The sequence below is a fragment of the Bacillus sp. AC266 genome (genome assembly GCF_979253805.1).
In genome coordinates this window covers 288,357-346,027 of sequence record NZ_CEEDEC010000003.1, presented here as the reverse complement: position 1 = coordinate 346,027, position 57,671 = coordinate 288,357, and the positions used below count along the sequence as shown (strand labels likewise).

Sequence of the window (57,671 nt, the reverse complement as noted above, 5' to 3'; positions counted from 1 at the left end):
TTCTTTTTAAGTGGCATTATCTTACCGTATGTACCAAGGCGCCAAATGTATTCAAGTGGCCCATATTGGTAACGTGAAAGCCACCAGCGGCTAATAAAGATTTGTAACGTATAAAAGCCGATGCAAAATAGTGGTCCCACCCATAATGGAGCGGGATAATAATTTTTGAAAAATAGGCCGAATACAAGTAACGTAACAATCGTATGCGTGATGTAATTTGTTAACGCCATTCGTCCGACATATTGGAACGGACGTAATAATGTTTGCCATCTTTCTTTTTGTAATAAACGCATGAGCGTGAAAATGTAGAATATGAATAATGTTTTTCCACTAAACATTGTAAAGGCCTGCATATAAAATGGTTCATAAGATGGTTTTGATAAGAAGTAACGGACCATGAAGAACCACATTGGTAATGTTAAAACGAACATAATGATTTGCCATTTTTTTAGTTTTGGATCTAATTCTTTTGAGCGGCGGAAAATATTTTTTTTACCAGCATATAAACCAAGCAAAAATAATCCAACTGTTTCTGGAAGCATGAATGCACTTAGCCCAATTGCTTCAGAATAAAACGCATGGAAACGATTTTGTATTTGTAACATCCAGTCTTCTAATGGCATGATTGGTAAGGAGAGTCCTAGCTCATCTCTTGGCATTAAGGCAATTCCAATGCTAGTAATTAGCATTAAAAATTGAAAAATGCTTAGTAAAACTAATGCCCAAATCAAAATAGTACGAGGTTCTCTCTTATAAAATAACAATAAGAAAAATCCAGCGATTGCATAACTATGTAAGATGTCCCCGTCCCATAAAAGAACGTAATGCAAGAACCCAAATAATAATAAAATAAGCAAGCGGCGAACAAATAAAGTTTTCGGACGATCTGTTTTCGCCTCAGCACGATTCATAAAGATATAAAAACCTAATCCGAATAAAAATGAAAAAATAGTATAAAATTTCGTTTGAATAAACATGTCATAAAATAAGCGAATATAGCTGTCTAATCCATCATAAACGCCGGAAATGTCTCGAGAATCAACACCAGCGATAACTGGCCAGTTAACAAGAAAAATACCTAGTACAGCTATTCCTCTAATAATATCGATGGAATGTATCCTCTCGCCTTGTGAAATATTTTGTGTCATTATTTTCCTCCTTGTTAAGTAATTCCCTTTTATCCCGCATTAACAAGCAGTAAGACTCCCACCTCAAAATTCAGTGAATACGAGGAAGTTAGGTGGGAGTCGGGCTGCTTGTAAAAGCCCGATTGGTTCAACTAATAATTAGTGGGGATGGGAAATATCCCCACTAATTACAGTTTCACTCTATTATACAAAATGTAAGGAGGAGGGTATATAGGTAATTTCCAATTTTTAAAACTGCTAAGATGTGCATTATGAGATATAATAAGAGTGCACAGCAAGTTTTAAACTTCTTTAAAACAGGCAGTAAAGCTCCTTTTCCCGAAGGAGCTTTCTTTTTTTAGAAATTTGTTGATAATGATTCTCTTTAATGATAAAATGTATTCAAAAGTGATAATCATTATCAAAAAAGGTTGGTGTGTTAATATGGTGTATGCACTTGTTGTAGGAACGATTGCTATATATGTTGGTGTTACAAAGTATGTATTAAATGGAGTAGGAACAACAAAATGAATAATATTACATAAAATCCCTTTCATTTGTAAAAAGAATGAAAGGGATTTTTTATTTTTGATGTGAATATGCTGAAAATTTAGTATGATAATAAAGTGAAACTTTAATCAGCGGGGAGGTCTATCCCTCACTGATTAATAGCCCGCACGAAACGGGTTTTTACTGCCCACAAATAGCGGGATAAAGTATATACATCTTGGATAAAGGGGAACAAGGGGATGACAAACATAGTACAGACAAACGGTATGAAAAAACTTGTTTGTTTTTATGAAGAGTGGCAAAAAAACGGCGATGTAGAGAATAGTTTGAAGTTGTTTGAAGTGATTCAAAAATATAAACAAGAGCAGCTTATGCTAGCTTTTTGTGGTCATTTTTCTGCTGGGAAATCGACAATGATGAATCACCTATATAAAGCGCAATTATTACCGACAAGTCCGATTCCAACGAGTGCTAACGTTGTTAAAATTGAAAGAGGATCTGATCGTGTTGTTGTAACGATTAAGTCTGGAGAACAGTATGAATATGACGGCGCATATTCAGCAGAAGAATTAAAACAAATATGTAAAGACGGTGATGAAGTAATTGGTGTTCATATTTATCGAAATGATGCGCCAATTCCTGATGGGGTTATGTTAGTTGATACGCCCGGAATTGATTCTACGGATGATGCCCACCAATTAGCGACGGAATCAACACTGCATCTAGCAGATGTTATTTTCTATATGATGGATTATAACCATGTCCAATCAGAGGTTAACTTACAGTTTGTTAAAGAATTGAAACAACGTAATAAAACGGTTTATCTCGTTGTAAACCAAATAGATAAACATAAAGCAAATGAGTTATCGTTTGAAGAGTATAGAGATAGTGTAAAACAGTCTTTTTCTAACTGGGATATTGAAGTAGATGGTATTTTCTATACATCATTGCGAATGATGAATCATCCATACAATGAAATTCAAAGTTTAGAAGCATTAATCTTTTCTATCATGAAAGAAAAAGAGCAGTATGTAAGAAAGGGAATGGAGCGAGAAACAGAATATTTACTGCAAGAACATTGTTCGTTTATTCTTTCTGAAAATGAAAAACATCTCATGAAATATGAAGAAGAATTAACATCACCACTGTCACTTTCAGAGATAGTTGAAAAAAAGGAAGAGTTAACTGAAAATAAAAATCGGGTGGCTAGTAAAGAATCTGATGTGAGAAATGAATTTATAAAAGGTTTACAAGCCATATTAGATAACGCGTATTTAATGCCATTTGAAATGAGAGAATTGGCAAATAAATATTTAGAAACGAAATTAACGAAGTTTAAAGTTGGCTTGTTATTTGCGAAAGGAAAGACGGAGCAAGAAAAACAGAGACGTGTAGATGCTTTTTATTCTGCTCTTCAAAAGACTGTTGAAACGCAACTTGATTTTCATGTGAAAGAATTTATTGTAGCCTTCTTAAAAGAAGAAGGGTTATTTACAGAGGAAATAGGGAAAGACATATATGCGTTAGAAATTGCTTTCGGACCGGAAGTGTTGGCTGAAACAATTAAACAGGGGGCTGGATTTACCAGTGATTACTTACTTCTTTATACTGCTGACGTTGCAAATGAGTTAAAGAAAAGATACTTTATGAAATCACAGCAAATCTTTGGAAAAAGTACGGGTATATTGCAGAAGAAAGTGAAGATAGAGATTGCTCGTATTGAAGAAGAAATTGAAAAATATACGATGTTACAAACAGCAAAAGAAACAAAATTACAGTACATTAAGACGTATGAGGAATATGAGAGCTATTTAGGAGATATTTGGAATGAAAATGTTTCTATACCAGATGGATTGCAAATAGACGAAATATTACAAAGTAAAAAACAAGTGGTTAGTGAGAAGTTTAAACTACAAGAGCAAGAAATTGTAAATGATAACGTAGCGGCTAGTGAAGAAGAGATTAAAGGAACGAAAGCTTTAAATATTCAGCGTATATTAGAAAAAGTGAAGAAAGCTGAAACGATATTAGATCCATTGCCTACACTGAAACATCTACAGCAAGAAGTAGTTGGAAAAAGACAGCGTGTAGAAACGAAGCAATTTACAGTAGCGTTATTTGGAGCTTTTAGTGCTGGGAAATCATCATTTGCTAACGCATTGCTCGGTGAAAAGGTACTTCCTGTATCGCCAAACCCAACGACAGCAACAATAAATCAAATTTTGCCAGTTACAGAAGATAAACAACATGGAACGGTAATTGTCCAGTTTAAATCAGAGCAAGCGCTGTTAGAAGATATTAAAGCTGTTTATAAAATGTTTCACTATGAAATTGCTACATTGGAAGAAGCGTTAACGAAAATTGATCAAATTATGAAATACCCTTCACCAAGCGGGAAGCAAAAAACAACATTTAGCTTTTTGCGAGCGGTACAAAAAGGATATGAGGCAGTTGTTAATCATTTAGGGGAACAATTACAAGTTACGTTAGAGGAGTTCTCTGATTATGTAGCTAATGAAGAAAAATCATGCTTTGTTGAGTATATGGAGCTTTATTATGATTGTGCTTTAACAAGGCAAGGAGTAGCTCTTGTAGATACACCAGGGGCGGATTCTATTAACGCGCGTCATACGGATGTTGCATTCCAGTATATTAAAAACGCAGATGCTATTTTATTCGTAACATACTATAATCATGTTTTCTCTCGTGCAGATCGTGAGTTTTTAATTCAGCTCGGTCGTGTAAAGGATACATTTGCACTTGATAAAATGTTCTTCTTAATAAATGCTGCCGATTTAGCGCAATCTGAAGAAGAACTTGAAATGGTAAAAGGTTATATTGCGGATCAGCTCCTGCAATACGGTATTAGAAATCCACGTTTATTTGCAATTTCAAGTTTATGTGCGCTTGAAGAAAAGCAAGGGAAAAGTATTGATAAAGAAAAGTATGGTATTTTACAAAACTCCGGGATTACTAAGTTTGAAGAATCATTTACGTCCTTTATGATGAGGGATTTAATGCTTGTATCTGTGCATGCTTTATATGGTGCATTACAAGGAGCGAATCAGCTTCTTGTAAATATGATAAATGGCGCAAAGCAGGGAAATGATGAGAAAGAGAAGCAAACAAAAAAATATGAAGCAGAGCGTAATCAGCTACTTCATATTATTTCATCATATAGTGTACTTGCTGAAGAGCAAGCAATGCAAAATGAAGTGAAAGAATTGCTTTATTATGTACACCAACGTCTATTTTTACGCTATAACGATGTGTTTACTGAATTTATTAATCCGGCGTCGTTACGAACAGATGGGAATGTGAAAATGCAGTTGCAGCAATGTGTAATGGAATTAGTTTCATTTATTCAACATGATTTATTACAAGAAATGCGTGCGACATCATTACGTCTTGAAAAATGGATAGATGAAGCGATGAAGCGTGCAAAGGATGAAATTGTTGTGAATTGCAAAGTGGAAAATGAATCGATTTCTATGGGTGGAACAGTGGATTATGAATATAAAATTATTACACATAAAGAGCCGTTTCCTTCAATAGAAATAAAAGATTTTAAAAAGGCACTAGCACATTTTAAAAATGAGAAAAGCTTTTTTGAAAAAAATGATAAAGCTTTTATGCAAGAAGACGCTAAAGGAGTGTTAGAACCTTTCGTATCAAACTATGTAGTTGATGAAGAAGATTTATTCGTTCATCATTATAAGCAAGAGTGGGATGCAAAATGGAACCTATTCCAAAAGGTGATGCAGCAAGATGTTGAGAATTATTATGAAAGTATATTATTCGCTTTAGCTGAAACAATTGATGTATCACTATACGAACAAAGTAAAGAAGAGCTACAAAAGCAGTTAGTAGAAATTGAAAAAGAAATTTATATTAAATAGCTGTTATGAAAAAAAGATTCGTTCAATTTTCTTTTGTAGTACAGTATCTAAAGATTTTACAAACCCTGCAAACTCATCAGTAGAAATCATATGGGTAAGAACTAAGCGTCTGCCGTCTGGTGTTTCACCGCATAAGACGAATGAAGAAAACTCATACGTTTTGTTTTCTACTACTAATTTTGGATAGGAATATGTGTCGCTCTTCTTTTTCTTTCCATCAATAGAGATGACGTTGCATTTTTTCTCATTGTTGTCCATGGTGAATCCCTCCTTTCTATTATCTATGGTAGACAAGGGGGGTTTAGAACAATAGAGGAGGGGGAATTTTTATGTCTGTTGTCATAGAGCGTATTTCGAAAGAAGCTATACCGAAATCTTTATTACTCCTTGCTGATCCAAGTGAAAGCCAAATTGATGCATATGTACAGAGTGGGTTTACGTATATAGCTAAACAAGAAGAAAGAATCATCGGTGTATATGTGCTTTTGGAAACAAGACCAAGGACAATGGAAATTATGAATATTGCGGTTGTAGAGCATTTGCAAGGAAAAGGGATTGGAAAGCAGCTATTAAGTCATGCCGTAGAAACTGCTAAAGGATATGGTATGTCAAAACTTGAAGTTGGTACAGGCAATTCTAGTGTTTCACAACTTGCTTTATATCAAAAATGTGGATTTCGTATTTTTTCTATTGATTTTGATTACTTTTCAAAGCATTATGAAGAAGAGATTATTGAAAATGGGATTGTATGTCGTGATATGATTCGGCTTGCAATGGAATTGAATAAGAACGTATAACTTATTTAGGGGGAAGAGAAGATGGAAGTACATAAAGCAATTACAGCACATTCTCGTAAACAAAATGAAAGTGTAAAAGCATGTTTACAATTAGATGCGCAGCGTGAAGCAGCTATTGAAGCAGCCGTATCTCTTGCGTCAAAGGGGAAAGAATTTTCGGTTGATATCATTAATGTTGTAACAAAGCAAATTAATGATCTTGCAAAAAATGGTGTTACACTGCAGCGTAAACTTGTTACAAAAGATATGGTTATGGAGTATGTAGGTCGTTTGCAAGAGAAAGAAGGTCGTTAAAGATGGTTGTTACAGTCGAATGGTTACGTGAGCATATAGAAGATGAGAATGTCCGTATAATCGATTGTCGATTTGATTTAGCGAATCCTAATTGGGGTAGAGAGAAGTATGAGGAAGAACATATTCCTCATGCGTTATATTTTGATTTAAATTTAGATTTATCAAGTCCTGTAGCAGAACATGGTGGCCGCCATCCGTTGCCAAATATTGAGGAGTTTGCAGACAAGCTTTCACAGGCCGGAATTGATGAACATACGACAGTGATTGCGTATGACAGTCAAGCTGGTGCAATGGCTTCGCGTTTATGGTGGTTATTAAACTATGTAGGACATGAGAAAGTGTATATATTAGACGGTGGATTTCCAGCTTGGAAAGAGAATGGATTACACACAACGCCGAATATCCCAGTTATTGCACGAAAACCTTTTATACCGGAAATACAAGAAAATATGCTTGTAACGATGGAAGATGTGAGAGGGAAAATTCGTGCAGGTGCAAATATGACATTAATTGATTCTAGGGAACCAAAACGTTATGCTGGTGCGGAAGAGCTCGTTGATTCGAAGGCAGGGCATATTCCGACGGCAGTAAACTATTTTTGGAAAGATGGGATTTTAGAATCGGGACACTTTAAAAACGAAGAGGAACAGCAAGGGCGTTTCCAAAATCTTGATAAGGAGAAGGAAACAATCGTATATTGTGGTTCTGGTGTTACAGCGTGCCCGAACATAGTTGCATTAAAATTAGCTGGTTTTCAAAATGTTAAATTGTATACAGGTAGCTGGAGCGATTGGATTTCTTATCCAGAAAATCAAATTGCAAAAGAAGAAGATTAATCACTTGCATGCAAAAATAATTTGTATTAAAATAAGGTCACAAGCAAGAGATTGCTTCAAAAAAATTATATTTTACACATTGGAAACAATGTGATAATATAACGACAAGTAAATAATACATCCTGCGGTGTGCGTAACTTATTTATGTCTAAAACCGATGTTAGTTTTACGGAAGCTCAATATTTAGTGACCATTATCAAGCCTTCCTTGTGGAGGAAGATATACGGTAACTGTGAGGGCATCCACCTGCGAGTAGCGGGTTTTTGGACATTTACGAGAGACGGCACTTGCGGGGGTCTTATTTCAACTAATAGTATATAAAATTCCTACGGTGTACGTAGCTTGTGTATGTCTTAAACCAATAAGTATAATGCGGAAGTTCAATATTTAAATGTAGATAGCAGGCCATCTTTTTAAGAAGGAAGTTACAAACATTTGTGAGAACATCCACCTGTGAGAGCAGGTTTATGGACATCTATAGATAACGGCATATGTGGGACTATATAAAAAGCCTTACGTTTTATACGTAAGGTTTTTTTGTTGAATAAATATACTCATGTTATCTCGATTTACCTGTAAAGTTCCCATAATAAATATAGCACTTGCGGTCTTCATCAATTTCTCTTGAATCGAGGGTGAATTCCAAATGTATTCCATCCCGTTGAATATATATAATATCTGAATGGAGAGAGGGTAATATATCCTCGTAATTCCAAATATCTTTACTTTCTATCATAATTGAGCAGGTTTCCTTTAGTTCTCTAATTTCAAAACCTATGTGCGAGTATGTAGGATCTGAAGGGTCGTTGGAAAAAACTTCTTTTTGTATATATAACACTGCTGTTCCGTCTGGATCTACTGAAGTTGCAGTAACGATATATGTATTTCCATCTTTTATAAAATATTCACAAGTCATGCGCGCGACAATTTCAGAATTAGAAATATTTGCGTAGTTCCATAAAGCTGGATACCCGTTTGTTTCATCATTGAGCCGATATTCCAATCGCATTTTATCCCTCTTCTTCCTTTTTCTTCTACTTTATCATGACATCTTATATAATAGAAATATAATTTAAAAAGGGGAGTGCAAAGGTGACAAAAACGAAATGGCTAGTAGGTGGTGTCCTAACATCTTTAATGACGGGCACTTTATTTGGCTGCGCGCAAGATATTCCCCCCGAACCGAATGATAATAGTTGTTCTGATTGGGATTGGGATGATGAGCTTGGTGTTTGGCAGTGTGATGATAGTAGTTCAGGTTATCGTGGACATTACTTTTATGGTGGTACATACTATCAAAATAAATCCACCTTCAAAAATTCATCAGAGTTTAAAACTTATCAATCTTCGGCCGAATTTAAAGGTGGAATTGGAAGCGGTTCAAAGGGAGGATTTGGGGGCTAACATATGTCGCAATACATAAGGGATCGAAAAGAGTTTTATTCGAAATATCCGAATTTTTGGTCGGATTTATATGAATGTGAGTATAGTTTGTTTCATGTTTTCCCGATAACAGAGCAAACGATGAAACAATTACAAGTAGCAACTGAACGAATGGGGAAAATATTTTTTAAGACTGCTAGAATTCTTCGGAATGTATCTAATGAACAGCTTCTTGAACTCGGTTTTCCAACTACAAGCTTGCCTTTTATTAGACTGAAAGGGATGTATCCTGAATCTGTTATTTCACGATTTGATTTTGCTTTAACAGAGGATAATCGTATTAAAATGCTTGAGTTTAATAGTGATACTCCAACTTTTATTGTGGAATGCTTTCAAATGAATGGAAAAGTTTGTGAAGAACTTGACTATGATGATCCAAATGCAAATCAAGAGCGCTTACTTTCTTCTGGTATTACAAAAGCCGTAATGGAGTTTACAAAAGGAATGGAAGATCCAAATGTTGTTTTCACAGCTCATCCTGAACATATAGAAGATTGGAATACGACTATGTATTTGAGTGGGCTATGCCATGTTGAAAATAAAGTAATGCCAATGACAGAACTTAGAATTACAGATGATGCTTTAGTAGATAGAGATGGTGTACCAATTGATGTTTTGTATCGCCAAACATATCCAATTGAAGACTTAATTGAAGATCAAGATCCCGAAACGGGGGATTTGGTGGGAGTAGAACTTTTGCAACTTGTAAAAGAAGGAAAGCTTTTTATTATAAATCCTTTGTCGGCCTTTTTACTTCAGCCGAAATCAATTCAATGTCTTATTTGGGGATTAGCAGAAGAAGGTGCTTTTTACACAAGTGAGGAACAAAAGTGGATTAAAGAATATATGCTTCCTACATATTTAGAGCCAGATTTATTTTTTGGGAAAAGTCCGTTCGTTCAAAAACCTTCGTTCGGTAGGGAAGGTGACACGATTACGATTCGTGATAAGGATACAAATATTATGATTCGAAATGCACATGAAACGTATAAATCGTCACTGCCTATATTTCAGAAATATACAGAGCTTCCAGTTGTATTTTTGGAAACTGAAAAAGGAATTGAGAAGCTGTCGTACGTGTTTGGGGCTTTTTTAATTGCTGGAAAAGCGAGCAGCATCGGTATACGTGCCGGAGAAAAAATTACGGGAAATGAATCGTATTATTTACCGGTAGGTATTAAGAAGGAGGAAAATAAATGATTAAATTTTTACTATATTTAGCAGTATCACTTGTACTTTTGTGTATCGGTCTTTTTCTTATGGAAGTGACAACGAAAGTTAAGGAATTTAAGTTAATGGCTCAAGGGAATAAAGCGGTAAGCTATGTACTTGGAGGAAGACTACTTGGTCTTGCTATCGTTTTATATTCAACGGCTGCTAATTCTATTTCAATTCTTGATATGGTTTCATGGGGAGCTGTTGGGATTTTAGCTCAAATTATTGTCTTTTATTTAGCGGAATGGCTTACACCACGTTTTAATATTAATAAAAGTCTTGAAGAAGATAATCAAGCAGTTGGTCTTTTCCTTATGTTTTTATCACTTTCCATCGGAATTGTAATTGCTGGTTGTGTAACGTATTAAAACCCTTACATTTTAACGTAAGGGTTTTATTTTTCATTTGCTAATTTTTTGCAATATGTGTTCAATTAATTTATGTAGCCGAACGCTGAGCAGGATGCGTATTAGTGTACTAATAAACTCGAGATAGTTATTGTAATAAGGACAAGTTTCCATACAAAGTGTTGACATCTATTTTAAATAAGAGTAACATTTTCTATGTAATTATAATAAGTCTCTGTTAGGTGAGGCTCCTGTATAGAGAAATGCTACTGCCCAAAAATGTCGAGAGACGCCAATGGGTCAACAGGAATGATCGAATTAAGGTTTTTCTTAACGTAGCTGGTAATGAACCTATGCTATACAGTGCTAAAACTCGGCGAGGGAGAGGTCCATAGATTTCTAATTGTATTATATTAGGAATCGCTTATTTGTGTATGCAATGACCTTTGCTCTCTTATGAGTAAGGGTCTTTTTTGTTAGCAAACTATGAGTAATTTCATAGTATAGATTATAACTAAAAAATTAAAGAGGAGGTGAGGAGCATGTCAAATTCTGACTCGGTTCCGTTACCCATATACTTCAAATCAAAAATATATGATGTAGGCAGGAAACGACTTGTTCCTCCCTCTATATTTATCATAATGTAGCGTTTATTCGAGTATTTAAGCGCTAGACACTTTCACAGTAAAGTGGATAAATTGAGAAACAAAGCGTTTCTTCCTATGTTGTAAAGGAGGAGACGATAATATGTTATATGTAAATAAAAGTGTGGGTAACACTTCGTATAAATTAAGTAAAAAAGCAATGAAAGAACAAACAATGCTTCAAAAAAATAAAGATTTATTAATTGAAATCGCAACAAGAGATGTAAAATCTGTATTTGCGTATTTTAAAACAACAAGAGACGGACTATCTATGAAAGAGGCACAAAAGCGTATTCAAGTATACGGACGAAATGAATTAACTTCAAAAAGAGCGCGTATTGCGGAAGTAATGATGAAGCTAAGTGGAATGATCCCAGGTCTTTCAAAACAAAATATGGGTGATGAATTACAATGTGAAACAGTTACTGTTTCTAGAGTAGCTGGCTGTAGCGTAACAGGGCTAAACAGTGAACTAAAAATGATGAAATTACCAGTACAAGAGCTTGTACCTGGAGATATGATTTTTCTTGCAGAGGGCGATACAGTGCCAGCAGATGTACGTATTATTTATGCAAATGATTTATTAGTAAATGAATCTATGCTGACAGGAAACGATGCTAGTATTGAGAAATTTGAAAGTTGCTATCATCTTGAACGTAAACGATTTATTCCATTAAAACGGATGAAAGACTATAATCCACTTGAACTTGAAAATGTATGTTTCAAAGGTACGTATATTGTTGACGGAAATGCAAAGGCTGTAGTTGTTTCGACAGGTAAAAATACGTATTCAGGAATACTTCATACTTGTTGCGGTAGAATGTCTTAATGTGTTAATGATGCTAAATATACAAAAACAATGTATAATAGACAAAGTTGAACAAAAACGTAGAATGGTAATCTATATATAACCTTACGTGATAACGTGAGGTTATTATTTTTTGTTAGTAGGAGAGGAATTATGAAAAAAGTATTATTAGTTGATGGTATGGCACTATTATTTCGTGCTTTTTACGCAACAAGTGTATATGGACAATTTATGAAACGACAAGATGGTACCCCGACGAATGGGATTCATGGTTATATGAAGCATTTATTAACAGCAACACAAGCAATCGAACCAACGCACATTGTAACGTGCTGGGATATGGGAAGTACGACATTTAGAACGGAATCTTTCTCGAATTATAAAGCAAATCGTGCAGCACCGCCGGAAGAATTAATTCCGCAATTTGATTTAGTGCAAGAAATGACTGCGAAATTATCTATGCCTGTAATCGGTATGAAAGGTTATGAAGCGGATGATTGTATCGGTACGCTTGCAAAACAATATTGCAATGAAGCGGAAGTTTATATTTTGACAGGTGATACAGATTTACTTCAACTTGTTGATACGAATGTTACAGTTATGCTTCTTCGTAAAGGAATTGGAAATTACGAGTATTACACACCGGAAAAAATCATGGAAGAGAAAGGTGTAGAACCTTGGCAAATTGTTCATGCGAAAGCTTTCATGGGAGATACAAGTGATAATTATCCGGGTGTAAAAGGTATTGGTGAAAAAACAGCGTATAAGCTGATTCAAGAATACGGGACAGTATCGGCAGTGCTAGAAAATATAGCATCATTAACGAAAGCGCAGCGCACAAAAATTGAAAGTGATTTAGAGAATTTAAATATCTCTTTACAATTAGCGCAAATTCATTGTGAAGTTCCAATTTCATGCTTATTAGAAGAAGGGTTACACACAATGGACGAAGAAAAACTACGCTTTGTTTGTAACGAAATGAATTGGGGAAGACCTGAAATATTAATTAATATGCTTTAAAGAGCATGGAAAGGTTGATCAAATATATTTTTGATTAACCTTTCTTTTTTTGTTCACAAAGTTGTCAGAAAATAAACGAAATTTTCATCTGAAGTTCAAATGGAATTCACAACAATCAATTATTATAAGGACACACAGATAAATCCTTATCTTTTATATAAACCATCCCCCAAGGAGGAAAATAAACATGCGAAAAAAAGTGAGAAAATCCTTTAAACAATTATTAATAGAAAATAAACAATCCCTACTAACTAATAAAGAGAATATGAAAGAAATTGAAGAACGGATTGAGAAACGACATGTAGCATATAGTGCTGCTAGCAATTGATAATTTTGTTTATGAAAAAAGCTTGTAGTTTGGATATTATCCGAACTACAAGCTTTTTCTTTTTTGATTAACGCCACCAAATCCAAGTCCAAAAGTAATTTCGTATATTTCGAGGAGTAATGCGTATGAAACGTTCACCGTCAAAGAAACAATTTAAATTTGGAAGTGTTTCATCTGGATTTTCTGGAATGAAGGTGACGATGTTTTCGTTACTTGTAATGGTTACTGTGATTGGTGGATCGGTAGGAGAGACTTGAAGTTGTAAAGAAACGTTTGCCTTGTTTTTAAATTCATTATTAATAGGTGGACTTATCACTTGTACTGTGAATAACACGATAATTGTTTCGTTCGGTTCCAAATTAGTAGCGACTAGGAAACCGATATTCGGATTCGCTAGTGGAGAGCGTTCCCCATTAATGAAGACCGTACCGTTCATAAATTGTAAACCTGCTGGAATGGTGTCTTGTAATGAAATATTTGAAAGTGAAATCTCGGAAGTATTCGTAATACGCACTGTATAATCAAAATATTGGTTTAAATAAGCAGAGCTGACGGAAGCATTTTTTATCACTGCTGCCGTTATAAATTGAACGGGTATACGAACAATATTCGAATTGACAATGAAAATAATAATTGGATCCTGTGGTGTCAATTGGAAAGCAGCTGTAACTGTTGCGGAATTGATAATTGTACTGTTTGAAGGGATAGAAGTTACGAGAACTTTAAATGTTATAGTTGCTACTCCATCTGCCGATAAGGAACCAATGTTAATACCAGTGTCTGGTCGAATATTTGGAACCGGAGTACCGTTAATTGTTACACTGTTTTCTATAAATGTTGTACCAGCTGGAATCATATCTAAAACGGAAGTACTTACTGTAGGAATTGGGGAATGATTAAATACCTCTAATGTGAATGTAATAATATCTCCTATAACGACAGAAGATTTGTCAGCGTTTTTCTCAATGCGCACCATTGGATCAACGATCGTTGTTGTAACGGTATTTGTTTGCTTTGTAATTGTAATAGGTGGTTCATTCGGATCAATGGTAACAGTATAGGAAACAGAAGCGTCGTTATTGATAGCAGTTTGAAGAGTCGAAGAAGATATTGTTACTTGGAACGTAATGACAACAGATTCATTAGGAGCAAGGTTTCCTAATGGAATACCATTTTCAGGATTCGCATTAGGCTGATTGATCCCGTTAATCGTAACACTGCCAGTAATGAAAATTGTATCTACTGGTACGGTGTCTATGGCAAGAAGGTCTTCAATCGTTACATTACCGCTATTAGTAATTGTAATTGTATACGTTAAAGTTTGACTAGGTAATGCATTCGTGGCATTAACAGATTTTATGGCAACGACATTATCATTTTGGACAGTTGTTGTGACAGTATTTGTTGTAGTCGTATTTGTAACAGGTAAGTTATTTGGATTGACTATATAGTTAAAAGTAGTAATTGCTTTGTTGTTGAGTTCATTTGGTGTTGGAATAGAAGTTACAGTTACTTGGAATGAAGCGATGGCATCTCCACCTACAATTATAGTACCAATTGGTATGCCGCTTACTGGATTAACTCCCGGAACAGTTTCTCCGTTTACAATGACACTATTTTCTATAAACGTAGTACCTTGAGGAATAATATCTTGAATGACTACATCATCTGCTGAAACATTACCAGTTTGATTTAGTGTAATCGTATACGTTAACGTATCACCGACCGTTGCAAATGCAAGGTCAACAGTTTTATTGCTATTTAAATTCGCGTGATGAATTTCTGTTACGGCAGCTGATGAAATAATAGTTTCGGTAATAGGTGGCCTATCTGGTACCGTGTATTCATATTCAATTGTACTCGTGTTAGAGATTGGATTTGTTTGCGGAATGGAAATAACCCGGACTTGGAATAGAATAGTTGCTGTCGTATTAGGCGGAATGTTATCAATTTGTATACCGCTAAGTGGATTGTCATTTGGACGAGCGGTGCCATTCACAATAACACTGTTCTCTATAAAGCTCGTATTTGCTGGGATGATATCAGTAACGATAATGTTTTCTACTTGTATATTCCCATTGTTTGTGATGGAAATTGTGTAAGGGATGATAGTTTGTAGGTCAGCATATTGGATAGGCGTTGTTTTTGTTGCAATTACATTAGCAGAAATAACTTCAGTGAAGGTAATATTACTAGTCGATATTTGTTCTTCACCATTAATTGTATAACGAGAAGTGGATTGATTTTGAATACGACCGCTAGCTGGAAGAGCTAACACAGTAACGGAAAACGTGACTGGGATAGAAATGTTAGGAGCAATCGTTCCTACAAGTATACCAGTACTTGGATTCGCGTTAAGCTGAGGAATATTATTTACTAAAACGCTACCGTCTATAAAGGTTGTTCCATCAGGTATGTTGTCTGTAAATACAACAGCAGTAGCATCTGTATTTCCTATATTCGTTAAAGTTGTTGTATAAGTTAAAATGTCGCCAATCGTTACAGAAGTCGAATTAACAGTTTTCAGTGAAACGATATCGGCATCATTAATTTGGACGAAAGTAGTATTGGAAGTAGTAGATTTTTGAATTGGTGCAAAGTCAGGATTGAAAATAAAGTCGTAGACGATGTTTGCAGTATTAGGCGTTGGATTTAAAGCTGGTAAATTCGTAACGGAAACTTGGAACGTTATTGTAGTCGCTTGCCCTGACGCAATATTAGGAATGAAAAAGCCGATATTCGGATCTGCTGCAGGAAGTACAGTGTTGTTAACTGTTACACTTCCCGGAATAAATACTGTTCCATCTTCTATAGTATCTGTAAAAAAGATGGAGTTAGTTGTAGTAGATCCGTTATTTTGAATGAATACTGTATATTCAATGGTGTCATCAATGTTAGCTAATACTTTATTAGCGGATTTTGTAGCGATAAGAATAGCATCAATAAATTGTATATTTGTAGTATTGGAAGAGGTCGTTTCTGAAATTGGTGGTGCGCTTGGTTCCGGTTGATATTCATAGTGTATAACAGCGATATTATTAATAGTATTTTGTGCAGGTATAGAGACTACATTTACTTGGAACGTAACAATAATCGTATTATTTGGAAGGATAATACCAAGATTGATACCGGTAATTGGATTTTCGTTAGGTCTTGGTATGCCATCTACAAGGATGCTATTTGGAACGAATGTGGTGCCAGCAGCAATTGCGTCAATTAGGAGAGTATTTGTAATAGGTACTGTACCAGCGTTTGTAACGGCGACTGTATATGTGATGATTTGACCGATGCGTGTAATGGATCTATTGGCGGATTTAATTGCACTAACATTTGCCGTCCGCACTTCCGTGTTTACTGCATTTGATAACGATCTACGCTGAATAATCGGAGAGCTAGGGTCAATTTGGTATTCGTACGAAGTGTCTGAAATATTAATGACTGTATTGCCGGACGGTATATTTGTAAGTTGTACTTGGAATGAAATAGTGATTGTTTCATTTGGTTGTATCGTGCTGAGAGTTACTCCGTTTTCAGGATTCGCGCCAGGCTGAATCACATTATTTATTGATAAGCTATCTTCAATGAATATAGTACCTTCTGGAATGTTATCAATAAACACGGTATTGTTAGCTGGAATGGTTCCTATATTTTGTAGTGTATTTGTGTAGGTAATAATTTGCCCAATTGATACGAAAGTTACATCCGCGCTTTTAACAGAAATAATATTTGCATTTTGAAGTGATGTTGTAACAATGTTAGAATTTGCAGAGCGATTCACCGGTGGAGCTGTAGGAATACTTACATATTGGTAATTTGCAGAAGATTGATTTACAATTTCGGTTTCAGTAGGTGGATTGTTTGTTTGCACTTGAAATAGTATCGTTTTGGAACTGTTTGCTGGAATTGTTCCAAGTGGTATTCCGTTTTCTGGATTTACACCTGGCTGCAGGACACCGTTAATTGTGACACTATCGGAAACGAATGTAGTCCCAGTTGGAATAGAATCTGTAAAAATAATATTTATTGCGTCAACATTGCCGATATTTTTCACTTCAGAAATATAAAGTATAGTTCCACCAATATCTACAGTTATTGGATTGGACGTTTTTGTAATTGTCAATTGTGCTTGCACGAAATTTGTAATGACAATATTACTTGTAGATGTTTCAGTAATAGGCGGCTGGCTTGGATCTGGTTGAATTGAATATGTTGTATTGGATTGATTTGTAATCGATTCTTGCGAGAATGAATCGTTAATAAGAATTTGGAACGAAATAAGGTGAGTAGCGTTTGCTACTAGGTTAGGCAAAGCAACCCCTACATTTGGATTTGCACCAAGTATAGCTGTTCCATTAAGTGTAAAACTATTTTCTACGAATGTAGTCCCTTCTGGAATAGTATCTGAAAATATGAGATTAGTAGCTGGAATATTTCCGGTATTTTCTAGCGTTATCGTATAAGTCAAAATATCACCTGTTGTTGCTTGTTGTGCATTGACAGCTTTTAAAGAAAGAACATTCGCATCCGAAATTTGTGTGAAAGCTGGATTAGACGTAATTGTTCGAGAGATGATAGGAGAGGTTGGATCGGCGATAAAAGTATAGTCAATACGGGCTATATTAGAAATTGGATTCACGCTTGGAATGGATTGAACGATAACTTGGAATGTGACGGTGACAATTTCTGACGGCGCAACGGAGTTTAATGGTATTCCTACGTTTGGATCGGCACCTGGAACTGAAACGCCATTAATGGTCACGCTATTCGGAATAAATGCAGTTCCTTCTGGGACCAAATCTGTTAAAGTAACTGTATTTGCAGTTGTATTTCCGTTATTTTGAACGACTACCGTGTAAGTGATTGTACCGTTAGTAGATTGTACGAGAGAATCTGTATTTTTAATTACGGATAACGATGCATCAACGACAGCTGTATTAACCGTATTAGATGAGGATGTTGCTGTAACTGGAGGTTGACTTGGATCGACAATATACGTGTAACTTGTAATGGCTTGATTTATAATCGCCCCTTGCGGTGGAATAGAACTTGCAAGAAATTGGAACGTAATAGTAGCAGAATCACCTGGTGCGATAATACCAACTGGAATACCGAGAGTTGGACTTGCACCTGGAAGTGAAATCCCGTTAAGCGTGACACTATTTGGAACGAATAATGCTCCTTCAGGAACACCGTTAATGAGTAATACAGAATTTGCAGGGAAGTTTCCAGTATTCGTTAATGTTGCTGTATACGTAATTATATCTCCGATAGATACGATTGCTCGATTTGCTTCTAAAACAGTTGTAACAGTCGCGTTATTAATTTGTGTTGAAGCGCTATTAGAATTTATCGTGCCTGTAACAGGAGGAGCTGCCGGATCAACAATGAATGCGTATTGAATAGATGCAACGTTTGTAATTGGGTTTGAAGGTGGAGTAGATGTGACTATGACTTGGAAAGTAACAGTTAAGGAACTGTTCGTACTAACGGTTCCGATATTAACTCCGTTATTTGGATTTGCCCCTGGAATGATACTTCCATTTACAGAAAAGCTATTTTCAACAAAGGTCGTTCCAGCTGGAATAAGATCTGAGAAATTTAGATTCGTAGCGTTTGTATTGCCGCTGTTTTGAATCAAAACTGTATAAGTGATTGTGTCTCCGATATTCGCAAAGGCTGTATTAGCAGTTTTTACAGCTGAAAGTATTGCTGAATTAATAGAAGTAACGAAGACGTTCGTCTCCACATTGCCAGGCTGAGTCTGTAATGAATTGCCTACGTTATATTGGAAGTTAACAAATCCTAAGTTTTGGAGTTCAGGTGTGAAGGTTGTTGGATTGCTTATTATTTGGACTTGGAACATAATTGTTACGATTTGATTTGGAGTTATTGTATTTATGCCAACACCGTCAATGATAGAAGCGGATGGTAATGAAGTGCCATCAACAATGACTGATCCTGCAACAAATTGTGTCCATGTCGGTATAGGGTCTGAGAAAACAACGTTGTTAGCAGAGATATTTCCTGTATTCGTAATAGTGGTTGTATACGTAATCGTATCACCGATCGTTGCAAAAGCTTTATCTCCTATTTTAATAGTGTTTAAAATAGCACTTTCAATTTTTGTTGTAACGCTATTAGAAGTAATATTTTTTGAAACAGGTGGATTAGCCGGATTAACGATATGCTGGAAGCTAACGCTAGCTTGATTGGTAATTGGATTTATAGGCGGAATTTCATCGGCACTAATATGAAATGTTACGATGACAGACTGGTTTGGCGCGATATCACCAATTGGAACGCCTGTAATTAGGTCTGCATTTGGGATGGTAGTTCCGTTAAGTGTAAAACTATTCGGTTCAAAGGAAGTTCCTTCTGGAATTAGGTCGGTAAAAATAACACTCGTCGCACTAACATTTCCGCTATTTGTAATCGTAACTGAGTAGACAATATCTTGCCCAATATCTACTGTTTCCACATTTGAATTTTTTTGTGCAGTAAGGATAGCGCTATTAACTTGTGTTGTCGTTGTATTAGATTGATTAGAGGTTGAAATGAACGGCTGATCTGGATCAACAATATAACGGTAAGTGGTAAGAGCCGAATTAGAAATAGGATTGTTAATTGGGAGGGTTGAAACGATGGATTGGAATGTGACGATTGATGTGTTTCCACCATTAATTGAACCGATATTTACACCAGTAGATAAATCAGCGTTTGGAATGGTTTGCCCATTAACTGTGAAACTGTTTGGAACGAAACTTAAATTGCTATCAAGTATATCGATAACGGTAACATCAGTAGCAGCCACATTCCCGGTATTAGGAAGGTTAAGTGTAAATGTTATTGTATTACCAACATCCGCAAAAGTAAGATTTGCTGTTTTTGTGCTAATAATATTTGCGTTGTTTATTTGAAGAAGTGTAGTGTTGGAGCTAGCTGTATTCGATACCGGCGGATTACTTGGATCAACAGTAAACTCATATGTCGTTGATGCTGTATTCGGTGCTGGATTAATAGGTGGAATGCTGTTCACTGTAACTTGAAAGACGATACTATATATTTCATTTGGTGGAAGTGCTGCAAGTAATACACCTGTATTTGGATCCGCATTAGGTTGTAAAATGCCATCGACAGTTAATGTGTTAGGAACAAATGTGAGTCCACTTGGTAATACATCTGTGAATACAATATTAGTTGCATCCGTATTGCCTACATTGGCAATAGAAGTAGTGTAAAAAGCAGTTTGCCCGACATCTGCAAAGGATAGACTTTCATTTTTCGTCATAGATAATATAGCTTCTCTAATTTGTGTTGAAACAGGATTACTAATTGAAGTTTCTGCATCAGGCGGTGAGACTAATTGATACGATGTTGATGAGAAATTTACAATTGGGTTTTCGGTTGGTAATGACGCCACGTTTACTTGGAATGAAACAGTTACTGTAGACCCAGCTGTTATAGGCCCAATATTTACACCGTTCGATGGGTCCGCACCACTTTGAGAAACCCCGTTAATAGAAAATGAGTTTGCAATAAATGTAGTTCCGCTCGGCATTGTATCTGAGAAAATAACATTTTGTGCGGATGAGTTTCCATTGTTTGTTAAAGTAACAGTATAGGTGAGTGTGTCTCCAACACGACTAAAGGATTTATCGACTTGTTTTAATGAAAGAATGGTAGCTGTGTTAATTGTAGTGAACACTGTGTTTGAAGTAACATTCCTTGAAACAATAGGGGCATTAGGGTCAGCGATAAATGTGTAAGAAGCACTAGCCGAATTGGCAATAGGATTTTGAACGGGAGTAGAAGTAGCGGTAACTTGAAATGCTATTGATATTGAGTTGTTAGGAGCTATTGCTCCAATCGTTATACCTGTATTAGGATTAAGACCAATTTGCGTGATGCCATCTATTGTAACGCTATCAGTAATAAATGTTGTACCATCTGGTATAAGGTCAGTGAAAGTAATATTAGTTGCGTTTGTATTACCACTATTCGTTAAAATTGTCGTATAGGTAATGGTATCACCTAGCGTTACAAGTGTTTGATCGACTGATTTAATCATCGTAATCATAGCATCTAATACAGGGTTTGTAACAATATTCGTTGAAGTAGAAGTTGTAGTAGGAGTTCCGCTTGGATCAACAGTATAAGAATATAAAATTGTGTCATTATCCATAATCGAGCTTGAAGGGGGAATAGAAATAACATTTACTTGGAAAGTAACGGTTACTGTCGCGCCAGGAGCGATATTTGGTAAATTTACTCCAAGTGCTGGTTGCGCACCAGGTTGCTGAACTCCATTTACTGTAACTGAATTTGGTATGAATGTAGTGCTAGCTGGAATAGCGCTTGTGAATGTTATATTCGTTGCTGCTGTATTCCCTGTATTTGTAATAGTAGTGGTATACGTAATCGTATCTCCAACTGAAACTATAGATTTATCAGCACTTTTTTGGGTTGTTAAAATTGCACTATTAATAGTTGTCGAAACCGCATTAGATACATTCGTTTGTGATACGGCAGGTTGGCTAGGATCGACCACATGTGCAAATTGTACAGAACTAAAATTAGAAATTGGATTTATACTTGGAATGTTTGTAACAAGTACGTTGAGAGTAATAATGGCCGTTCCACCTGGATTTATATTTTCAATCTGTATCCCGCTAGCTGGATTTCCAATTTGCTGTGTACCAGAATCGCTTGTAAGAGTCCCGGAAATAAATGTCGTTCCGTCAGGTAAAATATCTGTGAAAATTATATTTTGTGAAGTGACATTTCCAGGGTTATTTAATGTAATTGTATAAGAAATGGTATCGCCGATCGTTGTGAAATTTTTATCCGCGGATTTAACCGCTACAATTTCCCCGGAATTTATTTGTGTCGAAACAGAATTGGATGTTGTACTTCGTGAAACGAGTGGTAAATTAGGTCCTGTCATAAATTGATAATTAATAGAAGCACCGTTTACAACCGGTGAGTTTGGTCCCCCAGGCCCAATTGTGAAAATTGGATTTGGAATACTAACTACTTGCACGCGGAAGGTGACGTTTATAAAATCTCCTGTAATAATATCTCCAATTGGTATCCCATTCGCTGGATTTACTCCAGGTAATAAAACCCCACCTACTCGAACGCTATCTTCTATAAATACTGTATTATTTGGAATCGGATCTGTAAAAATGATATTAGTAGCAGTCGTGTTCCCTATATTTTCTAATAAAACAGTATACGTTAAAAATGAATTTCCAGGTGCTACGTCAGAAAAGATACGATCCACACTTTTCGTTGCTTGAATGATTGCTTCATTTATTTGAACTAAGACCGGATTACTAGTAGCCGTTTCTGTAACAGGCGGCTCGGTAGGATCAATAATAATAGAGTATGTTGTGCTAGATTGGTTCATCGTAGGGTTTGAAGCTGGTATTGAACCGACAATGGCTTGGAAAGTAATGGTTGTCGTTCCTCCAACTGGAATTGGGTCTAAAGGAACCCCGTTATCTGGCCTAAATCCAAGTTGTGGGATGGTATTAATTTGTACGCTATCAGGCACGAATGAAAGTTCAGGTGGTAATATATCTATAAAAACAGGTGTGTTTGCAGTTGTATTTCCACTATTGGTAAGGGTTGTTGTATACGTAATTGTATCTCCAACAGCAGCAAATGCACTACTCGCAGTTTTTGTTGCGATAACGGAAGCAGTATTTACTTGTGTAAAAGTTTTATTGGATTTAACTGTTCGTGAAACAGGTGGTTCATTAATATCTATAATAAAACTATATTGAACCGATGATTTATTAGGGATTGGATTAGGATTGGGAATCGTTGCAATGTTTACTTGAAAGCTGAGTATAACTGATGCATTTGAATTTATGTTACCGATATTGATACCATTTTGTGGATTTGCATTAGGAATGGTTGTTCCATTTACTGTAAAACTATTTGGAATAAACGTTGTACCATCTGGAATTAAATCTGTAAAAATAACATTGTTTGCGGTAGTGTTACCGGAATTAGTAATGGTGGAAGTGAAAGTAAGTGTATCTCCAATAGTAGCGAATGTTGAATTGACAGTTTTATTTATAGATAGAGTAGCATCAATAATTGGAGTAACCGTTGTGTTTGTAATTGTACTACCAACAGCAGGTGATTGGTTTGGATTCACTGTATATTCATAATTTACAAGGGCGTTATTTGTTAATGTGCCACTAGGCGGTATCGCTAAAATTTGTGCTTGAAAAGAAATAAATACAGTATTACCTGGTGGAATATCTGCTAAGTGAATACCAAGTGATGGATCTAATCCTGGTTGTGGAACATTATTGATAGTTACGGAGTTTTGGATAAATGAAGCTCCTGCGCCAAGCCCATCCGTTAAAACATTTGCACTAGCAGGGATATTTCCAGTGTTTGTAACTGCAATCGTATAGGTAACGATATCTCCAATTGCAGCTGTCGGTGTATTCACTGATTTAGTAGCGACGATCGTAGCGTTATTAATTTGAGTTGTTATTACGTTACTTAACGCATTGGCGGATGCTGGAGGTAAGTTAGGATTTACGAAATATTGGTACGTTGTATTACTTTGGTTCGGGATTGGATTTGGATTAGGGATGGAATTTACTATTACTTGAAATGAGATTGTTGTATTTGTATTGGGGTTTATTGGATCAATTGCTACGCCATTTGCTGGATTTATATTAGGGAGTGTAGTACCATTTACTGTTACACTATTTGGAATAAATGAAGTCCCACTTGGAATGGCATCTGTAAATACTATATTTGATGCAAGTGTATTCCCGCTATTTGTTAAAGTAGTCGTGTACGTAATAATATCATTTACGTTAGCGAACTGTTTATCTGCAGATTTTGCAGCGGTAATCGTAGCGTTATTAATTGTTGTCTGTACCGTGTTAGAAGCCACCATCTGCATTACAGCTGGTTTGGATGGATCGTACGTATATTGGAATGTTGTGCTTGATTGATTCGTAATCGGATTTACAGCAGGGATAGTTGGTACAAGAACCTGGAATGCAACGGTTCGTGATGAATTCGCTCCTATCGTACCGATAAAAATACCGTTAGCAGGATTTGCATTTGCTATAGGGACATTGTTAATCGTTACAGTATTAGGAATGAACAGGGTACCCGCTGGAATGATATCTGTAAACGTTACATTAGAAGCAGGGATATTCCCTTTATTTGTTAAAATAGTCGCATATAATATGACATCACCAACATCAGCGAAATTTGTGCTCGTTAGTTTTGTAGCAACAATATTAGCAGTATTAATTTGTGTAGTTACTATATTACTAGTAGCGTTTTTCACAACAACAGGTAAATTTGGATCAGCGATAAAGTTATATTGAAGTGAAGCGCTATTTTGAATTGGATTTGGTGAAGGTAGCCCATTTGCACTTATTTGAAAAACAATCGTTGTAAAACCACCTGCAGGAATGGAGCCGACTTGAAGGCCGGTACTTGGGTCTGCACCTAGCTGTAAAGCGCCACCTATAAAAATACTATTTGGTACGATAGTGGTGCCGGGAGGGATTATATCAGTAACAACAACATTGTTTGCTGTAGTATTCCCAAGGTTAGCTAAGGAAATTGTATATGTGATTGGTTGCCCGACATCGGCAATAGTTAAATCTACCTCTTTGACAATAACTACATTTGCTAAATTAATTTGTGTACTTACAGTATTACTTAAAGATGTTTCTATAATTGGTGGATCACCTGGATTTAGAACGAAACTATACTGTGTACTCGATGAATTAGTTGTTGGATTTTGGGCTGGTAAAGCAGCGACAGTTACTTGATAAGAAACGGTAATTAATCCGCTAGCAGGAATAGAAGGTAACAGGACACCGATATTTGGATCTGCATTGTTTTGCAAAACGCCATTAATAAGAAAAGTATTTGGAATAAAGGTAGTACCATCTGGATTTATATCTATGAAAGTAGGATTATCAGCAGAAACGCTTCCTGCATTCGTTAAAATAACGGTATAAGTTAATATATCTCCAACAGTAGCGAACGCTCGATCCACTGATTTTGCCGAAATTACATTTGCATCATTAACTTGGATAAATGTAGTGTTTGTAGTTGTGTTTGTACTTACAGGAGAAGCGTTTGGATCAACGATAAAGTTATAGGAGATGGAAGCGCTATTCAAAATAGGATTAGGATTTGGAATACTAGTTATTAATATTTGGAATGAAGCTGTAATTGTAGTATTAGCATTGATGCTACCAATATTTATGCTAGCTGGTGTTGCGCCCGGCTGAGTAACACCGTTAACTATAACACTGTTCGGTACAAAGGAAGTGCCATTCGCAATGGAATCGGATAGTAATACATTGTCCGCTGTAACATTTCCAGCGTTTGTAAGAGCAAAGGTGTAAGTTAATACATCTCCAACTTCCGCAAACGTTTGACTTACAGATTTATTAGCATGAAGATTTGCTAGTCTAATTGTTGATGTAACAGAATTAGAATTTGCTGTTTTTGAAGTTGGTGGCAGGCTTGGATTTACAGTGTAAATATAAGAGGAGAAAGCGTTATTAATGATAGGGTTTTGTGCAGTAATGTTAATGACTGTTACTTGGAAGGATAAGGTGAAAGTAGCTCCACCAGGAATTGTGCCGATAGGTAAAGCAACGAGAGAATCTACATTTTGCAAAACGCCGTTGAGCGTTACAGAACCTAATGTTAATATCGTTCCGTTTGGAAGTGGATCTGTTAGTTGAACGTTATTAGCGGGCGTATTTCCACTGTTTGTAATAAGGATTGTATAACTTATCGTTTCGCCAATTGTGGCAAATTGTTTATTTGTAGATTTTGTTAATGATAAATTCGCATTATTAATTTGAGTAGAAACGAGATTAGAAGAAATGTTTTTCGTAACGGGCGATTGGCTAGGGTTGACGGTGTACTGATAAGAAGCGCTTGATCCGTTAGATACGACATTTGACGCGGGTATTGTATTAACTACTACTTGAAATGAAACGTTTTTGGTTGTGCCAGTTGCGATGGATCCTATATTCACACCGTTAGCCGGATTTGCTCCAACTTGTGTCGTACCATCTATTGTTAAACTGTTTAGGACAAAAGTTGTTCCTGTAGGAATGACATCTGTAAAAATAACATTGTTCGCATTCGTATTACCTGTTCCTGTAAAGGCAACAGTGTAAGTCAGTGTATCGCCAATATCTGCATAGTTTTTATCTACTGCTTTCGTCATTGTTACAGTAGCATTATTCACTTGCGTGGAGACAATATTCGTCGTGTCAGTCCCGCTTACTGCCGGCTGGTTTGGTACAGGAATGTATTGATATGTTGTTGTACCACTATTTAATATTGGATTTGTTTGTGGGATAGAAGGAACGAATACTTGAAAGGAAATAGTAGTAGTAGAATTTGCAGCAATAGATCCAATTGATATACCATTAGCGGGATTTGCTCCCCCTTGAGTAACTCCGTTAACAGTTACACTCCCTGGAATGAAAGTAGTCCCGCTAGGAATCGGATCTGTATATATAACATTAGTTGCAGCGATATTTCCTATATTAGCTAAGGCAATACTGTAAGTTAACGTTTCACCAATATCGGTAAAAAGTTTGTTAACTGATTTTGTGCCATTAATATCTGCGAGGTTAATTTGTGTTCCTGCAGAGTTACTTGTTGCAAGACCGTTAAAAGTCGTTCCTCCGGCAATCGGTGTATATTGAAATGTAATATTAGCAGTGTTAGAGATAGGATTTTGACTTGGAAGAGAAACGACAGTCGCTTGGAAAGCTACTGTACGAGAAGAGCCATTATTAATTGTCCCCAGAGATATACCGGCGACCGGATTTGCGTTTGTTTGTGGTACGTTATCTATCGTTACGCTTCCAGGTATAAAGGAAGTACCGTTAGGGAGAACATCTGTAAAAGTAACGTTATTTGCAGGAAGAAGCCCGGTGTTAGGAACAGTAACTGTATAGGTTAGAATATCTCCAATTGTAGCGACACTTTTATTCACGCTTTTAGTTGCTTGTATATTAGGTGAGTTTATATTGATTTGTAAACCGACTGTATTTAACATATATGCATCCCCGTTAGTAGTTAAACGAATTGCGGCAGATACTTGGGAATTTGTTAAATAAGGAGAAATATCAATGGAAGTAATGTCCCATCCTTGTCTTCCAGCGGAGATATTTGTACTTGTAGAGGCACTCTGGTTTCGCGTTCCAAATGTACCAGTTGTATCTAAGTTCCCTGCAGCATTATTAATTTGAGAACCGAAGAAATTATTAACAGCATTATTTGGCCCAGATAATGCATTTAATGAACTGAAATTTGGTCCAAATAAAGCTTGATCCCCAGTTAAATCAGCATCCCCTTCAGTAGAACTTAAAAATAATCTCCCGCTTACAGGTCCCCCGGCAGGTGTTAAAAACCCTGAGACAGATACATCTGCACTACCGGTTTCTACAGAAACACGGTTACCAGCTACGTAAATTGTTAAATTTCTTGCGGGTAATGAACCGTTTTGATAAGCGACAATAAGCGTCCATCCTGCAGAATTAATGGCTCCATTAGAAGCGTCTAAAGGATCTACAAGTCCAGGAACAGAACCTGTTGTATAAGATCCAGATCCAGCAGCTTGAACGAGTGATGTTACATCCGCTGATCGTGTATAAAATCCAAATGTGACAGATCCAGAAACGAATGTTTGATTTGAAGCTGTAACAGCTGAAGGGGTAATCGAGTATGTTGACACAGGTGTTGTAAAAGAAACTGGGTTTCCTAATACACTCGTAATGTTTTGATCACGAGATAAATAGTTTCCACCCCAAACAAGTTCTGCGTAAAGAATAGTGCTACCAGCAGGGATATTTAAAAGAGCGGTAGAACTATTTTGTGTATAGTTTAACGTTGTACCAGCAGGAAAAGTAGGTACTTGTAAAGCAGTATTCGTAGTTACGAATGCACCAATTGCCCCGATTGTACCAGCACGGTTTAGATTACTAATTTTACTTAAGCCTAGTGTATTTCCTGTAATAGCGAGTGCGCCGTTAGTGGTGGTAGAAAATCGATTCGTAATGGGCATGTTGTCACCTCATTTACAATATAGTCTTGGTCAAAATAGGATATGTGTGTGAGTGATAAAGGGAAACATGTACAAGTTGATTCATGCAGAATGGTTCAAACGTCTAAAGAAGGAGATGGGGAATGATTGAAGTGGAGATTAGGGTGGAGCGTCTTAGGAAAGGGAAAATAGAGGATATTGTAGCATTATCTTCTCATATTGGCTGGGATTACAACAGAGAGGAAATTGAGATGATTTTGAATACGGGTATAGTATATGGTGTAGTAAATGAGAGAGAAGAGCTTATTGCTAGCGCAGCAATTATACTATACGGGGAGACATTAGCCTCAATTGGAATGGTAATTGTACATCCAGATTATAAAGGAAGAGGGATTGGAAAGATAATAACGGATTTATGTGTTAAAAGCGTATTAACTCAAACCCCCATTATGCTTATTGCCACGGATGAGGGGAAAATTTTATATGAAAAACTAGGATTCAGGGCTGTTAGTTATGTTTCTAAATACATATGTAACTCGTACAATGCGAACTACCATTGTGTAGGAAATGAAGAGTATATTGTGAATTATGAAGAACGTGATTTAGAAGAAATAATACAAATAGATAAAGATGCATTTGGAACAAATAGAGAAGAGTTTTTAAAGTATCGAATTATTCAAAGTGAACAATGTATTGTTACAAAGGATGCACAACAAAATGTATTAGGTTACGGTTTAAGTATACAAACGCCAGAAAATAAAATAATAGGACCGGTCGTTGCTAAAAATGATGCGATGGCAATGAGAATGGTACATTATTTAGCAAGAGAGCATCATGGTAAATTAAGAATTGATGTACCAGAAGGAAAGAAAGGTTTCATGAAAGAATTAGAGATTACTGGTTTTCAAAAGGTTAATACCCCACCAATTATGATAAAAAATAGTAATCAATTTTTGAAAAGAAATGGAGAACTATACAGTATTGCAGCGCAAATTTTTGGATAAAAAAGAATCCTTTTGTGAAAAGGATTCTTTTTCGTTAATCACGATATTGGTCGTGAGTTGGCTGAAAGAGGTCTTCCTCGACATCTCTCACCATAGAAAAATGATCAACATTATAATGACCGTGTAGAGTTTTATTATGATGACCAATAATTTGCTCTGCAGACAATACGTCAGAATCAGTTGTGGAATGACCATTTTTAATTAATGTAACGTCAAATCCTTGTACAGTAGCTGTTCTAACTGCGGTGTCAATGCAATGTTCTGTTTTACATCCACCTATAACAATATGATTAATTTTTTCTTCTTTTAAAAGTTCAAGTAAAGAAGTGCCATAGAATGAGTTTGTTGCTGCTTTATTAATAAGGATTGCAGACTGAGGTACTTTAATTTGATTATGTACTTCAAATCCTTCTCCGCTACCAGAAGCAACATCGATATCTCTTACGAAAACAGTAAGGGCATTTGCATCTATTGCTTTCTGTACGGCTGTATTTAGTGTAGATAATAGCTCGGTTTTACGAAAAACTTCATTTTCTTGTTCATTTCCATCCATTAATTCTTGCTGAGCATCGATAATTAATAGTGCTTGTTTCATTCGATATCCCCTTTAATATAAAATAAATTCCACTTTACATATTCTTTTATATTGTAAGGAACTCCTTTTTTTTCTAAGAAGTAGACGATAGATTTACAAAGTTGTCAAATAAATTTCATTCTCATAGAGTATAAAAACATGTATGATAGGAAGTGGAGAATTTTTGAGTAGGTGGGAATATCATGCAAACAGTAGAAGATTATCTTTCATTCTTACATACGAAAGGATTTAAATTATCAGAGGAAGCACAAGGATTTATTATGTTCGGACAAGGATATACTGGTGCATCTGATGGGATTGTGAACGTAGCAATAGAAGCGACGATTAAACATCAATTACAGTTTGATGGCAGTTATTTTGTTGCGTTATTAGAACGATTGAAAGAAGAAGAAATTACAGATAAAAAAAGCGCTAAGGCTTTTATGCGGAAGTTACAAGCATAACTTCACGCAGCCTGCGCTTCTTTTTTTGTTTTGGAAGGTAATTCAACAAAAACCATACCTAGGAAAATACATAGACATCCAATAATAGCAGAAATAGAAAGCTGTTCATTTGCAACTAGAACGCCTGTTAATGCAGCAAAAACGGGCTCCATTGCGAAAATAATTGCTACTCTTGTTGGAGAAGTATGTTTTTGTGCCGATGTTTGAATGAAAAAAGCAATGGATGTCGCAAATAGGGAAGTTAGAAATAGAGCGAATAAAAAGGATTGATTCGTCCATAGTGAAACTGAAAATAATTTTTCCCAATCTTCAAACAAAAAAGCGCAAATAGAAGAAAATATACCGACAGCTAATACTTGAGAGGTGCTTAGTAATAAAGGTGATATTTTCTTAGAAAAGAAACCGTTAACAAGAATATGGGCAGCAAAAGCAACTGCACAACCGAGAACGAGTATATCTCCAATGTTTAATTGAAAAGAATCACCAGCCGTTAATAAGTATAAACCTGCTGTTGCTACAGCAATGCCAAGTACGATGAAAATGGTAGCTTTTTGTTTTAAAAAGATAAAAGACAAAATTGGTACCATAACGATACTAAGCCCTGTTAAGAAACCAGCTTTTGAAGAAGTTGTATAAAGTAAGCCGAATGTTTGTAATAAATAGCCAACACATAAAAAGAATCCAACAATCAATCCAGCGAGACTACTCTGTTTTATATCTTGTTTTGAAGCTTTTTTTGAGAAAATCATTTGAACGAATAATAAAATAATTCCAGCGAATAAAAAGCGAATCCCATTAAAAGTAAATGGACCAACGAAAGACATAGCATTTTGGACGACAACAAACGTAGCTCCCCAAATAAAAGAGACAAATAATAAAGCAAGAGGAGCAATCCAATCCTTTTTCACACTCATACCCCCGTTAATTTTGTAAGATAGCTTTCCTAGCCAATTCATCAGCAACTTTATTTTGACTACTTGGAATCCACTTAATAAAAAAGAGATCGAAACTTTTTATGTACTGCAGTGCTTCCTCTAATAGTGGTGCAAATATTTTATTTTTTGCGTATTCTTTTTCGACAGCTCGCTCGACAAGCTGCGAATCGGTACGAAAAGAGACAATGTTATAATTATGCTCCGTGCAATATTTTAATGCCGCAAGTAAAGCGTGGTATTCTGCTTCATGATTGGACATTGTCCCAAGGGGCAATGATAACTGTACAGCTGGTTGCACCCCTTTAATAAACACTCCTGCACCAGAAGGACCAGGATTTCCTTTTGATGCACCATCAATATATACTTCAATCAAAATGAGAAACCTCCAAATTATAAGATGATCCCCTACTTATATGTTTCTTTGAAGTAGGGGATAGAGTACTTTAGCCGATTGTAATACTATAACGACATGTAAATGTTTCATTCGCTTGTAAAGATTGAATTCCTTTTTTTTCCTTGAAATCTTTTGCCGGATTTACTTCATCAGCAATACCGTACCAAGGTTCAATACATAAGAAAGGTGCGTTTTCGCCTGGTGTCCATACGCCGACAAATGGGAATCCGTCAAATTCTACTTTTACAAATTTATTATGTTTATGAGAACGAATAGAGATTTCATTCGTATTCATATTTTCAAAAATAAGCGCATCATTTTTGAATAAATCGTATGTAAGTGGTAATTCATTCGTATTTTCAGCAATTAATTGTTTTTTACTTGAAAGATAAGGTCCTTCTAATACGCTTGTTTCTAAGCGTTCAGAACCATTAAATGCTAAATGATAATCAGTAAATGATTCGCCCTCTAATAAGGGGAAGTTGAAACCAGGATGTGCTCCGATTGAGAAGAACATCTCTTTTGAAGCAGGATTATTTACTTCATATGTTACATGAACGATTTGTCCGTCTAGCTCATAAGAAACGAGTAATTCGAATTCGTATGGGTATTTTTTTAATGTTTCTTCATTACTAGTTACAATATAAGTGATTTTCGTTTCACTTTGTTCTTGTACAGAGAATGTAAGATCACGAGCAAAGCCGTGTTGTGTTAAAGAATACGGTTTACCATCTACGTAGTATGTATTATCTACTAATCGGCCGACAATTGGGAATAAAATTGGTGCGCGGCGCCCCCAATAAGTAGAATCGCCTTGCCATAAGTATTCAGTGTTATCTTCTTTTAAGCGAACGCTTTGTAATTCTGCACCTTTGTCAGAAATGGAAACGATCACTTTTTCATTTTGAATTGTTGCTGTCATGAAGTGAAACCTCCTAAAACTTTCATATGTTTTATTATACGTTTTCTAAAAGAAAAAAGGTAGTTAATGATAGGAATCTATTGACGAGAGAGTGTCTATTGCGTAGAATATATTCTTGTTGCTTAAAAAACGAATAACGTGGTTCGAAACCATCCCACGTAAAAAAACTAAGGAGATTTTGTCATGAATATAAGGACATTAGTCGGTAATGGTATTTTAGCGGCATTATATATTGCTGTTTCTATGCTTATTCAGCCATTTGGCTTTACCAGTGTACAGTTTCGTATTTCAGAGATGTTTAATCATCTTGTTGTATTCAATAAGAAAGCAATTTACGGGATTGTATTAGGTGTATTTTTAACGAATCTCTTTTTCTCACCTATGATCGCTTATGATTTAGTATTTGGAGTAGGGCAATCCATTCTTGCATTACTTGCAACTATTATTTCTATGCGCTTCATTAAAGGTGTTTGGGCTCGTATGATTTTTAATACAGTTATTTTTACAGTCACAATGTTTATGATTGCAATTGAACTTCATCTTGCGTTTGATCTGCCATTTTTATTGACATGGCTAACTTGTGCAGTTGGTGAATTTGTTGTAATGGCAATTGGTATGCCTGTAATGTACTGGATTAATAAGCGAGTGCAATTTGAAAGATTTATACAATAGATGAAAGAGCTGTCCTTACTTAGGATGGCTCTTTTTGTATGTGATTAAATTGTATATAATACTGTGACTCTTGATAAAATATAATAAAATAAATATAAGAAGTCTTATAAAAGGGGAATCTAGTATGAAATATAAAATACATTGGTTGTATAAAACGAAGCGTGGTTTACAGACTGAATTAACAACAGATTATATGAACATAGAAGAAGTACTTCAATTTGCGGAGGATTTTGAGAAAACAGGTAGGGTGAAAGAACTTTTATTTTTCGATGAAATGGACGCGGAATGGTCATTAAAAGAAATGAAAAAACTGAGTAAGCAAGTGGAGGAAGATCCGCAAGAAATTCAAGTTTATTTTGATGGTGGTTATGATGTACAGACGAAAGAAGCTGGGGTTGGTATATGTGTATACTATAAAAAAGGAAATACAGATTATCGAATTCGTCGCAATGCATACATAGAAGGCATATATGATAATAACGAAGCGGAGTATGCAGCATTATTATACGGGATGAATACACTCGGGGAATTAGGAATTAAATATGAAGCAGTTACACTTCGTGGAGATTCTCAAGTTGTACTGCAGCAATTAGCTGGTGAATGGCCTTGCTATGATGAACATTTAAATCATTACTTAGATCAAATTGAACAAAAAGCGAAGCAAATGAAATTAAAGCTTATTTGTGAACCGATATCTAGAAAACAAAATAAAGAGGCACATCAATTAGCAGCGCAAGCATTAGAAGGGACGACAATTGATAGTCATAAAGAAATAACCGAATAGAGAGGTGCACACGTGAAGAAGAAGCAACTCATTACAGAGGTAAATGACTTATTAGAAACGTATTGCGGAGGGTGTTTCCTGCAGGAACATAATCGGAAAAATCATAGTAAATACTATGCCCATTCTTTTTGTATACGGCAATGTACGGTTGGAGAGAAGTTGAAAAAGTATGGAGAGCAATTGTCATAAAAAAACATCCAGAGAATTTTCTCTGGATGTTTTTTAGTGCTTCGCTTCATGTAATTGATGCTCGCATTTACTTAATTTTTTTTCTTCATTCATTAGAAATGGCTCATCTAAATCCGTTGCAACGGATTTCATGATTTCAAGCTGAGAACGAGCCGATTCTACTGCAGTAGTGGCATGCTCTAATGTGTCTGGATCCATTGAAATTGTTGCAGAACCTACCATTTTTTGTGCAGTTTCTACACGGAATTTTACCTCTTCAAAATCATTTACATGTGACCCCATTGTTATTGCCTCCTTTTTATTTTGCGCATTTCACATAGTTTTTGCTCTGGAAAACGGAAATATACAAAGGAATAACAAAGGAGGTTACCAAGTAAGGTAACCTCCTGTCATATGTGGGATTAAAGTTTTGCTACGTTAGCAGCTTGAGGTCCACGGTTTCCTTCAGTAATGTCGAAAGATACTTCTTGACCTTCCTCTAAAGCTTTGTAGCCGTCGCTTTGAATAGCAGAGAAATGTACGAATACATCTTCAGAGCCTTCCATTTCGATAAATCCAAAACCTTTTTCATTGTTAAACCATTTTACTTTTCCTTGCATGTCACAATTCCTCCTAAAAACGATTCCTTTTTTCATTTAGTGAAATTCATTAAAAAATAATAAAAATAAAAAATGCTATATTATCGAATATTCTGCTAAATGATTAATTTAAATATACATGAATTGGTAGAATTTAGTCAAGTAAGCGTTTTTAAAATTTTGTATTTTGAATTAATTTTTCTCGAATTTTTAAAAAGGTATAGGACAAGCCGAGTATGTAATATTCTTAAGTGAATGCTGTACATAATGAGGTGAAAGAATGGATAAGTCTTATTTATTAGATAATGAAGGGATGAAAAATAGAGTCGACATACCGAATTGGGTTGCAAAAGAATTTCATGATTTTTCGAGTGTCGTGTTAGAACCAACCTTCCCGTGTTATTTCGGTTTAACAGCTTTGAAGAAGAATGAACTTCGTTATTCATTTCTCTCTCATAATGATTGGAGTCATTTGCCCAATACAATGTTAACTTTTTTGGAGCTAATGAAAGAGCGGCCGATTGTAAGAAGAGGATTTTTTCTTTTTGTGGAACCGGAATGTGAAGAAAAATCAATCGAATATTATCGAGATTATTTTTGGAAAGTACTACAATATTTGCATGAACAAGATAATCAATTATGGCCAAAGCAAATCCCGAAAAATCCAGACCATCATTTATGGGAATTTTCATTTGGTGGTGAACCAATATTTGCATTTGGGAATGCGCCAGCTTATAAACAGCGAAAGACTAGGCATTTAGGAAATTCTCTCGTTATTGGATTCCAGCCACGAACTATTTTCGATGGATTAGAAGGAGATCGTCCTAAAGGGTCGTATTCAAGACAAATGGTCCGTGAACGAGTTGAAAAGTGGGATCAGTTGCCGAAGCACCCTAACATTAGTCACTACGGCGATCCTAATCATCGTGAATGGAAACAATATTTCATAGGGGATGATATTGAGCCGATTAAAGGTAAATGTCCTTTTCATCATAGAGTAGAGAAATAAGAGCCATCAATTGGATGGCTCTTTTGCATATTTTGGATAAAAAAGGGTATTGTATTAGTGAATAATTTTTATGAAAGCTAGTCTATTTTCTTTATTTGCATCATTACTTAATAGTAAAAGAAGTAGAAAGGATAGAGCGATGTTTGGAGCAATTATACAACAAATAGTATTAGGTATTTCATTAGCTGCACCTGTAGGTCCGATTAATATTGAAATGTTAAAACGAGGAATTGAACGTGGATTTTGGCATGCGTGGATTGTTGGAATCGGAGGAATGACTGCTGATATTTTGTTTATGCTGCTTATTTATTTTGGTTTATCTTCTGTGTTTATGTATACATATGTACAAGCTTTTATGTATTGCGCTGGTTTTTTCTTGTTGTTTTATTTAGGGTTTCAAAGTGTAAAACAAGGAATTTCTCACTCTAATATGGAATATAAACAAGAAGAGATAGGTGGACTTAAACAATCTTTTATGGCAGGATTTCTAATTGCGATATCCAATCCATTAAATCTCGTTTTTTGGTTTGGTATATATGGAAGTACACTTAGCTCGTTGCTTACAAAGGTAACGAAACAAGAAGCTTTTTTGTACAGTCTTTGTATTATTGTTGGTATTATTTTGTGGAATTTAAATATTGCTTTTTCTGTACATTTTGGAAGAACTTTATTAAAGAAAAAAGCACTTGGCTATATTACAGCCGGAGCAGGTATTATTTTAGTAGGATATTCTATCCATTTTGCATACAAAGCTTTACAGTTGTTCATATAAGATTGAAGGGGAGATTTTTATGTATCGAACCACTATTGACGGAAAAGAAATTATCATCACTTTAGCACCAAAAATCCGAAAAGAAATTACTGATAGGAATCCACTATATGAAGCGGTATTTAAAAATGCAGCAAGGTTACTGCAAACGAAACAACCAACGTTTGCGGTAAATCATGAAGTATTTGGTCTCATTATTGGAGAAGTACAAAGAGGAGAAGTAACAGTGTTTGCAGTAGAACACATTATTCCGAAGCAAAATATATTTGGTCCGAACACTTTTTTCTCGACAATAGAACAGCAGGCAAATTTGTAAAGTGAATAGAATAAGAATTAAATAGAAAAAAATGGTCGTAACGATATGTTGCGGCTGTTTTTGTGGAAAAGGGGGAAGTAAGATGAAGAGAGTGGTGAAAGAGTTTTTTTTACAACATGATATTGTTATTATGTATAGTGTTCTATTAATTTTTATTATTATTTTAAAAATGCAATTTTTCACATGGATTGGTATGTTAGCGTGTATGTTTGGGATTGTTTTTTATACGTTTAACGAATATATGACACACCGTTTTTTATTCCATTTAAAGCCGCCTAAAAACGCATTTTTATTAAAAATGTTAAGAAGATTACATTATGATCATCACGTATATCCAGATGATTTAAAACTTTTATTTTTGCCTGTATGGTTTAGTATACCTAGCTTTACTATATATTTACTTATAACGTATGGTATTACAAAAAGTGTTACTGTTACACTTTCATTCGGAATCGGAATGATTATCATGCTCCTCGTTTATGAATGGAAACATTATATTGCACATAAACCGATTCGTCCCTTCACTAAGTTTGGAAGATGGCTAAAAAAACAGCACATATTACACCATTATAAAAATGAAAAGTTTTGGTTCGGAGTTTCAAATCCAGTATTCGATTTTATATTTGGAACACTTAAAGATGGAAAAGACGTTGAATTAAGTGAAACAGCTCGTAATTTAGAAAAGGAGACAAAGAAAGAAGTAGTGCGATAAGCACTACTTCTTTCTTCTATTTTAATGGGAATAAAAGTTTAATCGAATCAATCAAATTTTATGTTAAAAAAGTATATTGGAAATTTAGGAGAAAATGACGAAAAATGTCTATCGAAAAATCTTTGCAGGAATGTACGGATTGTCTAAAATGAAAATAAGTTTCTGAATATTTATAAAATTTAGTCTTTGTGTATGCAAGGGGAATTGTATTTTAAGTTAAGAGAGGGGACCAGAGAATGAAACGAGATGATACGTCAGCACGTAAGTTAAAAAATGAGGTGAATTATACAGAAGTTGTTCAGTCTGAAGAGTTTCAATTGTTATTAAATACGAAAAAGAAGTTTATCATTCCAATGAGTATTTTCTTTTTAAGTTTTTTTATAGCACTACCTATTTTAACATCGTATTCAAAGGTGCTTAATACACCGGCGTTTGGTAATGTGACATGGGCATGGGTATTTGCTTTTGCGCAATTTATTATGACATGGTCATTATGTATGATTTACAGCAAGAAAGCCGAATCCTTTGATGAAATTTCGCGAAAAATTCTGCAAGATATGCAAAAAGGGAGGGGCTGACTTTGAATACTACTGCGTTTGCACTATTTTTAATTATTGTCCTTGGTACGCTCGTCATAACCTATTTTGCATCAAAAAAAACGAAAAATGCGAGTGAATTTTATACGGCTGGAGGGGGATTAACTGGCTGGCAAAATGGTCTGGCTATTGCTGGGGATTACATGTCTGCTGCGTCATTTCTTGGTATAGCCGGAGCGATAGCGTTAACTGGGTTTGATGGGTTCTTTTATAGTATCGGCTTTTTAGTTGCTTATTTAGTTGTTCTATATCTTGTCGCAGAACCGCTTAGAAATTTAGGGAAGTACACGTTAGCGGATATGATTGCGGCACGTTTTGATGCGAAAAAAGTTCGTGGTATAGCAGCGCTTAATACGATGACGATTTCAATTTTTTATATGATTGCACAATTAGTTGGTGCGGGTGCACTTATTAAACTATTATTAGGTATTGAATATACAACATCTGTATTAATCGTAGGTACACTTATGACTGTGTATGTTATTTTTGGAGGAATGACAGCTACGAGCTGGGTTCAAATTGTAAAGGCTGTACTACTTATGGCAGGGACATTTATTATTTCTGTTATCGTTTTCTCCAAATTTAATTTCAGTGTGACTGAAATGTTCGCTCACATGAAAACAGCTACTCCATTAAAAGATTCGTTTTTAAATCCAGGAGTAAAGTATAAGGATGGTCTTGATACACTTTCTTTAAATTTAGGACTAGTCCTTGGTACAGCGGGATTACCACATATTCTTGTCCGCTTTTTTACAGTACGTGATGCAAAAACTGCACGTCAATCTGTTGTATATGCGACGTGGTTAATTGGCGCGTTTTATATTATGACAATTTTCTTAGGGTTTGGGGCAGCAGCGTTTGTAGGAAATGAGGCGATTATTAAAGCAAACCCTGCTGGTAATATGGCAGCACCTTTATTAGCAAAAGCATTAGGCGGAGATTTCTTATTTGCTTTCGTATCAGCAATTGCTTTTGCAACTATTTTAGCTGTAGTAGCAGGACTTGTGTTAACAGCAGCATCAGCATTCGCGCATGATTTTTATAATGAGATTATCCGTAAAGGAAAATCAACGGAAAAAGAGCAAGTGTCAATGGCTCGTTATGCGTCTATTGGAGTAGCGATAGTATCTATTATACTTGCTTTATTTGCTCAGACATTAAACGTAGCATTTTTAGTATCACTAGCATTTGCGGTTGCAGCGAGTGCAAATTTACCGGTTATATTATTTACAATCTATTGGAAGCGTTTTAATACAACAGGAGCAATTTCTGGTATGATTGTTGGTCTTGTATCAGCGATTGTTCTTGTAGCGTTAAGTCCAAATGTTTGGAACCCAGTAGCTGGAAAAGCTATTTTTGTTGGAGAAGCGATATTCCCATATACGACACCTGGAATTATTTCGATCCCACTCGGGTTTCTTGCAGCATATTTAGGAACTGTTTTCTCTAGTAAGAAAGAAGATGCAGCGAAATTTGATGAAATTCTTGTGAAATCTAATACTGGTCATGGTATTAGTGATGCATCTTCGCATTAAAAAAAGAGGAGCTTTTCGAAATATAAGAAAAGCTCCTCTTTCTTTTGACATTTTCTTATAAATATTACTTTAATTTTGGTAGGATTTGTCTTGTATTTGTGGAATGAAAATAGGCAGGGAGAAATTTAACTCATCATGGCACCAGCGCAGCTTTGTGAAAAATAAGTTGTTATGGAAGGTGGAAGAAATGATGAAGACAAAACAAACCGATGAATTATTAGCAAAAGATGAGCAATATGTGTGGCACGGAATGCGTCCCTTTAGTCCAAGTAGTACAATGGTAGGGGCAAAAGCAGAAGGGTGCTGGGTTGAAGATATACAAGGAAAAAGATACTTAGATGGTATGAGTGGTCTTTGGTGTGTAAATAGCGGATATGGAAGAAAAGAGCTTGCAGAGGCAGCTTATAAGCAATTGCAAACATTATCATATTTTCCGATGTCACAATCACATGAACCAGCAATTAAGCTCGCTGAAAAGTTAAACGAGTGGCTTGGTGGAGAGTATGTTATTTTCTTCTCTAATAGTGGATCAGAAGCGAATGAAACCGCTTTTAAAATAGCAAGACAATATTATGCTCAAAAAGGTGAACCGCATCGTTACAAATTTATGTCACGTTATCGTGGTTATCACGGAAACACAATGGCAACGATGGCGGCAACTGGCCAAGCACAACGTAGATACCAATATGAGCCATTTGCTTCAGGTTTTTTACATGTAACGCCTCCAGATTGTTACCGCATGCCAGAAATGGAATCACAAAATATTTATGATGTAGAATGCGTAAAAGAAGTAGATCGTGTTATGACATGGGAATTAAGTGAAACGATAGCAGCATTTATTATGGAGCCAATTATTACAGGCGGAGGTATTTTAATGCCGCCACAAGACTATATGAAAGCTGTTCATGAAACGTGTCAAAAACACGGAGCACTACTTATAAGTGATGAAGTTATTTGTGGTTTCGGGCGTACAGGAAAAGCATTTGGGTTTATGAACTATGACGTTAAGCCTGATATCGTTACGATGGCAAAAGGTATTACGAGCGCATATTTACCATTATCAGCAACAGCTGTAAAAAAAGAAATTTATGAGGCATTTAAAGGAACAGGAGAATATGAATTCTTCCGCCATATTAATACATTTGGTGGAAATCCAGCGGCTTGTGCATTAGCGCTTAAAAACTTAGAGATTATGGAAAATGAAAATTTAATTGAGCGCTCTGCACAAATGGGTTCGCTTTTATTAAATCAATTAAAAGAAGAAATCGGAGAACATCCACTTGTTGGTAATATTAGAGGGAAAGGGCTATTAGTTGGAATCGAACTAGTAAATGATAAAGCGACGAAAGAACCAATTGATAACGACAAAATTGCAAGTGTTGTAAATGCTTGTAAAGAAAAAGGGCTCATTATTGGGCGTAACGGTATGACAACAGCAGGATATAATAATGTCTTAACATTGGCACCGCCGCTCGTTATATCAAGTGAAGAAATTGCTTTCGTTGTTGGTACGTTGAAGACGGCGATGGAGCGTATTTAATTAATTGAGCGAGCTGTAATATACAGCTCGCTTTTGTTTATTACGTGAAATAGGATAGCTTTTTAAAGGAAGGGATATTAATGGAGAAATATGACCCTAGTAAACATTATCACATCGGATATTATGAAGATGGATACGATTTAGAAGTGACAGCGTATAAAAGAATAAATGAACCAATTTGGGATGCCTATATTCCACACTATGAGGTAGATGATTTTTACAAAAAAGTGGAGGAAATGAAGCTAGGTGAATATATAGATGATTATGGCATTAAGGTGTATTCATTTAGTAATGATATCGATGATGAAGAAGCACGAACTATGTTTGAAAACTGGTTAAAAATGAATGGAATTGTTTAAAGATAAAATGAAAAAGGAGATTGCTATCTTATAAGATAGCAATCTCCTTTTATTATAGTAAACTTATTTACTTGCTTTCATTGCTTTATCTTTTGCACCAAAAGTGTATTTTAACATTGGTGGTGTAATCATTGTAGTTAAAATAACGACAATAACGATAGCTGTAAAGTAATCTTGTGCTAATAGGCCAGAAGAAAGTCCTGTTCCTGCGATGATAAGTGCAACTTCACCACGAGAAACCATACCAGCACCGATAATTGCAGAAGACTTTGCATCAAATCCAGTCATTCGTGCACCGAATCCACAACCAATTAGTTTTGTGAATACAGCGATAACTGTTAATGCTAAGATGAACCAAATTTGATCGCCAATACCGTCAAATGTAATATTCATACCGATACTAACAAAGAATACTGGAACGAACATAGCGTAAGCAATTGGTTCTACTTTCTTTTCTACTTCATGTTTGTAGTTCGTTTGAGAAATAGCGATACCAGCTGCGAAAGCACCGATAATACCAGCAATTCCTAATAGTTCGCCGAAGTATGCGAATGAGAAACAGATGATAAGCGCAGCACTAACGATAGACTCAGATACGCGAAGCGGTGATAACCAACGCATGATTGCTGGAACACCTTTCCAACCAATTAAAATGATAGAAGCAAAGAATACTACTTTCTTCAAGATAATCATTGTTAAGTTAACGTCATCTGTGCCTAAGAAGCTCATTGCAAATGCTAATAAAATAACAACAAGAATGTCATCAAATACAGCGGCTCCAAGCATCGTCGTACTTTCACGTGTTTTCATTTTACCTAAATCACGAAGTGTTTGAACGGAAATACTAACACTTGTTGCACATAGAAGTAATCCTAAAAAGACAGCATTCCCTTGTTCCATACCGACAACAAGACCGGCAACGTAACCACCTACGAATGGAAGAACGATACCTCCAAGTGCAACAGCTAAAGAAGAATTACGATTTGCGTTTAATTCTTCTAAGTCTGTTTCAAGTCCTGCCATAAACATTAAAAGAATAACTCCGACATTACTTAATTGTGTTAGAAGCTCTGAATTTTCAATCCATCCGAATATAGCTGGACCGATAACGATACCAACAATTAATTTACCGAGTACAGAAGGTTGACCTAATCTAACACTAAGGTCACCAGCGAGCTTTGTACTTAATAAAATAAGTGCAATCTGAAAGAAAAATTCGAATTCCATTTGATCCTCTCCTCATCATTTTTTATTTTTATCATACGATTTCTCGGAATTTGCCTAATGATAATATGTAAAGATCCATTAAACAAAGGGTCTGATTACGAGTTCTTTTGAACTTGTAATTTGAACCTGTAATTAATATATAATAAAATTTATTAAAAATCAATGAAAAAATAGCAGATTTTCATGAGAGGATTCGTTTTAGAAACGGGGGATATAGATATATAATAGGAAGTAATAAAGTTTACATATAATGAATGGAGAAAGAAAAATGTTATTAAATCAACGTTTTACAATTGGAGAAATGGCGAAAATGCATAATATAGCGGAATCTACATTACGTTATTATGATGAAAAAGGGATTTTTCATCCGTCAATTGTTGACCCTCAAACCAATTATCGTTATTACACAATTGATCAGTTTTCACTATTAGATACGATTAAATTTTTACGCCAATTGAACATCCCGTTAAAGGAAATAAAGAAATATATTGATGAACGAAATCCATCTTATGCACTGAATTTACTTGAAAAACAACAAGAAATGATGCTGAAAAAACAAAGAGAAATCGAGTATGCTTTGGCAAAAATGGAACATAAAATCCATTTAATGAAGAAAGCGACGAAATCTGAAGCAAATCAAATTATTTATAAAAAGATACCGAAACGAAAAATTACAGCAATTGCAGTTGCACCAAATACAACGGATGATATGTTTGAATATTATATCCATTCGTTGCAAAAAAATATGAAGCAAATTGATAATAGTTTATTTTCAGGTGATATCGGTGTAACAGTTTCAAAAAAAGCATTAATGCAAAATGAGTTTCAAGCATATAACAGTGTGTTTATTTTATTGGATTACATGCCTTTTGAAGCGCATACTTCAGATGAAATAAAAGAAGGGATATTTGCCTGTTCTTATCACCATGGACCATATGAAGAAACAGACGCAACGTATACGGAATTATTAAAGCACATTGATAACGAAGGATATGAAGTGTGCGGAGATGCACTGGAACTTGCATTAATTGATTGGTCCGTAACAGAAAATCCGAAGGAGCAAGTAACGGAAATTCAAATACCTGTTGTTAAAAAATAGGCTTATATATTTTTCGATTCTCTATTGACCTTCAAGTAACTTGAAGGTTTAAACTGTGAACAGAGCATTGAAAAAGGAGCATTTATATGATGGAAACAACAGAAAAATTAAGAGAAAAACCAATTAAAAGTTTATTTATTACGTATTTAATACCAGCTGTTCTTGGGATGGTATTAATGTCGGTTAATATTGTGATTGATGCAGTCATGATTAGTAGAGGAGTTGGAGCGAACGGTTTAGCCGGAGTAAACGTAGCTATTCCAGCATTTTCAATTTTCTTCTCTATTTCATTATGGATTGGAATGGGCGGAGCAACGCTATATTCCATTGCACTAGGTGAAAATAAACTGGAAAGAGCAAGGTCTATCTTTACTCAATCTATGACAGTAGCAGTTGTTATCGTTGGCGTTTTAGCGGCTATTTGCTTATGGAGAATAGAAGATTTAGCATATTTATTTGGTGCGAATGAAGTGATTTTACCATACGCATTAGACTATTTACAGGTGTTATTAACATTTGGAATGATATACGTTTTAGAAAATATTTTAAGTACATTTATACGAAATGACGGAAATCCTAATTTAGCAATGGCAGGTCTTGTTGTAACGGCTGTATTAAATATAGTGTTCGACTATATTTTTATTTTCATCTTTGGATGGGGTGTAACTGGTGCTGCTTCAGCTACTATTCTTTCAGCGGCAATTGGTTTCCTTGTATTATTAACTCACTTCTTTAGAAAAAGTAGTATTTTAAAATGGACGAAATTCCATTTTGAATGGGATACGGTTAAACAAATTATGGTGATCGGTTTCCCAAGCTTTACAGCAGAAAGTACAGTTGCAATCGTAACGATCGGTTTTAACATTGCATTCGTTCAATATGCAGGAGAACTAGGTGTAGCTTCTTATGCGATGGTGAATAGTATTCATGCAATGACATTACTATTATTCTTCGGTGTTGGTGCAGCATTACAACCAATTGCTAGTTTCCATTACGGTGCAAACTTATCAGAAAGATTGCGTGAAGGATTACAGTTTGCTGTGAAAATTGCGCTTGTACTCGGAGGCATTGCGATTGTTGTCGGTTTATTCTTCGGGAAATATATTATAGGTTTATTTAATGTTCAATCGCCAGAACTATTGGAGTTAACGTTAACAGGTATTAGTTTATTCTTTATTCAATATGTATTTTTAGGCTATAACATTGTGTATGGAGAGTATTTCCAATCAGTGCGACAAACGAAAAAATCAGTACTTATAATAATGAGCCGAGGTTTACTATTTGTTATCCCATTGTTATGGATTATGCCAAAAGTATTTGGTATAAACGGAATTTGGCTCGTTATGCCAGTAGCGGAAGTATTGACAGCAATTATCGTATTTACGATGAATCGTATGAAACATCCTGTTCCGTTAAACATGGCGAGAGAGAAAAAAGCAATATAGTGAAGAAAATCCCCTTGAACAAGTAAGGGGATTTTTTTTCATTCTTTTAAACTAATCGCAAAAGATCCATCTGTCTCCTGCACAGAAGCAAAAGCCACATTTTTAATATTTGTAACGCCTTTCTCCATTAACTCTGCATATAACCACTTTTCATTTTTATGGATTAATTTTAAGTTATCGTATTGAATTTGTGAATCAACGATAAGAGCAATTGGTAAGCCTGCATACTTAACATTTATATTCATATCTTTTGGAGTCAGAGGCACAAGTTCTCTTTTTGGTAAAATACTAATAGCTCCATTCGCTTCTAGTATCGCATACTCAATTTCATGAACACTTGGATATCCTGCGACGCGAAGGTTAGAAAGCAATTCAGGGATCGGATATCTACTTTTTTGTAAGTTCTCAAAAATAATATCACCATGTTTAATTAAAATAATGGGGTGTCCGAGAATAAAACGATTTAGTTTGTTGAGTAGGCTTAATTTTGTAAGAAGCAAATGCAAACATGTAATAACGACCATACCGAGAAATGCTTGTAAAGCACCAGCGACTGGTATGGCTTGAAAAGCTAAATAAGATAAAAAGATAATAGCCCCAAAATCATGAGGAGTTAGTTGTGCTAATGCAGATTTACCAAGTAGCTTAAGTGATAGTAAAAATAAGATAAAAAAGAATGATACGTTACATAAAAAGAGAAGCAATAGGGACACTCCTTCGTGCGAAGTTGTACTTACTATTCCCGAAATTAATAGAAATATTACCTTTTGGAGGATAAATTAGGCTTAATTGGAATTTGTCTGTATACAAACGAATAAATGGATATTATGATGAAGGAAGTAAAGGGAATAGGGGTATATGGATATGAGAAAGAAGAAAATAATCAAGTATATTTTAGTTGTTATAATGATTTGCACCGTATATGCGGGGTTTTTACAATATAACATTTATAAGCATGGGCATATGAATGCAATTGATGATGCGGATTATATAATTGTACTAGGATCGAAAGTAAATGGAACAAAACCTTCGTATTCATTGCAATATCGTATTGATAAAGCAGCTGAGTATTTAAAATTACATGATAAAACAATTGCTATTGTATCTGGAGGCCAAGGAAAAGGTGAAGATATTACAGAAGCATTAGCGATGAAACAAGGATTAATGAAACAAAATATTGCAGAAGACCGCATTATAATGGAAGATAAGTCGACGAGCACAGATGAAAATATTAAATTCTCAAAACCGTTAATTCAAGCCAATATGAAAAAAGGTATGATCGTAACAAACGATTTCCATATGTTTAGAGCGAAAAAAATAGCTGCAAAACAAGGTTTGCAATTAGAAGGGCTTCCGGCCAAAACACCGAAGCCAATTGTCATTCCATCGAATGTACGAGAATATTTAGCGATTACGCAATATTGGTTTATGAATCGAATATAGTTAAAGTAATCCCGCCCAAAATTTGAGGCGGGATTTATTTCGAGGAAAATCTTACAAAAATGTCATGTTCATGAAAGGTAAAGCGATAGTTTCTGGAAAGGTTTCCTGACATAATGAAGGTAACAAAAACTTTAGAGGTGATTCGGTTGAAAGGAAATAATATTTTATCTTCGCTTTGTTACTTTAGTATCTTTTTTGCACCATTTTTACTACCAATTATCGTGTACTTCGTTGCGGAAGATGAAGTGAAATATCATGCGAAAAAAGCATTTTGGTCACATGTTTTCCCATATGCAATTTTATTTGGAGGGTTAGCTTTATCAGGAGTATACGGTTTAAGTTTCAATCAGTCTGATAGCGTTGGAATTGGGATGGTTATAACGTATGCAGTGTTTATTCTTGTAGGGATTTACTACTTCATTTGGAATATTGTTAAAGGTATTAAAGTATTGAAAGCAGCTTAACGTTGTCGTTATGTGTGTAAAGTCGATATAATTTCATTTACCATATTAATATGTATTTAAAAAAGAGCAACTCACAAAGGAGTGCTCTTTTTTTGCTTATAAGTTGTGAATAATGAAAAAGGTATGTTAATTTTTTATTATGAAGAGAAAAAAGGAGTGGTTTTTATGAATGAGATGATACATAAAATGGAGCAACACGTTTCAGTTCGTAAATATAAAGAAGAACCAATTTCAAAAGAGATAGTAGAAAGAATGGTGCAAGCTGCGCAGCATGCAGCTTCCTCACATTTTGTACAGGCGTATTCTCTTATATATGTAACAGATCAGGAACTAAAGGCTAAACTAGCTGAATTATCCGGGAATCGTCATGTGAAAGACTGCGCAGCATTCTTTGTATGCTGTGCGGATTTAAAACGTCTAGAAACTGCATGTGAGAAACATGGAACAGAAATTAAACATGAGGGAGTAGAGGACTTTATTGTAGCAACAGTAGATGCTTCATTATTTGCACAAAACTTAGCACTTGCAGCTGAATCATTAGGATACGGCATTTGTTATATTGGCGGAATTCGTAATAACCCGAAAGAAGTGAGTGAATTGCTTCATTTACCGGATAAAGTATATCCGGTATTCGGAATGACAGTGGGCGTACCAAATGAAGATCATGGAGTTAAGCCACGTTTACCGGTAGCGGCCATTCTTCATGAAAATGGATACGATGAAAAGAAATATGATGAATTATTAAACGAATATGATGAAACGATGAGTGCGTATTACAAAGAAAGATCGTCAAATCAAAAAAACGTAACATGGACGGAATCAATGAGTTCATTTATGTCCAAAGAGAAAAGAATGCATATGAAAGAGTTTTTAAATGAAAAAGGATTAAATAAGAAATAAGTAAAAAGGCAAACCTGGAATGCGGGTTTGTCTTTTTTGGAGGAGAAATGTATTTTTTTTACTATCATATACATAGAAATAAAAATTAATAAATTTTTACAAAAGTGATAGGAAATGAGAATAAAATGCCAATAGTAAGTAAAAGCAGCTGCTAAAGGGGAACTGAGGAAGGTGATGTTTATGATTTTCGATTCTGAAGAGGATTTAATTATAGCTATGAAAAAACGCGATCAAGATGCTTTGAAAGAAGTGATTGATCAATATGGAAAATTAATTTTGTACATTATTCATAAATCATTAAGTACCCCTATTGAAAAACAATATGTGGATGATTGTTATAATGATGTATTTACTATCATTTGGTTTAATATCGAACAATTTGATATAGAAAAGGGAAACTTAAAATCTTGGATGATTGGTATTACTAAATTAAAGGCATTGGAATATAAAAAGAAAGTATATAAAGAGAATAAAATCGATAAAGATGTAGAAGTAGATACAGGTATCCATGATAGGTATGAAATAGAACAAGAAGAAGAGATTATGGAACTCGTACAAGATTTAAATACAAAGGATCGGTATATCTTTTTAAAGAGGTATATTGATGGGTATTCCATTGACGATATTGCAAAAGAATTAAAAGTAACGGCTGACTATATATACAATCGAATTTCTCGTGGAAAGAAGAAACTTCAAAAACTGTGGAAAGGGAGTGTGTAATATGGATAAAAGATTATTATCGATGTTAAATGAGCTCCAATATTCAGAAGAAGAAATTACAGGTTTAGAGAAAGAAGCGAATGATTCTATAAATATAGATAAGTATTATGTAAGAAATGGAGAACTATTAAAAAAATTAACTGTACGAATGTTAGAAGAATCAATTCGCAACGAATTACAAGCTGATGAAGAAATCGAGAAGGAACTGTTAGTAGATGAAGGATATATGACAAATAATAAAGTAATACCAAATATATATTACGTAGGAGCTACTTTTTATTATTATATCGTTTTAACAAATAAAAGAGTAATCATGAAAGGATTAGATTGCTATTTTAAAAAAACAAATGAACATAGCATGCCAATAGAGGATATACAATCCATTTCGCAACATAAAAAAATGAAAAATGTCTTTGAGATTAAATATAATAACACTCATATACAATTTGGAAGTATTGCGTATGCACGTGAAGTTGCAATGATAGTTATGGAGTTAAAAAAATGCGGAGTAAAAGTAGAAAAGTATACAGATTTTGAAAAAGGGTTTTTCTTATTTTTTAATATATTCGTGATAGTAAGTGCAGGTCTTTGCTTTATAAAATATTTAATGTAAAAAGCGGCATAATAGCCGCTTTTTATCGTTTTATTTAGTATTCGATTTAAAATATTTGTCTTATGAAAGAACGATTATTGCTAATTGTAAACTGCCAATAAAGTTATTTAAGTTTTGATATAGAATGCCCCATCGCACTTGAAAATGCAGCAATAATTTCGTTTGAACCTATCTATTATTGTGCACTATCTAAAGCACCCTCTATAACAAGTTCAAACTTTCAATAAGAAGATAAACCCCCGTACAACTTAAAAGGATGTACGTAAATATTTTAAAAATCCGTTGATTAAGCCATTTGAAAATAATTTGACCTATATACAAACCTAGAAATACGATTGGAATAGCATAAAAACTTGATTCCCAAATTGTTTTGTTTGTGCCAGTAAAGAGTATTTGAGTTAGTAGACTAATGAAATATATAAATAGATAAAAAGCTAAAGTAGTTGCTCTCAACTTCTCTTTTTTCGTATCAGTTCCTGTAAAGTAAAGTAACAGGGGTGGTCCTGGCATACCGATACTTGTCGTTAAAAGGCCTGATAATCCACCAACTATAAAATCTCTAAATGGTGTTGATTTGACCTTAAAGTTGCATATTAGCATCAATGTTAATAGTAAGAGCAGGATGCTAATTGCTAATTTAAAAGCGTTTATATTAATGGAAATGAAGAGTAAAATACCAAAAGGTACACCAACTATACTTCCAATAGTTAACCTTTTCAGTAGAATAAAGTGAATGTCCATTCTTATTTTCCAAATGAGTGATATTGAAATAACTAATGATAAAATAATATTAATTTGTATAGCTTCTTGTGGTAGAAATAGCATGAGTAAGAAAGGTGTTGCCATAATAGAAAAGCCAAAACCTGTACTTGTTTGTAAAATAGAAGCTACTAATATAATACATATGAAAATGAATATAATCTCCAAAATAGCCCTCCTATTTAATCAAATACAATAAATATTTTAATACCATGAAAATCGAATTTAGCTATTTTGAGCCTATAGCATAAGTGCAATGTTTCACAATCTTACTTTTATTTTAACATAAATACTTAGTTTCTTCTCAAATAGCATTCACGTATAGGGCCCATTAACGAATATGGTTGACATTTTCAAATAATTGTATTGTTACGCAGCGCTAATAAATGAGATCAAATAAAATTTAGTGAAGAATCTATTGATTATTAATAGATTCTTCACTAAGTTCCCCGCGATAAAATAAGAAAAGCCATATAAAACTAACAAAAATACAGCATATAGCTAACAAGCTACCAATCACTTGAGGAGAAAGGATTTCTAAAAACCATCCTGTAATAAACATAGATAACTGAATAAGCGATCCGTAGATGGAATAATGAAATGAAAAAACTTTACCAATCATGTTTTCTTGCGTATACGTTTGTAGTAATGTCGTATCAAGTGGAACGATGATTCCTCCTGCTATACGCATACAGAGTAATGTAATGATACCGATAATAAGTTGATCGGATAGAATGAATCCGAGAAAGAAAATTCCTTGTAGTAAATAGGCCCAACCAAATGCTCTTTTCATTTTGTCTTCATTTTTAGACATATAAAGATTAACGAGGAGACTGCCAATCATAAGTCCAGCCCCTTGAACCGCATATAAAATACCAATGTTAGTGTGGAAGATTCTTTCGGCATAGATTGTTAGAAGTAACTGATAGGCACCTCCAATAATGCCCCATGAAATGCCGACAAGAATTAATGTTAAAATAATTTTGCTTTGTAATATGTATGTATAACCATCTTTTATATCAGTGAAAAACGCTTTTTTCTTGCTAAAAGTGTCACGAGAAGGGATCTTTATTTTATAAATAATATAGGCTGAAATAAAGTATGATAGGCTATTAATAAAAAAGGCAATCTCGATACTTAAAGATTGTGCAATGAGCCCACCTAAAGAAGCTCCAATAATAGACATAAAACCATTGATTGTACTAGAAAGAGAGTTAGCGGTTACGAAATGCTTTTGATGTACGATATTTTTTAGAGTTGATTGCTTAGCAGGCTCGAATAAGCAAGAGAGTACTGATAAGCATATATTAGAAACGAAAATAATTTCAATTTTGTAGAATGCTAATAAATAAGTGAGGACGATAATTCCTCGTAAACTATCGGTAAAAATCATAATTTTCTTTTTTGAAAAACGGTCTACAATTCCGCCTATGAATGGGCTCAGAAGAAGTTGAGGTAACCCTTTGCTCATAAAGGTGAGTGCTAACATAAATGAAGATTCTGTTATGCTATAGACGAGTGTTAATAAAGCGACAGTATGAAACCAATCCCCAAGTACACTTAATGTTTGACCATAAAATAGTTTTTTAAAGTTTTTATTTGTTCTAAGAAGTGTGGAATAAGAAACTGATTGCACCGACATAAAAATTAATCCATATCTATTGGCGATGTTTGTACATGCTTTTTCCATTCACTTAAATACATTTTCTCTGCTTTAGGTAGTCCAACAGGTAATTGTGCAATGAATTCTAAACTATTTCCATCAGGATCGTTAAAATATATGGAGGCGTGTGCTAATTCTGGAAAAACGATTGGCTCAATTGGCTCCATTCCAAAGTCTTTTCGCGCTGGAATTCCTTTCTGTTTGAGCCAGTGTATTGCGTTTTCTAAATCGTGTAAGCTTACTTGGAAAGCGATATGTCGTAAGGATGGATGATAATTGACTTTGTATTCTTTTCCTTCCCAAAGACCAATCCAACTTTCATTTTCTACAATCCAAAAGAAGGCGATATCGTTGTCTCTTTTATATAATTTTAACCCCAGTGATTCATAAAAAGGTATCGAAATTTCTAAATTACAGACAGGTAAATGTGCTTCATAAAGACCTTTAATCATTATAATCCTCCGTAGTAAAAATGTTTCTTATTCCATAGTAAACGATTTCTTGTTAGTTGAAATCACAAAAAAGATGGACATAAATTCATACGAAAGTATGAAAAAACAGCTCAAATATGAGCTGTTTTCGTATAGTTTTTAGTTAACATATTTCATTCATTTAGAGTTTAGCGAAAGGGATACGTATTATATTTAAAACCCTCCGCCGCCACCCCAACAGCTACATCCGATAATGATTAGAAGGATGAATAGCACGATGAGTAAAGCAAATCCACCGCCGAAACCAGCGCAACTACCACCAAAGCTCATGTTTTTTCCTCCTTTTTAGGAAATTAATCTATATAACTAATGGATTACTTTATAAGATATGTTTTTATTTAGAAAAGGAGCAAGTCTTACTTCTAATTAGACAAGAGCCTGTGATCGGATTTAAATGTGATATTTACTTCGTTTCATAGCGCTTTTTTAAAAATGGTAAAACAATATGGAAGTGTATACTAGGTGAATGTATTGCAAATGAAAGGGGTATGTAACTTACAATTACATTAAAATTTCTTTTCATAAATATAAAATTTGTAAAAAAAGCCATTTTTTTATTTTTTTATGAGTGGAAATGTACTATAATTTTACAAGTAATATTATGGGAAAAGGGAGTTTTAGTATAGAGATGGAGATGGGACAATTACACAATAAAATAGAACACAAAAAGAAAGAGTTAATTCAACTTGTTGCTAGGCATGGATTAGATCATAATAAAGTTTTGTTATTTAGTCGAGATTTAGATATACTAATTAATAAGTTTATGAATATAAAAGACAAAGTATATAAGTGATTAATCTTTATTTTTTTATATTAGGATTATTTATTTGTAAAGGGGAAAACAGTTATGGAACACTTACAAGAAGAGTTGTATAAACAAATAAAAGAAGAAAAAGATGCAGTTACTATATTTTTAAAGAGTGGAGTAAGAATAGTAGGGGAAGTAGTTGGAGTAGATAGATTTACAGTATTAATATTAGTAGATGGAAAACAACAACTTATTTATAAGCAGGCAATATCAACAATTATGAAATAAGACACTCATTTTGAGTGTCTTATTTCATAATTAAATGGTTATTGTTTACATGATTCAACGTCAATGCCGGCAGCGAGTAATTTTTTTTCTCCGTCTTGTTCAATGATTTTTTGTAATTTAGATAAGAAAGAGTCAAAATCTGTATGTTTACCAACTTGGAAAGTCATTTTATGCTCAATTGGTAACCAAGTATCAATATTAGCTTCGTTATGCTGAATTTTCACTTCAAGTTTATCAAGTGCGTTAGCAACTTTTGCTTCATACGTTTCTTTCGCTTCGAACTCCATCCATAAATCGTATAATTCCACGCCGAGAGGACCTTCTAGTGTACGTTTAATATTTAAAATGGCCTCTAGCTCATTTTTCTGTTTTTGTAATTGTAATTCACGGCTATTCATCGTATCAAAGGCAGGAATATCACCAGCTTCTGCTTCGACAAGGTCATGAATAATAACCATTTTAAGTAATTTTTCTATATTTACTTTTTGATCCAAATAAGGCTCAACTAAGATAGCCATTAGGGACATACGCCACGTATGTTCAGCAACACTTTCTTGACGTCCGTTAGAAAGCCAACTATGTCGCATTTCATATTTTAGTTTTTCTGCTAATGCAATGACTTGTAAAATGTTATGTTCCATCGTGATCCTCCTCATATTTCCATACTATAATTCTAATATAGAAATGAAATGTGTCAATTTAATGAGTATATTGCGATAAATAGATGATACGCGTATAATGATTGTTATATGTGAAAACGCATTATTAAAATAAAAAAATGTTTTACGAAAACGAAAAAGGAAGGGCAGGAATATGGGAGACGAAAATCAAGGATTAGCTAGACCGCAAAGGAAAAAAAGGAAGCTTGATATTTCTAGCCCCTTTGGCATTGTAGTAGGTTTCGTTATTTTAATTGCAGCGATCATGCTTGGCGGTGGTGGAATAAAAGCTTTTAAAAATTTCTTAGATGTTTCATCTATTTTGATCGTTATAGGGGGAACAACAGCGACAATTATTGTGGCATATAGATTTGGAGAAATAAAAAAATATACGAAAAGTATTTTTGCTGTTTTACATAGAAGAGAGGAAAATCTAGAACAGTTAACGGATTTGTTCGTTGATTTTTCAAAGAAGTCTAAAAAACATGGTTTACTCTCGTTAGAAGTTGATGGAGAGCAAGTAGACAATCCTTTTATTCAAAAGGGGATTCGTTTAATGTTAAGTGGATATGATGAAGCAGAATTAAAAGAAGTATTAATGAGAGATGTTGAAACAGAAGTATATGAGTTAAGAAAAGGAGCAACATTATTAGATAAGATTGGTGATTTCGCTCCAGCGTGGGGTATGATAGGAACTTTAATTGGTCTTATTATTATGCTTCAAAACTTGCAAGATACATCGCAAATTGGTACAGGAATGGCAGTTGCTATGTTGACGACATTGTATGGATCTGTTATTGCAAACATGATTGCAATACCGTTATCTGAAAAAGTGTATCGTGGCATTGAAGATTTGTATACAGAGAAGAAGTTTGTAATAGAAGCAATCACAGAGCTTTACCGAGGACAAATTCCTTCTAAGTTAAAGTTAAAACTTGATACATACGTATATGAAACGAAGATAAAAAAAGAAAAACGAGCAGCCTAATATTTCAAGGAGTGGTATGGTGATGATAAAACGACCGCAAAAAGGATCGCCTCGTTGGATGACGACTTTTACTGATTTAACGATGTTGTTATTGACTTTTTTTGTACTATTAGTTGCTACATCAAAACAAGATACAGTAAAATTATCGAAGATGCTTGAAAAGTTTAGTGATGCAGAACAAGTGGATGCGAAAGTAATGGAAGGTACAATACCAGATATTTCACATGAAAAAAATGATGAAAAAGCAGTTTCAAAAAAACGAATGGATGAATTGTATAAAAAGTTAAAAGCATATGTAGATAATAATGGTGTTAGTCAAGTGAATGTATATCGAGAAGATACAGGTGTTAGCATCGTTATAGTAGATAACTTAATATTCGATACAGGCGATGCGAATGTTAAGCCGGAAGCAAAAGAAGTAATTAGTCAATTAGTAGGGTTCTTTCAATCGGTACCAAACCCAATTGTTGTAGAAGGACATACAGATAGTAGACCGATTCATAATGAAAGATTTCCTTCCAACTGGGAATTATCTTCAGCACGAGCAGCTAATATGATTCACCACTTAATTGAAGTGTATAATGTAGATGATAAACGATTAGCAGCGGTAGGATATGCGGACACAAAACCAGTAGCATCAAATGATTCACCGCAAAATTGGGAGAAAAACCGGCGCGTTGTAATATATATTAAAGAATAATATATTTCCATTTTATTAATAAAATAATAAAAATACAGAAATTCTTTTAAAAAAATATTAAATTTTCTCGTTTTATTTTGTATAATGAGTGAGAATGATAAGGTGAAATATTAAGATATATTTATACATAGAGGGAGAGAACCAAAAAGAATGGCACATAAAATTTTAGTTGTAGACGATGCAATGTTTATGCGAACAATGATTAAAAACTTATTAAAAAGTAATTCAGAATTTGAAGTTATCGGTGAAGCAGAGAATGGGGTAGAAGCGATTCAAAAGTATAAAGAACTTCAACCTGATATTGTAACACTAGATATTACTATGCCAGAAATGGACGGACTTGAAGCATTAAAAGAAATTATGAAAATTGATTCGAGTGCAAAGGTTGTTATTTGTTCTGCAATGGGACAACAAGGTATGGTATTAGATGCAATTAAAGGCGGGGCAAAAGACTTTATTGTAAAGCCATTCCAAGCCGATCGTGTTATCGAAGCTTTAACAAAAGTAGCAAATAGCTAATATAGAAGGGGTGCCACAAAGAATCAAATCAATGATAGCGGATAGACGTGTGGCCCCCTTTTTTCTCGTTATAAAACACTAAATTGTTATACATAAATGAAATGTTTGTTAGACAGGTAGGGGATTAAAATGCAAACAGATCTATTAAATATATTTTTTGAAGAAGCAGAAGAACATTTACAGTCGCTAAATGAAAATGTGCTAAATTTAGAACAGAATCCTGCCGATATGGGTGTTGTAGGGGAAATATTCCGCTCAGCTCATACATTTAAAGGTATGTCTGCGAGTATGGAATTTGCGGAAATGGCAGATTTAACTCATAAGATGGAAAATGTTTTAGACGAAATCCGTCACGGAAATATGATGGTGAATGCTAATATTATTGATGTTATTTTTGAGTGCATTGATAATTTAGAAAAGATGGTTACAGATGTGCAGCAGGGTGGAATGGGTAATATTGATGTTGTATCTACAAAGCATAAATTAGAAGCATTATTAAATGGGAATGTAGAAGCTTCTATGGAACAAGTAGAGCAAAGTAGTATAAACAATGATGATACAGTTTCACATGAAGTATATATAACCGTCGAACAACAAGCCATTTTAAAAGCAGTACGTGCCATTATGTGTATTGAAGCATTACAAAATGTAGGGGATATACAAAAAACGGTTCCAAGCATTGAAGAAATCGAAGCGGATGCTTTTGGATTTGAGTTTACAGTATATATGGATACTGATCGTAGTGTTGAAGAATTGAAACAGGTGGTGCTTCACGTTTCTGAAATTGAGAAAGTAGAAGTGAAGCAAGGAAATATAGCTGAAGAAGGAATCGTACAATCTATTGCAGCAACGCAGCTGGATCCACCTCTAGAGGCACGAACTCCAACAGCTAGTACTACACCGGCTAAAAGTACTACAAAAACGAAAAATGCTAAAGTAGAGAATCGCTCTATTCGTGTTCAGTTAGAAAAAATCGAAAGATTAATGAATATGTTTGAAGAAAGTGTAATTGAGCGTGGACGAATTGATGAATTAGCAGAAACGATTCAAAATAAAGAGTTAATCGAGCATTTAAATCGATTAGGGGATATTTCAAAAGATATCCAAAATGTATTATTAAATATGCGTATGGTACCGATTGAAACGGTCTTCAATCGTTTTCCGCGTATGGTACGTATGTTAGCGAAAGATTTAGGTAAAAAAATCGATTTACAAATTAAAGGTGAAGATACTGAAGTTGATAAAA

The 57,671-nt window shown here is 34.8% G+C and carries 54 protein-coding genes, 2 other RNA genes and 2 riboswitches (2 of these 58 cut by a window edge); of the genes, 39 read left to right on the top strand and 17 right to left on the bottom strand.

Annotated features, from left to right (window positions below; all coding sequences use genetic code 11):
- A protein-coding gene (locus AC0IXC_RS14935) for a DUF418 domain-containing protein (RefSeq protein ID WP_471653016.1) crosses the window boundary here: on the bottom strand, nt 1-1,148 show its 5' portion. The gene continues 16 nt to the left of window position 1, outside the view; only the first 1,148 of its 1,164 coding nucleotides appear in the window; it begins with the start codon at nt 1,146-1,148; the stop codon falls past the left edge of the window.
- A gap of 354 nt (nt 1,149-1,502) precedes the next feature.
- Here AC0IXC_RS14935 and AC0IXC_RS14930 point away from each other — a divergent pair, with 354 nt between their 5' ends.
- Both AC0IXC_RS14930 and AC0IXC_RS14925 read left to right on the top strand, forming a co-directional pair.
- Nucleotides 1,503-1,658, top strand: coding sequence for a hypothetical protein (locus AC0IXC_RS14930; protein ID WP_165689454.1), 156 nt, complete (start codon nt 1,503-1,505; stop codon nt 1,656-1,658).
- A 218-nt stretch (nt 1,659-1,876) separates the two neighbouring features.
- The gene (locus AC0IXC_RS14925) at nt 1,877-5,536 is read left to right on the top strand and encodes a dynamin family protein (protein ID WP_471653015.1); all 3,660 of its coding nucleotides are present in this window, start codon (nt 1,877-1,879) and stop codon (nt 5,534-5,536) included.
- 3 nt (nt 5,537-5,539) lie between these two features.
- On the opposite strand, the gene AC0IXC_RS14920 is transcribed toward AC0IXC_RS14925, so the two are convergent.
- Nucleotides 5,540-5,794, bottom strand: a complete 255-nt coding sequence (locus AC0IXC_RS14920; protein WP_000369740.1) for a DUF3931 domain-containing protein — start codon at nt 5,792-5,794, stop codon at nt 5,540-5,542.
- A gap of 71 nt (nt 5,795-5,865) precedes the next feature.
- On the opposite strand from AC0IXC_RS14920, the gene AC0IXC_RS14915 reads away from it, so the two are divergent.
- The 5 genes from AC0IXC_RS14915 (at nt 5,866) to ssrS (AC0IXC_RS14895) (ending at nt 7,967) form a co-directional block, all read left to right on the top strand.
- Nucleotides 5,866-6,333, top strand: a complete 468-nt coding sequence (locus AC0IXC_RS14915; protein ID WP_002189027.1) for a GNAT family N-acetyltransferase — start codon at nt 5,866-5,868, stop codon at nt 6,331-6,333.
- Between the two features lie 21 nt (nt 6,334-6,354).
- A complete protein-coding gene (locus AC0IXC_RS14910) occupies nt 6,355-6,627 on the top strand; it encodes a YpbS family protein (protein ID WP_002030845.1) in 273 nt (90 codons plus the stop codon).
- Nucleotides 6,628-6,629: 2 nt separating this feature from the next.
- A complete protein-coding gene (locus tag AC0IXC_RS14905; RefSeq protein ID WP_016101461.1) occupies nt 6,630-7,463 on the top strand; it encodes a sulfurtransferase in 834 nt (277 codons plus the stop codon).
- A gap of 116 nt (nt 7,464-7,579) precedes the next feature.
- Nucleotides 7,580-7,762, top strand: a non-coding RNA gene (gene ssrS, locus AC0IXC_RS14900) — 6S RNA.
- Nucleotides 7,763-7,783: 21 nt separating this feature from the next.
- Nucleotides 7,784-7,967, top strand: a non-coding RNA gene (gene ssrS, locus AC0IXC_RS14895) — 6S RNA.
- A 55-nt stretch (nt 7,968-8,022) separates the two neighbouring features.
- Here the strand turns inward: ssrS (AC0IXC_RS14895) and AC0IXC_RS14890 are convergent.
- Entirely contained in the window at nt 8,023-8,472 is a 450-nt protein-coding gene (locus AC0IXC_RS14890; RefSeq protein ID WP_002030848.1) for a hypothetical protein, read from the bottom strand.
- Between the two features lie 83 nt (nt 8,473-8,555).
- Here AC0IXC_RS14890 and AC0IXC_RS14885 point away from each other — a divergent pair, with 83 nt between their 5' ends.
- From AC0IXC_RS14885 to AC0IXC_RS14860, 6 genes are all read left to right on the top strand, one after another.
- The gene (locus tag AC0IXC_RS14885) at nt 8,556-8,867 is read left to right on the top strand and encodes a hypothetical protein (RefSeq protein ID WP_002126505.1); all 312 of its coding nucleotides are present in this window, start codon (nt 8,556-8,558) and stop codon (nt 8,865-8,867) included.
- A gap of 3 nt (nt 8,868-8,870) precedes the next feature.
- Entirely contained in the window at nt 8,871-10,106 is a 1,236-nt protein-coding gene (locus AC0IXC_RS14880; protein ID WP_471653014.1) for a glutathionylspermidine synthase family protein, read from the top strand.
- Nucleotides 10,103-10,489, top strand: a complete 387-nt coding sequence (locus tag AC0IXC_RS14875) for a DUF350 domain-containing protein (RefSeq protein WP_471653013.1) — start codon at nt 10,103-10,105, stop codon at nt 10,487-10,489. The genes AC0IXC_RS14880 and AC0IXC_RS14875 overlap by 4 nt, the downstream gene beginning before the upstream one ends.
- Nucleotides 10,490-10,695: 206 nt before the next feature.
- A riboswitch (M-box (ykoK) riboswitch) is annotated at nt 10,696-10,861 on the top strand.
- Nucleotides 10,862-11,215: 354 nt separating this feature from the next.
- Nucleotides 11,216-11,941, top strand: a complete 726-nt coding sequence (locus AC0IXC_RS14870; RefSeq protein ID WP_002011924.1) for a P-type ATPase actuator domain-containing protein — start codon at nt 11,216-11,218, stop codon at nt 11,939-11,941.
- Nucleotides 11,942-12,073: 132 nt separating this feature from the next.
- Nucleotides 12,074-12,940, top strand: coding sequence for a 5'-3' exonuclease (locus tag AC0IXC_RS14865; RefSeq protein ID WP_002135339.1), 867 nt, complete (start codon nt 12,074-12,076; stop codon nt 12,938-12,940).
- 187 nt (nt 12,941-13,127) lie between these two features.
- Nucleotides 13,128-13,268, top strand: coding sequence for an FbpB family small basic protein (locus AC0IXC_RS14860; protein ID WP_001228051.1), 141 nt, complete (start codon nt 13,128-13,130; stop codon nt 13,266-13,268).
- A 67-nt stretch (nt 13,269-13,335) separates the two neighbouring features.
- Here the strand turns inward: AC0IXC_RS14860 and AC0IXC_RS14855 are convergent, their stop codons facing one another.
- Nucleotides 13,336-28,368 carry a DUF7507 domain-containing protein gene (locus tag AC0IXC_RS14855; RefSeq protein WP_471653012.1) on the bottom strand — a complete coding sequence of 5,011 codons (15,033 nt, stop codon included), beginning with the start codon at nt 28,366-28,368 and terminating at the stop codon, nt 13,336-13,338.
- A 122-nt stretch (nt 28,369-28,490) separates the two neighbouring features.
- On the opposite strand from AC0IXC_RS14855, the gene AC0IXC_RS14850 reads away from it, so the two are divergent.
- Nucleotides 28,491-29,351: a GNAT family N-acetyltransferase gene (locus AC0IXC_RS14850; RefSeq protein ID WP_471653011.1), complete on the top strand. Its 861-nt coding sequence runs from the start codon at nt 28,491-28,493 to the stop codon at nt 29,349-29,351.
- A gap of 34 nt (nt 29,352-29,385) precedes the next feature.
- Here the strand turns inward: AC0IXC_RS14850 and AC0IXC_RS14845 are convergent, their stop codons facing one another.
- Nucleotides 29,386-29,946, bottom strand: coding sequence for a cysteine hydrolase family protein (locus tag AC0IXC_RS14845; protein ID WP_137076495.1), 561 nt, complete (start codon nt 29,944-29,946; stop codon nt 29,386-29,388).
- Nucleotides 29,947-30,128: 182 nt separating this feature from the next.
- Between AC0IXC_RS14845 and AC0IXC_RS14840 the strand changes: the two genes are divergently transcribed.
- Entirely contained in the window at nt 30,129-30,389 is a 261-nt protein-coding gene (locus AC0IXC_RS14840) for a DUF6123 family protein (RefSeq protein WP_001195213.1), read from the top strand.
- 2 nt (nt 30,390-30,391) lie between these two features.
- Here the strand turns inward: AC0IXC_RS14840 and AC0IXC_RS14835 are convergent, their stop codons facing one another.
- The 3 genes from AC0IXC_RS14835 to AC0IXC_RS14825 all read right to left on the bottom strand — a co-directional run bounded on the left by AC0IXC_RS14835 (nt 30,392) and on the right by AC0IXC_RS14825 (nt 32,640).
- Nucleotides 30,392-31,297 carry a DMT family transporter gene (locus tag AC0IXC_RS14835; RefSeq protein WP_078184218.1) on the bottom strand — a complete coding sequence of 302 codons (906 nt, stop codon included), beginning with the start codon at nt 31,295-31,297 and terminating at the stop codon, nt 30,392-30,394.
- A 13-nt stretch (nt 31,298-31,310) separates the two neighbouring features.
- Nucleotides 31,311-31,697, bottom strand: coding sequence for a reverse transcriptase-like protein (locus AC0IXC_RS14830; protein ID WP_002011911.1), 387 nt, complete (start codon nt 31,695-31,697; stop codon nt 31,311-31,313).
- A gap of 70 nt (nt 31,698-31,767) precedes the next feature.
- A complete protein-coding gene (locus tag AC0IXC_RS14825) occupies nt 31,768-32,640 on the bottom strand; it encodes an aldose 1-epimerase family protein (protein ID WP_016101451.1) in 873 nt (290 codons plus the stop codon).
- A 132-nt stretch (nt 32,641-32,772) separates the two neighbouring features.
- Nucleotides 32,773-32,817: riboswitch (PreQ1 riboswitch) on the top strand.
- Nucleotides 32,818-32,823: 6 nt separating this feature from the next.
- Between AC0IXC_RS14825 and AC0IXC_RS14820 the strand changes: the two genes are divergently transcribed.
- The 3 genes from AC0IXC_RS14820 to AC0IXC_RS14810 all read left to right on the top strand — a co-directional run bounded on the left by AC0IXC_RS14820 (nt 32,824) and on the right by AC0IXC_RS14810 (nt 34,285).
- Nucleotides 32,824-33,312 (top strand): QueT transporter family protein, encoded by a 489-nt coding sequence (locus AC0IXC_RS14820; protein ID WP_471653010.1) that lies wholly within the window; start codon nt 32,824-32,826, stop codon nt 33,310-33,312.
- Between the two features lie 124 nt (nt 33,313-33,436).
- Nucleotides 33,437-34,096, top strand: a complete 660-nt coding sequence (locus AC0IXC_RS14815; protein ID WP_471653009.1) for a ribonuclease H family protein — start codon at nt 33,437-33,439, stop codon at nt 34,094-34,096.
- Between the two features lie 12 nt (nt 34,097-34,108).
- A complete protein-coding gene (locus tag AC0IXC_RS14810) occupies nt 34,109-34,285 on the top strand; it encodes a zinc-finger domain-containing protein (protein WP_002011906.1) in 177 nt (58 codons plus the stop codon).
- Nucleotides 34,286-34,318: 33 nt separating this feature from the next.
- Here the strand turns inward: AC0IXC_RS14810 and AC0IXC_RS14805 are convergent, their stop codons facing one another.
- The gene (locus AC0IXC_RS14805; RefSeq protein ID WP_002011905.1) at nt 34,319-34,567 is read right to left on the bottom strand and encodes a DUF2564 family protein; all 249 of its coding nucleotides are present in this window, start codon (nt 34,565-34,567) and stop codon (nt 34,319-34,321) included.
- Between the two features lie 119 nt (nt 34,568-34,686).
- The gene (cspB, locus tag AC0IXC_RS14800; RefSeq protein ID WP_002011904.1) at nt 34,687-34,884 is read right to left on the bottom strand and encodes a cold shock-like protein CspB; all 198 of its coding nucleotides are present in this window, start codon (nt 34,882-34,884) and stop codon (nt 34,687-34,689) included.
- 259 nt (nt 34,885-35,143) lie between these two features.
- Here cspB and AC0IXC_RS14795 point away from each other — a divergent pair, with 259 nt between their 5' ends.
- The 8 genes from AC0IXC_RS14795 to AC0IXC_RS14760 all read left to right on the top strand — a co-directional run bounded on the left by AC0IXC_RS14795 (nt 35,144) and on the right by AC0IXC_RS14760 (nt 41,699).
- Entirely contained in the window at nt 35,144-35,872 is a 729-nt protein-coding gene (locus AC0IXC_RS14795) for a YqcI/YcgG family protein (protein ID WP_002141079.1), read from the top strand.
- Between the two features lie 139 nt (nt 35,873-36,011).
- Nucleotides 36,012-36,644, top strand: a complete 633-nt coding sequence (locus AC0IXC_RS14790) for a LysE family transporter (RefSeq protein WP_002030886.1) — start codon at nt 36,012-36,014, stop codon at nt 36,642-36,644.
- 19 nt (nt 36,645-36,663) lie between these two features.
- The gene (locus AC0IXC_RS14785) at nt 36,664-36,957 is read left to right on the top strand and encodes a hypothetical protein (protein WP_002011898.1); all 294 of its coding nucleotides are present in this window, start codon (nt 36,664-36,666) and stop codon (nt 36,955-36,957) included.
- 82 nt (nt 36,958-37,039) lie between these two features.
- On the top strand, nt 37,040-37,669 hold the full coding sequence (locus tag AC0IXC_RS14780; protein WP_098636196.1) for a sterol desaturase family protein: 630 nt from the start codon (nt 37,040-37,042) through the stop codon (nt 37,667-37,669).
- A 236-nt stretch (nt 37,670-37,905) separates the two neighbouring features.
- On the top strand, nt 37,906-38,247 hold the full coding sequence (locus AC0IXC_RS14775; RefSeq protein WP_471653008.1) for a DUF485 domain-containing protein: 342 nt from the start codon (nt 37,906-37,908) through the stop codon (nt 38,245-38,247).
- 2 nt (nt 38,248-38,249) lie between these two features.
- On the top strand, nt 38,250-39,800 hold the full coding sequence (locus AC0IXC_RS14770) for a solute symporter family protein (RefSeq protein ID WP_002011892.1): 1,551 nt from the start codon (nt 38,250-38,252) through the stop codon (nt 39,798-39,800).
- 190 nt (nt 39,801-39,990) lie between these two features.
- A complete protein-coding gene (locus AC0IXC_RS14765; RefSeq protein WP_113770062.1) occupies nt 39,991-41,340 on the top strand; it encodes an aspartate aminotransferase family protein in 1,350 nt (449 codons plus the stop codon).
- A gap of 80 nt (nt 41,341-41,420) precedes the next feature.
- Nucleotides 41,421-41,699, top strand: a complete 279-nt coding sequence (locus tag AC0IXC_RS14760) for a DUF3986 family protein (protein WP_002030895.1) — start codon at nt 41,421-41,423, stop codon at nt 41,697-41,699.
- 63 nt (nt 41,700-41,762) lie between these two features.
- Here the strand turns inward: AC0IXC_RS14760 and AC0IXC_RS14755 are convergent, their stop codons facing one another.
- A complete protein-coding gene (locus tag AC0IXC_RS14755; RefSeq protein WP_002030896.1) occupies nt 41,763-42,926 on the bottom strand; it encodes a cation:proton antiporter in 1,164 nt (387 codons plus the stop codon).
- Nucleotides 42,927-43,194: 268 nt separating this feature from the next.
- On the opposite strand from AC0IXC_RS14755, the gene AC0IXC_RS14750 reads away from it, so the two are divergent.
- Complete coding sequence (locus AC0IXC_RS14750) at nt 43,195-44,025, top strand: MerR family transcriptional regulator (RefSeq protein WP_002086530.1); 831 nt, start codon at nt 43,195-43,197, stop codon at nt 44,023-44,025.
- Between the two features lie 89 nt (nt 44,026-44,114).
- Nucleotides 44,115-45,470, top strand: coding sequence for an MATE family efflux transporter (locus tag AC0IXC_RS14745; RefSeq protein ID WP_033716432.1), 1,356 nt, complete (start codon nt 44,115-44,117; stop codon nt 45,468-45,470).
- 38 nt (nt 45,471-45,508) lie between these two features.
- Here the strand turns inward: AC0IXC_RS14745 and AC0IXC_RS14740 are convergent, their stop codons facing one another.
- On the bottom strand, nt 45,509-46,174 hold the full coding sequence (locus AC0IXC_RS14740; RefSeq protein ID WP_471653007.1) for a DUF421 domain-containing protein: 666 nt from the start codon (nt 46,172-46,174) through the stop codon (nt 45,509-45,511).
- A gap of 202 nt (nt 46,175-46,376) precedes the next feature.
- Between AC0IXC_RS14740 and AC0IXC_RS14735 the strand changes: the two genes are divergently transcribed.
- The 5 genes from AC0IXC_RS14735 (at nt 46,377) to AC0IXC_RS14715 (ending at nt 49,610) form a co-directional block, all read left to right on the top strand.
- The gene (locus AC0IXC_RS14735; RefSeq protein WP_471653066.1) at nt 46,377-46,913 is read left to right on the top strand and encodes a YdcF family protein; all 537 of its coding nucleotides are present in this window, start codon (nt 46,377-46,379) and stop codon (nt 46,911-46,913) included.
- 146 nt (nt 46,914-47,059) lie between these two features.
- The gene (locus AC0IXC_RS14730; RefSeq protein ID WP_002189054.1) at nt 47,060-47,377 is read left to right on the top strand and encodes a magnetosome magnetite crystal formation protein family; all 318 of its coding nucleotides are present in this window, start codon (nt 47,060-47,062) and stop codon (nt 47,375-47,377) included.
- 165 nt (nt 47,378-47,542) lie between these two features.
- Nucleotides 47,543-48,277 (top strand): oxygen-insensitive NADPH nitroreductase, encoded by a 735-nt coding sequence (gene nfsA, locus AC0IXC_RS14725; RefSeq protein ID WP_113735616.1) that lies wholly within the window; start codon nt 47,543-47,545, stop codon nt 48,275-48,277.
- A gap of 174 nt (nt 48,278-48,451) precedes the next feature.
- The gene (locus AC0IXC_RS14720; protein WP_141535250.1) at nt 48,452-48,997 is read left to right on the top strand and encodes a sigma-70 family RNA polymerase sigma factor; all 546 of its coding nucleotides are present in this window, start codon (nt 48,452-48,454) and stop codon (nt 48,995-48,997) included.
- A gap of 1 nt (nt 48,998) precedes the next feature.
- The gene (locus tag AC0IXC_RS14715; RefSeq protein WP_471653006.1) at nt 48,999-49,610 is read left to right on the top strand and encodes a PH domain-containing protein; all 612 of its coding nucleotides are present in this window, start codon (nt 48,999-49,001) and stop codon (nt 49,608-49,610) included.
- A 201-nt stretch (nt 49,611-49,811) separates the two neighbouring features.
- Here AC0IXC_RS14715 and AC0IXC_RS14710 read toward each other — a convergent pair whose 3' ends face one another.
- From AC0IXC_RS14710 to AC0IXC_RS14695, 4 genes are all read right to left on the bottom strand, one after another.
- Complete coding sequence (locus AC0IXC_RS14710) at nt 49,812-50,537, bottom strand: sulfite exporter TauE/SafE family protein (RefSeq protein WP_215591068.1); 726 nt, start codon at nt 50,535-50,537, stop codon at nt 49,812-49,814.
- Nucleotides 50,538-50,784: 247 nt separating this feature from the next.
- Nucleotides 50,785-52,011: an MFS transporter gene (locus AC0IXC_RS14705; RefSeq protein WP_471653005.1), complete on the bottom strand. Its 1,227-nt coding sequence runs from the start codon at nt 52,009-52,011 to the stop codon at nt 50,785-50,787.
- 5 nt (nt 52,012-52,016) lie between these two features.
- Complete coding sequence (locus tag AC0IXC_RS14700; RefSeq protein WP_471653004.1) at nt 52,017-52,484, bottom strand: VOC family protein; 468 nt, start codon at nt 52,482-52,484, stop codon at nt 52,017-52,019.
- A gap of 192 nt (nt 52,485-52,676) precedes the next feature.
- Nucleotides 52,677-52,793, bottom strand: coding sequence for a YjcZ family sporulation protein (locus tag AC0IXC_RS14695; protein ID WP_000007805.1), 117 nt, complete (start codon nt 52,791-52,793; stop codon nt 52,677-52,679).
- A gap of 304 nt (nt 52,794-53,097) precedes the next feature.
- Between AC0IXC_RS14695 and AC0IXC_RS14690 the strand changes: the two genes are divergently transcribed.
- Nucleotides 53,098-53,316, top strand: a complete 219-nt coding sequence (locus AC0IXC_RS14690) for an aspartyl-phosphate phosphatase Spo0E family protein (RefSeq protein WP_002086516.1) — start codon at nt 53,098-53,100, stop codon at nt 53,314-53,316.
- A gap of 54 nt (nt 53,317-53,370) precedes the next feature.
- The gene (gene hfq, locus AC0IXC_RS14685; RefSeq protein ID WP_002186245.1) at nt 53,371-53,559 is read left to right on the top strand and encodes an RNA chaperone Hfq; all 189 of its coding nucleotides are present in this window, start codon (nt 53,371-53,373) and stop codon (nt 53,557-53,559) included.
- Between the two features lie 38 nt (nt 53,560-53,597).
- Here hfq and AC0IXC_RS14680 read toward each other — a convergent pair whose 3' ends face one another.
- Nucleotides 53,598-54,200, bottom strand: a complete 603-nt coding sequence (locus tag AC0IXC_RS14680; RefSeq protein WP_471653003.1) for an HD domain-containing protein — start codon at nt 54,198-54,200, stop codon at nt 53,598-53,600.
- A 172-nt stretch (nt 54,201-54,372) separates the two neighbouring features.
- Here AC0IXC_RS14680 and AC0IXC_RS14675 point away from each other — a divergent pair, with 172 nt between their 5' ends.
- From AC0IXC_RS14675 to AC0IXC_RS14660, 4 genes are all read left to right on the top strand, one after another.
- Entirely contained in the window at nt 54,373-55,206 is an 834-nt protein-coding gene (locus AC0IXC_RS14675) for a flagellar motor protein MotP (RefSeq protein ID WP_471653002.1), read from the top strand.
- 22 nt (nt 55,207-55,228) lie between these two features.
- Nucleotides 55,229-55,906 (top strand): OmpA family protein, encoded by a 678-nt coding sequence (locus AC0IXC_RS14670; RefSeq protein ID WP_215591072.1) that lies wholly within the window; start codon nt 55,229-55,231, stop codon nt 55,904-55,906.
- Nucleotides 55,907-56,056: 150 nt separating this feature from the next.
- Complete coding sequence (locus AC0IXC_RS14665; protein WP_000940577.1) at nt 56,057-56,425, top strand: response regulator; 369 nt, start codon at nt 56,057-56,059, stop codon at nt 56,423-56,425.
- A 129-nt stretch (nt 56,426-56,554) separates the two neighbouring features.
- On the top strand, nt 56,555-57,671 hold the 5' portion of the coding sequence (locus AC0IXC_RS14660; protein WP_215591073.1) for a chemotaxis protein CheA. 854 nt of this gene lie beyond the right edge of the window; 1,117 of the gene's 1,971 nt are visible here — the first part of the coding sequence; it begins with the start codon at nt 56,555-56,557; the stop codon falls past the right edge of the window.

Excerpts from the sequence above, each read along its gene's own strand:
- AC0IXC_RS14870 (WP_002011924.1), top strand. The coding sequence starts at position 11,216 with ATGTTATATGTAAATAAAAGTGTGGGTAACACTTCGTATAAATTAAGT.
- AC0IXC_RS14775 (WP_471653008.1), top strand. The coding sequence starts at position 37,906 with ATGAAACGAGATGATACGTCAGCACGTAAGTTAAAAAATGAGGTGAAT.
- AC0IXC_RS14910 (WP_002030845.1), top strand. The coding sequence starts at position 6,355 with ATGGAAGTACATAAAGCAATTACAGCACATTCTCGTAAACAAAATGAA.
- AC0IXC_RS14820 (WP_471653010.1), top strand. The coding sequence starts at position 32,824 with ATGAATATAAGGACATTAGTCGGTAATGGTATTTTAGCGGCATTATAT.
- AC0IXC_RS14930 (WP_165689454.1), top strand. The coding sequence starts at position 1,503 with ATGATTCTCTTTAATGATAAAATGTATTCAAAAGTGATAATCATTATC.
- AC0IXC_RS14850 (WP_471653011.1), top strand. The coding sequence starts at position 28,491 with ATGATTGAAGTGGAGATTAGGGTGGAGCGTCTTAGGAAAGGGAAAATA.
- AC0IXC_RS14865 (WP_002135339.1), top strand. The coding sequence starts at position 12,074 with ATGAAAAAAGTATTATTAGTTGATGGTATGGCACTATTATTTCGTGCT.
- AC0IXC_RS14715 (WP_471653006.1), top strand. The coding sequence starts at position 48,999 with ATGGATAAAAGATTATTATCGATGTTAAATGAGCTCCAATATTCAGAA.
- AC0IXC_RS14735 (WP_471653066.1), top strand. The coding sequence starts at position 46,377 with ATGATTTGCACCGTATATGCGGGGTTTTTACAATATAACATTTATAAG.
- AC0IXC_RS14915 (WP_002189027.1), top strand. The coding sequence starts at position 5,866 with ATGTCTGTTGTCATAGAGCGTATTTCGAAAGAAGCTATACCGAAATCT.
- cspB (WP_002011904.1), bottom strand. The coding sequence starts at position 34,884 with ATGCAAGGAAAAGTAAAATGGTTTAACAATGAAAAAGGTTTTGGATTT.
- AC0IXC_RS14765 (WP_113770062.1), top strand. The coding sequence starts at position 39,991 with ATGAAGACAAAACAAACCGATGAATTATTAGCAAAAGATGAGCAATAT.
- AC0IXC_RS14695 (WP_000007805.1), bottom strand. The coding sequence starts at position 52,793 with ATGAGCTTTGGTGGTAGTTGCGCTGGTTTCGGCGGTGGATTTGCTTTA.
- AC0IXC_RS14680 (WP_471653003.1), bottom strand. The coding sequence starts at position 54,200 with ATGGAACATAACATTTTACAAGTCATTGCATTAGCAGAAAAACTAAAA.
- AC0IXC_RS14675 (WP_471653002.1), top strand. The coding sequence starts at position 54,373 with ATGGGAGACGAAAATCAAGGATTAGCTAGACCGCAAAGGAAAAAAAGG.
- AC0IXC_RS14705 (WP_471653005.1), bottom strand. The coding sequence starts at position 52,011 with ATGTCGGTGCAATCAGTTTCTTATTCCACACTTCTTAGAACAAATAAA.
- AC0IXC_RS14665 (WP_000940577.1), top strand. The coding sequence starts at position 56,057 with ATGGCACATAAAATTTTAGTTGTAGACGATGCAATGTTTATGCGAACA.
- AC0IXC_RS14690 (WP_002086516.1), top strand. The coding sequence starts at position 53,098 with ATGTACTATAATTTTACAAGTAATATTATGGGAAAAGGGAGTTTTAGT.
- AC0IXC_RS14875 (WP_471653013.1), top strand. The coding sequence starts at position 10,103 with ATGATTAAATTTTTACTATATTTAGCAGTATCACTTGTACTTTTGTGT.
- AC0IXC_RS14815 (WP_471653009.1), top strand. The coding sequence starts at position 33,437 with ATGAAATATAAAATACATTGGTTGTATAAAACGAAGCGTGGTTTACAG.
- AC0IXC_RS14855 (WP_471653012.1), bottom strand. The coding sequence starts at position 28,368 with ATGCCCATTACGAATCGATTTTCTACCACCACTAACGGCGCACTCGCT.
- AC0IXC_RS14720 (WP_141535250.1), top strand. The coding sequence starts at position 48,452 with ATGTTTATGATTTTCGATTCTGAAGAGGATTTAATTATAGCTATGAAA.
- AC0IXC_RS14880 (WP_471653014.1), top strand. The coding sequence starts at position 8,871 with ATGTCGCAATACATAAGGGATCGAAAAGAGTTTTATTCGAAATATCCG.
- hfq (WP_002186245.1), top strand. The coding sequence starts at position 53,371 with ATGGAACACTTACAAGAAGAGTTGTATAAACAAATAAAAGAAGAAAAA.
- AC0IXC_RS14920 (WP_000369740.1), bottom strand. The coding sequence starts at position 5,794 with ATGGACAACAATGAGAAAAAATGCAACGTCATCTCTATTGATGGAAAG.
- AC0IXC_RS14890 (WP_002030848.1), bottom strand. The coding sequence starts at position 8,472 with ATGCGATTGGAATATCGGCTCAATGATGAAACAAACGGGTATCCAGCT.
- AC0IXC_RS14925 (WP_471653015.1), top strand. The coding sequence starts at position 1,877 with ATGACAAACATAGTACAGACAAACGGTATGAAAAAACTTGTTTGTTTT.
- AC0IXC_RS14760 (WP_002030895.1), top strand. The coding sequence starts at position 41,421 with ATGGAGAAATATGACCCTAGTAAACATTATCACATCGGATATTATGAA.
- AC0IXC_RS14795 (WP_002141079.1), top strand. The coding sequence starts at position 35,144 with ATGGATAAGTCTTATTTATTAGATAATGAAGGGATGAAAAATAGAGTC.
- AC0IXC_RS14805 (WP_002011905.1), bottom strand. The coding sequence starts at position 34,567 with ATGGGGTCACATGTAAATGATTTTGAAGAGGTAAAATTCCGTGTAGAA.
- AC0IXC_RS14785 (WP_002011898.1), top strand. The coding sequence starts at position 36,664 with ATGTATCGAACCACTATTGACGGAAAAGAAATTATCATCACTTTAGCA.
- AC0IXC_RS14780 (WP_098636196.1), top strand. The coding sequence starts at position 37,040 with ATGAAGAGAGTGGTGAAAGAGTTTTTTTTACAACATGATATTGTTATT.
- AC0IXC_RS14790 (WP_002030886.1), top strand. The coding sequence starts at position 36,012 with ATGTTTGGAGCAATTATACAACAAATAGTATTAGGTATTTCATTAGCT.
- AC0IXC_RS14750 (WP_002086530.1), top strand. The coding sequence starts at position 43,195 with ATGTTATTAAATCAACGTTTTACAATTGGAGAAATGGCGAAAATGCAT.
- AC0IXC_RS14845 (WP_137076495.1), bottom strand. The coding sequence starts at position 29,946 with ATGAAACAAGCACTATTAATTATCGATGCTCAGCAAGAATTAATGGAT.
- AC0IXC_RS14860 (WP_001228051.1), top strand. The coding sequence starts at position 13,128 with ATGCGAAAAAAAGTGAGAAAATCCTTTAAACAATTATTAATAGAAAAT.
- AC0IXC_RS14825 (WP_016101451.1), bottom strand. The coding sequence starts at position 32,640 with ATGACAGCAACAATTCAAAATGAAAAAGTGATCGTTTCCATTTCTGAC.
- AC0IXC_RS14905 (WP_016101461.1), top strand. The coding sequence starts at position 6,630 with ATGGTTGTTACAGTCGAATGGTTACGTGAGCATATAGAAGATGAGAAT.
- AC0IXC_RS14700 (WP_471653004.1), bottom strand. The coding sequence starts at position 52,484 with ATGATTAAAGGTCTTTATGAAGCACATTTACCTGTCTGTAATTTAGAA.
- AC0IXC_RS14670 (WP_215591072.1), top strand. The coding sequence starts at position 55,229 with ATGATAAAACGACCGCAAAAAGGATCGCCTCGTTGGATGACGACTTTT.
- AC0IXC_RS14755 (WP_002030896.1), bottom strand. The coding sequence starts at position 42,926 with ATGGAATTCGAATTTTTCTTTCAGATTGCACTTATTTTATTAAGTACA.
- nfsA (WP_113735616.1), top strand. The coding sequence starts at position 47,543 with ATGAATGAGATGATACATAAAATGGAGCAACACGTTTCAGTTCGTAAA.
- AC0IXC_RS14745 (WP_033716432.1), top strand. The coding sequence starts at position 44,115 with ATGGAAACAACAGAAAAATTAAGAGAAAAACCAATTAAAAGTTTATTT.
- AC0IXC_RS14840 (WP_001195213.1), top strand. The coding sequence starts at position 30,129 with ATGCAAACAGTAGAAGATTATCTTTCATTCTTACATACGAAAGGATTT.